At 34.5% G+C, this 57671-nt stretch carries 42 protein-coding genes, 2 tRNA genes and 3 pseudogenes (2 of these 47 cut by a window edge); 33 read left to right on the top strand and 14 right to left on the bottom strand.

Annotated elements, in window-relative coordinates; translation table 11 throughout:
* The 6 genes from OPR37_RS05035 to rnc form a co-directional block, all read left to right on the top strand.
* Positions 1-174: the end of a molecular chaperone DnaJ gene (locus tag OPR37_RS05035; RefSeq protein ID WP_264376718.1), read on the top strand. Its footprint begins 825 nt before the window's first position; 174 of the gene's 999 nt are visible here — the last part of the coding sequence; its start codon lies beyond the left edge, outside the window; the stop codon is at positions 172-174.
* A gap of 58 nt (positions 175-232) precedes the next feature.
* On the top strand, positions 233-1123 hold the full coding sequence (locus OPR37_RS05030) for a class I fructose-bisphosphate aldolase (protein WP_213863897.1): 891 nt from the start codon (positions 233-235) through the stop codon (positions 1121-1123).
* 5 nt (positions 1124-1128) lie between these two features.
* Positions 1129-1200: transfer RNA gene (locus OPR37_RS05025), tRNA-Cys, on the top strand.
* A gap of 107 nt (positions 1201-1307) precedes the next feature.
* A complete protein-coding gene (locus OPR37_RS05020) occupies positions 1308-2105 on the top strand; it encodes a hypothetical protein (RefSeq protein ID WP_052264760.1) in 798 nt (265 codons plus the stop codon).
* Between the two features lie 72 nt (positions 2106-2177).
* Positions 2178-3245 carry a quinone-dependent dihydroorotate dehydrogenase gene (locus tag OPR37_RS05015; protein WP_007302462.1) on the top strand — a complete coding sequence of 356 codons (1068 nt, stop codon included), beginning with the start codon at positions 2178-2180 and terminating at the stop codon, positions 3243-3245.
* A gap of 92 nt (positions 3246-3337) precedes the next feature.
* A complete protein-coding gene (gene rnc, locus OPR37_RS05010) occupies positions 3338-4030 on the top strand; it encodes a ribonuclease III (RefSeq protein WP_012481989.1) in 693 nt (230 codons plus the stop codon).
* A 52-nt stretch (positions 4031-4082) separates the two neighbouring features.
* Here the strand turns inward: rnc and OPR37_RS05005 are convergent, their stop codons facing one another.
* From OPR37_RS05005 to OPR37_RS04995, 3 genes are read right to left on the bottom strand one after another with little or no spacing between them, the layout of a single operon-like run.
* On the bottom strand, positions 4083-4682 hold the full coding sequence (locus OPR37_RS05005) for an SCO family protein (protein WP_264684854.1): 600 nt from the start codon (positions 4680-4682) through the stop codon (positions 4083-4085).
* A 35-nt stretch (positions 4683-4717) separates the two neighbouring features.
* A complete protein-coding gene (gene dnaQ / locus OPR37_RS05000; protein WP_007302465.1) occupies positions 4718-5422 on the bottom strand; it encodes a DNA polymerase III subunit epsilon in 705 nt (234 codons plus the stop codon).
* Positions 5422-6081, bottom strand: coding sequence for a Tim44/TimA family putative adaptor protein (locus tag OPR37_RS04995; protein WP_007302466.1), 660 nt, complete (start codon positions 6079-6081; stop codon positions 5422-5424). The genes dnaQ and OPR37_RS04995 overlap by 1 nt, the downstream gene beginning before the upstream one ends.
* A 164-nt stretch (positions 6082-6245) precedes the next feature.
* On the opposite strand from OPR37_RS04995, the gene secB reads away from it, so the two are divergent.
* The 17 genes and pseudogenes from secB (at position 6246) to uvrC (ending at position 28246) form a co-directional block, all read left to right on the top strand.
* Entirely contained in the window at positions 6246-6749 is a 504-nt protein-coding gene (gene secB, locus OPR37_RS04990; RefSeq protein WP_007302467.1) for a protein-export chaperone SecB, read from the top strand.
* Positions 6750-6755: 6 nt separating this feature from the next.
* Positions 6756-9377 carry an aconitate hydratase AcnA gene (acnA, locus tag OPR37_RS04985; RefSeq protein ID WP_052264762.1) on the top strand — a complete coding sequence of 874 codons (2622 nt, stop codon included), beginning with the start codon at positions 6756-6758 and terminating at the stop codon, positions 9375-9377.
* Positions 9378-9498: 121 nt separating this feature from the next.
* Positions 9499-12634, top strand: a pseudogene (gene putA, locus OPR37_RS04980) (bifunctional proline dehydrogenase/L-glutamate gamma-semialdehyde dehydrogenase PutA).
* Between the two features lie 166 nt (positions 12635-12800).
* Positions 12801-13442: a protocatechuate 3,4-dioxygenase gene (locus OPR37_RS04975; RefSeq protein WP_319803447.1), complete on the top strand. Its 642-nt coding sequence runs from the start codon at positions 12801-12803 to the stop codon at positions 13440-13442.
* 135 nt (positions 13443-13577) lie between these two features.
* A complete protein-coding gene (locus OPR37_RS04970; protein WP_007302471.1) occupies positions 13578-15035 on the top strand; it encodes a leucyl aminopeptidase in 1458 nt (485 codons plus the stop codon).
* A gap of 257 nt (positions 15036-15292) precedes the next feature.
* A complete protein-coding gene (locus tag OPR37_RS04965; protein WP_006279675.1) occupies positions 15293-15505 on the top strand; it encodes a hypothetical protein in 213 nt (70 codons plus the stop codon).
* Between the two features lie 5 nt (positions 15506-15510).
* Positions 15511-17559 (top strand): NADH-quinone oxidoreductase subunit NuoG, encoded by a 2049-nt coding sequence (nuoG, locus tag OPR37_RS04960; RefSeq protein ID WP_353280422.1) that lies wholly within the window; start codon positions 15511-15513, stop codon positions 17557-17559.
* Positions 17543-17992, top strand: a complete 450-nt coding sequence (locus OPR37_RS04955) for a hypothetical protein (protein WP_264684850.1) — start codon at positions 17543-17545, stop codon at positions 17990-17992. Before nuoG ends, OPR37_RS04955 begins: the two co-directional genes overlap by 17 nt.
* On the top strand, positions 17976-19001 hold the full coding sequence (nuoH, locus tag OPR37_RS04950) for an NADH-quinone oxidoreductase subunit NuoH (RefSeq protein ID WP_064085997.1): 1026 nt from the start codon (positions 17976-17978) through the stop codon (positions 18999-19001). Before OPR37_RS04955 ends, nuoH begins: the two co-directional genes overlap by 17 nt.
* On the top strand, positions 18994-19992 hold the full coding sequence (gene hemB, locus OPR37_RS04945; RefSeq protein ID WP_007302474.1) for a porphobilinogen synthase: 999 nt from the start codon (positions 18994-18996) through the stop codon (positions 19990-19992). Before nuoH ends, hemB begins: the two co-directional genes overlap by 8 nt.
* 380 nt (positions 19993-20372) lie before the next feature.
* Positions 20373-21234, top strand: a pseudogene (locus OPR37_RS04940) (IS982 family transposase).
* A gap of 29 nt (positions 21235-21263) precedes the next feature.
* On the top strand, positions 21264-21449 hold the full coding sequence (locus OPR37_RS04935; RefSeq protein WP_149168781.1) for a hypothetical protein: 186 nt from the start codon (positions 21264-21266) through the stop codon (positions 21447-21449).
* Positions 21450-21465: 16 nt separating this feature from the next.
* Positions 21466-22406, top strand: a pseudogene (locus tag OPR37_RS06340) (IS5 family transposase).
* Between the two features lie 284 nt (positions 22407-22690).
* Entirely contained in the window at positions 22691-23449 is a 759-nt protein-coding gene (locus tag OPR37_RS04915) for a hypothetical protein (protein ID WP_007302495.1), read from the top strand.
* 44 nt (positions 23450-23493) lie between these two features.
* Positions 23494-24333, top strand: a complete 840-nt coding sequence (locus OPR37_RS04910) for a glycine--tRNA ligase subunit alpha (RefSeq protein ID WP_127464006.1) — start codon at positions 23494-23496, stop codon at positions 24331-24333.
* 3 nt (positions 24334-24336) lie between these two features.
* Positions 24337-26445 carry a glycine--tRNA ligase subunit beta gene (glyS, locus tag OPR37_RS04905; protein ID WP_007302493.1) on the top strand — a complete coding sequence of 703 codons (2109 nt, stop codon included), beginning with the start codon at positions 24337-24339 and terminating at the stop codon, positions 26443-26445.
* A complete protein-coding gene (gene uvrC, locus OPR37_RS04900) occupies positions 26429-28246 on the top strand; it encodes an excinuclease ABC subunit UvrC (RefSeq protein ID WP_012481994.1) in 1818 nt (605 codons plus the stop codon). The genes glyS and uvrC overlap by 17 nt, the downstream gene beginning before the upstream one ends.
* 11 nt (positions 28247-28257) lie before the next feature.
* Here uvrC and OPR37_RS04895 read toward each other — a convergent pair whose 3' ends face one another.
* The gene (locus OPR37_RS04895) at positions 28258-28749 is read right to left on the bottom strand and encodes a Smr/MutS family protein (protein ID WP_007302491.1); all 492 of its coding nucleotides are present in this window, start codon (positions 28747-28749) and stop codon (positions 28258-28260) included.
* Positions 28750-28841: 92 nt separating this feature from the next.
* Here OPR37_RS04895 and rlmB point away from each other — a divergent pair, with 92 nt between their 5' ends.
* Positions 28842-29609, top strand: a complete 768-nt coding sequence (gene rlmB, locus OPR37_RS04890; protein ID WP_265016842.1) for a 23S rRNA (guanosine(2251)-2'-O)-methyltransferase RlmB — start codon at positions 28842-28844, stop codon at positions 29607-29609.
* Between the two features lie 90 nt (positions 29610-29699).
* Here rlmB and OPR37_RS04885 read toward each other — a convergent pair whose 3' ends face one another.
* On the bottom strand, positions 29700-31586 hold the full coding sequence (locus tag OPR37_RS04885) for a hypothetical protein (protein WP_265016841.1): 1887 nt from the start codon (positions 31584-31586) through the stop codon (positions 29700-29702).
* 298 nt (positions 31587-31884) lie between these two features.
* The gene (locus tag OPR37_RS04880) at positions 31885-35400 is read right to left on the bottom strand and encodes a peptidase M2 (RefSeq protein ID WP_264711270.1); all 3516 of its coding nucleotides are present in this window, start codon (positions 35398-35400) and stop codon (positions 31885-31887) included.
* 487 nt (positions 35401-35887) lie between these two features.
* On the opposite strand from OPR37_RS04880, the gene OPR37_RS04875 reads away from it, so the two are divergent.
* From OPR37_RS04875 to OPR37_RS04865, 3 genes are all read left to right on the top strand, one after another.
* Positions 35888-35960, top strand: a tRNA-Val gene (locus tag OPR37_RS04875).
* A 27-nt stretch (positions 35961-35987) separates the two neighbouring features.
* A complete protein-coding gene (locus OPR37_RS04870; protein WP_264684846.1) occupies positions 35988-36884 on the top strand; it encodes a cation diffusion facilitator family transporter in 897 nt (298 codons plus the stop codon).
* A gap of 55 nt (positions 36885-36939) precedes the next feature.
* Positions 36940-38754 (top strand): hypothetical protein, encoded by a 1815-nt coding sequence (locus OPR37_RS04865; protein ID WP_213863909.1) that lies wholly within the window; start codon positions 36940-36942, stop codon positions 38752-38754.
* On the opposite strand, the gene plsY is transcribed toward OPR37_RS04865, so the two are convergent.
* From plsY to OPR37_RS04840, 5 genes are read right to left on the bottom strand one after another with little or no spacing between them, the layout of a single operon-like run.
* The gene (plsY, locus tag OPR37_RS04860) at positions 38749-39324 is read right to left on the bottom strand and encodes a glycerol-3-phosphate 1-O-acyltransferase PlsY (protein ID WP_007302484.1); all 576 of its coding nucleotides are present in this window, start codon (positions 39322-39324) and stop codon (positions 38749-38751) included. The two genes, OPR37_RS04865 and plsY, sit on opposite strands and share 6 nt — an antisense overlap.
* A gap of 12 nt (positions 39325-39336) precedes the next feature.
* Positions 39337-40803 (bottom strand): alanine/glycine:cation symporter family protein, encoded by a 1467-nt coding sequence (locus tag OPR37_RS04855; RefSeq protein WP_007302483.1) that lies wholly within the window; start codon positions 40801-40803, stop codon positions 39337-39339.
* A 2-nt stretch (positions 40804-40805) separates the two neighbouring features.
* Entirely contained in the window at positions 40806-42140 is a 1335-nt protein-coding gene (locus tag OPR37_RS04850; protein WP_265016840.1) for an alanine/glycine:cation symporter family protein, read from the bottom strand.
* Between the two features lie 8 nt (positions 42141-42148).
* On the bottom strand, positions 42149-42934 hold the full coding sequence (locus OPR37_RS04845) for a CDP-alcohol phosphatidyltransferase family protein (protein WP_254229922.1): 786 nt from the start codon (positions 42932-42934) through the stop codon (positions 42149-42151).
* The gene (locus tag OPR37_RS04840; protein ID WP_264684844.1) at positions 42931-43614 is read right to left on the bottom strand and encodes a phosphatidylserine decarboxylase; all 684 of its coding nucleotides are present in this window, start codon (positions 43612-43614) and stop codon (positions 42931-42933) included. The genes OPR37_RS04845 and OPR37_RS04840 overlap by 4 nt, the downstream gene beginning before the upstream one ends.
* A gap of 232 nt (positions 43615-43846) precedes the next feature.
* Here OPR37_RS04840 and OPR37_RS04835 point away from each other — a divergent pair, with 232 nt between their 5' ends.
* The 6 genes from OPR37_RS04835 to OPR37_RS04810 all read left to right on the top strand — a co-directional run bounded on the left by OPR37_RS04835 (position 43847) and on the right by OPR37_RS04810 (position 54698).
* Positions 43847-44713 (top strand): ankyrin repeat domain-containing protein, encoded by an 867-nt coding sequence (locus OPR37_RS04835; protein ID WP_019236893.1) that lies wholly within the window; start codon positions 43847-43849, stop codon positions 44711-44713.
* A gap of 70 nt (positions 44714-44783) precedes the next feature.
* Positions 44784-46016 carry a hypothetical protein gene (locus OPR37_RS04830; RefSeq protein WP_019236892.1) on the top strand — a complete coding sequence of 411 codons (1233 nt, stop codon included), beginning with the start codon at positions 44784-44786 and terminating at the stop codon, positions 46014-46016.
* A 221-nt stretch (positions 46017-46237) separates the two neighbouring features.
* Positions 46238-48610, top strand: a complete 2373-nt coding sequence (gene gyrB, locus OPR37_RS04825) for a DNA topoisomerase (ATP-hydrolyzing) subunit B (RefSeq protein ID WP_264684843.1) — start codon at positions 46238-46240, stop codon at positions 48608-48610.
* 186 nt (positions 48611-48796) lie between these two features.
* A complete protein-coding gene (gene gatA, locus OPR37_RS04820) occupies positions 48797-50263 on the top strand; it encodes an Asp-tRNA(Asn)/Glu-tRNA(Gln) amidotransferase subunit GatA (RefSeq protein ID WP_265016839.1) in 1467 nt (488 codons plus the stop codon).
* Between the two features lie 111 nt (positions 50264-50374).
* Positions 50375-52903 carry a DNA polymerase I gene (gene polA / locus OPR37_RS04815; RefSeq protein WP_007302475.1) on the top strand — a complete coding sequence of 843 codons (2529 nt, stop codon included), beginning with the start codon at positions 50375-50377 and terminating at the stop codon, positions 52901-52903.
* A gap of 844 nt (positions 52904-53747) precedes the next feature.
* Positions 53748-54698, top strand: a complete 951-nt coding sequence (locus OPR37_RS04810; RefSeq protein WP_007302496.1) for a hypothetical protein — start codon at positions 53748-53750, stop codon at positions 54696-54698.
* Between the two features lie 37 nt (positions 54699-54735).
* On the opposite strand, the gene OPR37_RS04805 is transcribed toward OPR37_RS04810, so the two are convergent.
* The 3 genes from OPR37_RS04805 to OPR37_RS04795 form a co-directional block, all read right to left on the bottom strand.
* Complete coding sequence (locus tag OPR37_RS04805; protein ID WP_007302497.1) at positions 54736-55518, bottom strand: exodeoxyribonuclease III; 783 nt, start codon at positions 55516-55518, stop codon at positions 54736-54738.
* A complete protein-coding gene (locus OPR37_RS04800) occupies positions 55518-56225 on the bottom strand; it encodes a uroporphyrinogen-III synthase (protein WP_007302498.1) in 708 nt (235 codons plus the stop codon). The genes OPR37_RS04805 and OPR37_RS04800 overlap by 1 nt, the downstream gene beginning before the upstream one ends.
* A 235-nt stretch (positions 56226-56460) precedes the next feature.
* A protein-coding gene (locus tag OPR37_RS04795; RefSeq protein ID WP_264684840.1) for an actin-bundling T4SS effector WalE1 family protein crosses the window boundary here: on the bottom strand, positions 56461-57671 show its 3' portion. It continues 334 nt past the right edge of the window; 1211 of the gene's 1545 nt are visible here — the last part of the coding sequence; its start codon lies beyond the right edge, outside the window — the gene reads right to left on this strand; the stop codon is at positions 56461-56463.

Genomic DNA, 57671 nt, shown 5'->3' with positions numbered 1-57671 from the left:
GAATTTAGTTATAAAGAAAAATTTGCATGGTATGACTACAAATTAGTACTTATGCCGCTCGTTCTTCCTATTGTTAAAATGTATTTTGAAGATTTAGTTCAAGAAAAACCACAACAGCATACTACTGATCCTAAAGTTACACCTTTAAATATAGGCGTAGGAACAAGAGCATAAAAAGGTCTTTGCTTCAACTATAGTTTTTGCTACACTTTGAGTAAATTTGAAGATATTAATGAGTGAAGAAGTAAAACAAATCCTAAGTTACTACGAAAGTGAAAACCCTGGAGTAAAGGCGAATCTTACTCGCATTCTTATGCATGGGAAACTTGGTGGAACTGGCAAGTTAGTAATTCTCCCTGTAGACCAGGGATTTGAGCACGGACCAATAAAAAGTTTTGAAGTTAACCCTAATGCTTACGATCCACATTATCATTTTCAGCTTGCAGTTGATTCAGGAGTAAGTGCATACGCTGCTCCGCTTGGTATGATCGAAGCTGGTGCTTCAACTTATGCTGGAATGCTACCACTTATTTTGAAGCTTAATAGCGCTAACTCTTTGCACTCAAAAAGCTTAACTTCAGATCAAGCAATAACTGCCTCTGTAAAAGATGCGCTGCGTTTGGGCTGCATGGCTGTTGGGTTTACTATATATCCTGGTTCTGCTAAGTGTTTTGATATGATGGAAGAAGCTCGCAAAATTATAGCTGAGGCTAAATCTTGTGGCCTTGTTGTAGTGCTATGGTCTTATCCACGTGGTGAAGGGGTTTCCAAAGAAGGTGAAACAGCAGTTGATGTGATTGCCTATGCTGCGCATATAGCGGCTTTGCTCGGTGCCAACATAATAAAAGTAAAACTTCCAACCAATCATCTGGAAAGAGAAAAAATAGAAAATATTGAATCATTATCTAAAAGAATTGAATATATTAAAAAGTCTTGCTTTGCAGGAAAAAGAATAGTAGTTTTCTCTGGTGGTGAGTCAAAGTCAGTGGATGATATATACAATGAGGCAAAAGAAATTAAGCAAGGTGGTGGTAATGGTTCAATTATCGGGCGCAACACTTTTCAAAGAAAAAAAGAGGATGCTTTATCTATGCTAAAAGATATAATTAATATCTACGCATAAAAAACGGCTGGGTGGCAGAATGGCTTATGCGGAGGACTGCAAATCCTTTTATACCGGTTCAATTCCGGTCCCGGCCTCTTACTCCAATTAGATCGTTTTTTCTTCTGAAATTTTAACAAGAAGTGTGGCTTTTAATGAAATATTTAAAAAAATAAGATACTATATTCAAAATATAAGCAGTAAAATGCCAAAGAGATTAACAGAAGTTTTATTATTGATTGGTTTGCCCTTCTTGCTTACCAGTTGCACTTTTCACTATTTATTAAAGAGCTCGTATACTCATCTTGCACCAGAAAAGTACCCTTCATCCAACAAACAGCCGGTTTACGTCGGTACAGCTTACAGTGCACAGACTATATATAATGCGTTATTTAATGACTTTCTGTTAATAGGTAAGTCATCATTCACAGCCAAACATGGGCGTGCTAGTCAATATGTTAACTATGGAAGAGAAGTTGGAGCAGATGTGATAATCGTATCATTTCAAAATATGCAAAAGGATAAAGAGCATTTTAGCATCACAGAAAAACTATTATGGGACACAAGCTTAACAACATTTCATACAAGGACCATTATAAACTTTGATCAGGACGTACTCTTTCTAAAAAAGGTAGGTGATGCAAAAGCTCCATGGGAATATGTCAAAGGAGAGTTCAAGCTTCACGAAAAAGACGATACTGATCCATATCTAGGGAATTGGGTAGGGTATAGAATATGCGAGATTGCAATATCTTCTTCAGAAGATGAATACTTAGGATTTGTAAATGAAGATAATTGTAAAGAAAAATCTGGAATAAATAAGATGCTTGCTTGGAAAAATGGGGATGTAAGGTTGCGGATTAATAAACAATCAAAACAGGGATTTTATTTAAATCGAAATAAGATTCCTATACTAATAAAATCTCAAATTAACAAATTTGGCTACCTCGAATTAGTAGATGAAAATACTGATCAAGTTCTGGTTTCCCTTCAGAAAAATTAGTTTTTACTACCCATAGAAACTATATACTTACTATTTTGATAAACCTCAAGCTTTCTAAGTTATTCTTGTTGCATGGTAAAAAATAAACTAAAAATAAGCAAAGTGTTTTACAAAATGATATTACGTAATTTATTGTTTTTACTGCCGCCTGAAATCGCTCACTCCTTGGTAATAACGGCGTTAAAAAAGATGCCCTGTAGGAAACCTATAGAACTACCTAAGTCTTTAAATGTAAACTTTTTTGGTAATAAAATTAGGAGTCCTGTAGGTCTTGCTGCAGGTTTTGATAAAAATGCGGAAGTTGTAAAGCCGATGCTCTCATTTGGTTTTGGATTTATTGAGGCTGGTACTGTAACTAAACATCCCCAATATGGAAACAAAAAACCGAGAATTTTTCGATTAATTAAAGATGAAGGAATAATTAATAGATTGGGATTTAATAATAAAGGAGTAGACTATTTTCTTAAACAGATAAGTGAAACTAAACTTGGTAATTGTATTTTTGGTATAAATATAGGAAGAAACAGTACATCAAAGGACCAAATCAGCGATTATGTTGACTTAATAAAGATAGTATATGGAAAGAGCAATTATATAGTACTGAACATCTCATCCCCAAACACACCTAACTTGCGCGATTTGCACAATAAACAAGAATTATCCAAATTGTTGAAATCTATCACTCTAACCCGGAAATCAATCGATAGTTCTGAATCCATACCGATAATATTAAAAATTTCTCCAGATATAGATCAGCAAACAAAAGAAAATATCGCTGAGCTTACACTAGAATATAAAATTGACGGCTTAATAGTAAGCAACACTACGATAAGTCGAGATTCTTACTATAATGAGAGTGGTGGGTTGAGCGGCAGGCCATTATTTCAACTTTCAACCGAGTTATTGAGTGACATGTACAAGCTTACTAAAAGCAGAATTCTATTGATAGGATGCGGAGGAATTTCAAGTGGTGTTGATGCATATGAAAAAATAAAGGCAGGAGCCTCTTTAGTACAACTGTACACTGCTCTTGTATACCAGGGGCATCAAGTTGTGAACAAAATCAATCTGGAGCTTGCAGAATTGGTAAAAAGAGATGGATTTAGTAACATTACTGAAGCAGTGGGTTGTATACATTAATTTTGGAAGTTATTGATATTGTTTTAGTAAAGTAGAGCTAACTTTTTAGTGTAGAGGTATGATAGAGAGTGCTTTTCTATTGAATGATTAATATGAGAGTTTTGAACGATACAATATCTAAAGTTATTAATTACAAATTTACAGATTATGCAATATTAGAAGAGGCATTAACTCACCCAAGCGTAAATAAGAGAAATAGCGAAGACCAGGTTGTAAGCTACGAAAGGCTAGAGTTTTTGGGCGATAGTGTTTTGAATATGGTTGTGTCTGTTATGCTGTTTAAAATGTTTCCTGAAGAAAAAGAAGGAGCATTGGCAAAAAGAAAAACGGATTTAGTTTGTGGCAGTACCATTGCTAATGTTGCTAAAGAAATAGAGTTAGGTAACTTTATTATCATGAATAATAGTGAACGTTGTAACGGAGGAAAATGTAACTTAAAAAATTTAGAAAATTCGCTTGAAGCACTAATAGGTGCAATTTATATTGACGGCGGACTTGAGAGTGTTGAGAAATTTATTATCCGACATTGGGAAAAGCTAGCTAAGGACATCCTCGATCCTCCTCAAGATCCTAAAACTTCACTGCAAGAATGGACTCAGAGAAATAAATTACCTTTACCGAAGTATGAGCTTGTAAAACAAACTGGACCAGCACACAATCCTGAATTTACTATATCAGTTTGCATAGAGAGTTATGACAAAGTTTCTGCATGCGCTCCTAGTAAGAAAATTGCTGAACAAAAAGCTGCTGAGTTGATCCTAGAAAAAATTAAAAAAACGACTTAGTTTAATCAAAATAGCTGTTAGCATAAATTTAAAGTAAGCTAAGCTCTTTAGTTCAGCTTACATATTTTTTTATCTCAGCCAGAATCTTATCAGATTGACTTTCATCTGAATTTAAATCAGCTACAAAGTGTGTGACATATTTTCCTTCAGGGCTAATAAGGTATATCATTGAAGAATGGTTAATTTCCTCTTCTCCATCTACTTTACTTGCATATACTTTATACTTTGCAACTACTTCATCTATTTTTTGTCTTTCACCAGTGAGCATTTGTATTCTATGGTCAAATTGCTGCTGAAATTCTTTAAGCCTTTCTGTATTATCGCGCTCAGAATCAACTGTGATAAAAAATGTTTGTAGCTTGTTGTCAGTTTTCTCGTCTAACTTTGCAAGTGTTTCTGAAATTATTCCAAGGTTCATAGGGCAAATTCTTTTACATGAGGAAAATCCAAAAAAAATCATCATATACTTATCTTTGAAATCACTACTGCGTACTATTTGCCCGTTTTGGTTAATCAAAGAAAAATCCCCACCTATTTTAATTTCTGTATTTTGTGAAACAAATATGCCTTGCTTAGTAAAATAACAATAACCTAAGAAGATAGCTGCTACTGTTATTAGCAAACTAGACAATAACCTTATAAACTTTATCATTAAAGCGTTTCCAATAAAGTTAAATCATATATTGATTAGTTGATTGATTCAATATATTCCTTCCAAAGTGGGTTGTTAATTTTATCTAACAATTTCTTATGCTCATCAATTTCTTTAATACTTGGTGAATGTTCTCTGCGAGCTAAATTACGCACTTTATGTTGAATAAACGTAGAGTTATTGTCCTGAGCACATTCATTATTAAATAAAAAGGTTTGCAATCCTCCTGTAAGCTCAACATAGACCTTTGCAAGCAATTGAGCATCAACTAATGCTCCGTGTAACTCTCTACCTTCTAGCGATATATCAAAACGCTTGCATAATGCATTTAAAGAAGCAGGTGATCCTACAAACTTTTTTCTTGCAAGTGGTAATGTATCTAGCACTCTATCTGAGGAAATTAACCCAGCATTTAACTTGCCTAACTCCATATTAAGGAACTTAACATCGAATTCAGCATTATGAATCACCAAAATGTCATTGGATATGAAGTCAAGAAATTCAAGTGCAACATCTGAGAATAGTGGTTTATCTTCCAAAAATTCCTCACTAATACCATGAATCTTAAATGAGTGGTAAGGTATATCTCTTTCTGGATTGAGATATCGATGAAATGTTTTACCTGTTGGAATACGATTAATTAGTTCTACACATCCTATCTCAATAATTCGATGGCCAGATTTAGTATCAAGACCTGTAGTTTCAGTATCAAGTACTATTTCTCGTAGCCTACTTTTCATCAGTTGTCATTTGTTGTTAAATTTTTATCAGTACTTGCCTTCTTATAGTTAATAGAAACAAGTAACCAAGTTAGATCTGATGAATTAATATTTTTTTTGAATTGCCATACATCTTCAACTTTGTTAATAGTAGACATGCTACCTGATGTGATGTTTCCTTCGTTATTCTTAACGAAGTTAATTTGCTCTGAAAGGAAATATACTGCAATAAATATTACGTTTTTTACTAACTTTATTTCTAAGATCTTTTGTGAAACGATAGAAACAATTATGGACTCATGTGTCTCTTTACGATGTTTAATCTTATCCACAAAACTGTTATATAAGTCTTTGTCCAGAAGGGATTTTAATTGAGGTAAATTTCCTTGGTTAAAATATTTTATTATTAATTCAAAAGCTATGCTTGAACCTTCTATAAAATTGGAAATAGAAAACTCTTTGTTTTTTTGTAATATTTGTTCATAAGTAGTTTCTATTGAACTTTTGTCGTTGCTATAAATATAATCTTCGATATTTTCTACCACATCTTCTTTACTTTGACTTACATCCAATACACCTGTTAGCTTTTTTAGGTTGAGACTGGCTGATCTTCCTAAAGAATTATATAAGCGTGAAAAAATAAACGCCGCTAGTAAAGCATATATTACAAGCTCTATCATGGTAACTTAACTCCTTGATATATAAAGTATCTAAATATTATTAATTATTGATAAAAATATGTTTTTCATATTAACCTATAGTTAGGTTTACTATTCATTTGTAAATGAATATATTATATAAGAAAGTATTAAACATCTCAACTTAATTAAAGGAGACGTAAGAAATGTCACAACACAAAATGAAAATTCATGGTCAGTATGTCAAAGATTTTTCGTTTGAGAATCCAAATTCGCCATTCCTTCCTTCTAGTAAAGCTCCTGATATTAATGTAATGGTTAATATTAATTCAGCAAAATTAGAAGGAACAGAAAATAAAAAAGGAATAAGTGAAGAAAAGCCTTTTCATGAAATTACTTTGCATATAGAAGCCAAAGCAACGGTAAAAGATGAAGATGTAAAAGATGATATAGCTTTCATTTGCGAGGTAAAGTATTGCGGTATTTTTTCAATAGAAAATTTTACAGAGCTAAGTGAGGAAGAGGTGAGACAAGCTTTATTTATTGGTGGACCTACTTTTCTTTTCCCTTTTGCAAGAGAAATAATTGCAAGAACTACAAGTAGTGGTGGGTTTCCTCCACTTATGCTAGATCCTATAGATTTTGAAACTATGTATCAGCAGCAAAGTCAACAACAAAAAAGTAGCGCTAGTAATTCCAATTTTAACTAATACAGGATGAACAATTCTTTAAATGCAAAGACGACTTTAAATATTGATGGAAGGTTATATAACTACTTTAACCTAAGTAACGCTGGTAAATTTTTAGGAGTAAATTTAACAAAATTGCCTTGTTCACTCAAGGTATTGCTTGAAAATTTATTGCGCAACGAAGATGGAGTAAGCGTTAAATTAGATGACATAAAGATATTAGCAAATTGCGTCAAGAAACACATTAATCACGAAATTAGCTACAAGCCAGCAAGGGTTTTGATGCAGGATTTCACAGGAGTTCCTGCTGTCGTTGACTTAGCTTCAATGCGTAATTATGTGAAGAAAAACGGAGGTAACCCCAGCAAAATAAATCCATCTGTACCTGTTGATCTTGTGATCGATCACTCTGTTCAAGTAGATAGTTACGGAAGCACTTCTGCATTTGGTAAAAACGTTGCACTGGAAGTAAAAAGAAATTTGGAGAGGTATCAATTCTTAAAATGGGGAGAGTCATCCTTCACAAATTTTAGAGTAGTGCCACCAGGTACTGGAATTTGCCACCAAGTGAATCTTGAATATTTAGCGCAAGTTGTATGTAACGATAGCGGAGTTCTATATCCAGATACCTTAGTCGGTACAGATAGTCACACTACTATGGTAAATGGTTTATCGGTTCTTGGTTGGGGTGTTGGTGGAATAGAAGCTGAGTCTGTGATGCTTGGTCAACCAATTAGTATGGTAATTCCAGAAGTAGTAGGATTTAAATTAATAGGAAGACTTTCAGAGGGAGTAACAGCAACTGATCTAGTGCTAACGATTACTAATATCCTGAGAACAAAAGGCGTTGTTGGCAGATTTGTGGAATTTTATGGTGATGGCTTAGATTGTTTATCTTTGGCAGATAGAGCAACCATAGCTAATATGGCTCCAGAGTATGGTGCAACTTGTGGATTCTTTCCAATTGATCAGAAGACACTAGATTATTTAAACTTAACCGGAAGGCCAAAAGAGTTGGTTAAATTAGCTGAAGTCTATGCAAAAGAACAAGGGCTGTGGCGTAGTAATGAAGAATTGGCGTTCTTTGACACACTGAAGCTTGATTTATCAAGCGTAAAGCCAGTGATGGCTGGTCCTAAAAGACCACAGGATAAGATTTTCCTTTCAGAAGTAGCGGAATCTTTTTCTACATCTTTTCCTATTAATGAGACAAACAGACCTCCGTTGGAACCTATCTATGGCGATCAGCTCCAGAGTGGCAGCGTAGTGATTGCAGCAATAACAAGCTGCACTAACACCTCAAATCCAAGTGTGATGATTGCTGCAGGTCTTGTAGCTCGTAATGCAATTAAACTTGGATTAAAATCAAAGCCTTGGGTTAAAACTTCTCTTGCTCCAGGGTCACAAGTTGTGACAGAATATTTAGAAAAGTCTGGATTGCAGGTAGATCTAAATGCTTTGGGTTTTAATCTAGTTGGATATGGCTGCACAACTTGCATTGGAAATTCTGGTCCACTTAATAAGGATATAGAGGATGATATAAAAAACAAAAACTTAACTGTTGCTGCAGTTTTGTCTGGCAATCGTAACTTTGAAGGAAGAATTCATCCGTTAGTCAAAGCTAATTACTTGGCATCTCCGCCACTTATTGTTGCATATGCACTTGCAGGCACTGTGCAAATTGATTTGACAAAAGATTCAATATGCAAAGATAAGAATGGAAATGATGTCTATCTCAAAGATATATGGCCAACAAATAATGAAGTTGAGAGCTGTGTTAAAAGTGTTGTGACGCGTGAAATGTTCATACAAAAGTATAAGGATGTTTTTTCTGGTGATGAGCATTGGCAAAAGATAAAGTGTGAGAAAGGTGAAATCTATGATTGGGACACGAAAAGCACTTATATACAAAACCCTCCCTATTTTGATAATTTATCGACTAAGAACAATGGAAGCAACATAGTTGATATAAAGAATGCGCAAATACTAGCGATGTTTGGCGATAGCGTCACTACCGACCACATTTCCCCTGCTGGAAATATTGCCTCAAATAGTCCTGCAGGCATATATTTAAAAGGTCTTGGAGTTGAACCGCAAGATTTCAATTCATATGGATCTCGCCGCGGTAACCACAACGTAATGATGCGTGGAACCTTTGCTAATATCAGAATAAGAAATAAAATGGTGAGCGCTGAGGGTGGCTATACAAAACATATTCCTTCTCAAGAAACTATGTCAATTTTTGATGCAGCAATGCAATATAAAAGAGAAGCTGTTCCATTAGTTGTCATTGCAGGAAAAGAATATGGTACAGGTTCAAGTAGGGATTGGGCAGCAAAGGGTACTGCATTACTGGGAATTAAAGCTGTGATTGCAGAAAGTTTTGAACGCATACATAGGTCCAACTTGGTCGGCATGGGTGTTCTTCCACTTATATTCCAAAATGGAATAACCAGAAAGATATTTGATGGTAGTGAGATAATAAGCATAAAAGGTGAAATAGTATCAAATGGAAATCTAGAATGTATCATTAAAAGACAGGATAATTCAAAGCAATCAATACAACTCAAATGCTGTGTACAAACCGCAACTGAGATTAAATACTTAATGAGTGGTGGGGTGTTAAGCTACATACTTCTTTCGACTTAGTAAAAGTAAGTACTAGACTTCTTTTAGCTCCAGCCCTGGTCCTTTTAAATAATGATTTGTTCTATGCGAAGTTATGATATAATTTTACCTTACATATAGTAAAGGTGTTTTATAGATAATTATGATTAGCTCTATACAAGAACCTAATGAACTCAGAAAACGTTTACAAGGATTTTATCGTACTGATGAAAAAAGCTGTGTACGTTATCTTGTAGAAAAAGTAGAACTTTCGGTTGATTCGAAAAACAGAATTTACAATATTGCAAAACAAGTTATTGAAAAAATCAAACACAATAAATTAAGTATTGTAGATTCCTTTATGCAGCAATATTCGCTTTCCAATGATGAAGGAATAGCATTGATGTGCCTTGCTGAATCGCTACTTAGAATACCAGATGATTACACAATAGACGAATTGATCAAAGATAAAATTACCAACCAAGAATGGAATAAACACTTGGGGCGTTCCTCTTCATTGTTTGTTAATGCTTCCACATGGAGCTTGATGATAGGTAGCAGTATATTGAGAGATAATGAAGGCGATTCGAAGTTCTATTACGCAATTTCTAAGTTACTTAAGAATTTAGGAGAACCGATCATTCGCAAAGCAGTAAAACAAGCAATGTCTATGCTTGGTAATCATTTTGTTGTTGGAGAAACCATAGAAGAAGCTTTAAGATATGCAAAACTAGATGACAATAGTAAGTTTTTATACTCTTTTGATATGCTTGGCGAAGCTGCTCACACAGCTGAAGATGCAGAAGAGTGTTTTGATTCATACATGCACTCAATAAAAGCTATAGGTGCAACTACTGAAGTGAATGATTGTTTTAAATCCCATGGAATTTCAATAAAACTTTCTGCTTTGCACCCACGTTATGAATTTGGTCAATTTGACCGAATTGCTGATGAGATATTTACTAGGGTTTTAGAGCTCTGTCGTGAAGCAAAAAAATACAACATTTCACTATGCATAGATGCAGAAGAATCAGAAAGACTTGAGATGTCATTAGTTTTATTCGAGCAACTGCGTCTTGATGAGTCACTTTCTCAGTGGGGAGGGCTTGGCTGTACAAGCATATCAAAAACGTGCTTTATCTGTGCTTGATTTTGTTGAGGATGTTGCTATCCGATCAAAGCATAAAATTATGGTAAGGCTTGTGAAAGGTGCATATTGGGACTCAGAAATCAAGTGTGCACAAGAGCTAGGGTTAAGTGGTTATTCGATATTTACAAGAAAAAGCTATACTGATGTATGCTACCTTGCGTGTGCACAGAAGCTTTTAAGCAAAGTAAATCACTTTTACCCATGCTTTGGAACTCATAATGCCTATACTTTTGCTACTATAATAGAGCTTGCTGACAAAGATCATCCTGGATTTGAGTTTCAGCGTTTACACGGAATGGGTGAGGATTTATATGATTATGCAATGTCAGAACTTGCAACAAGCATCAGCTGTCGTATATATGCACCAGTTGGTAAACGTAGTGATTTATTACCATATCTTGTTAAGCGTCTTCTTGAAAATGGAGCTAATAGTTCGTTCGTCAATCAAATAAATGATCCTAACGTTAAAATTGAAGAATTAGTCTCGGATCCATTAGAAAAAGCTAAAAGTTTAGAATATGAACCTCATCAAAACATTCCATTGCCACAAGATATTTTTGGAGAGGAAAGAAAAAACTCCTTGGGGATGGATATTAGTGATTCAATTACAGTTTCGCAATTTGCAAATGATATAAAAAAATTTAGTGAAAAGAAATGGCAAGTTGGGCCAATAATTGATGGAAAGGCACTACTTGATAGTGCTGAATTTATCGAAGTAGTGAATCCTGCACATTTGGAAAATGTAATTGGAGAAGTGTCAAGTACAACAAGCGCTCAGGCTTTAAATGCTCTTGAAATAGCACATAGTGCTTTTACTAAGTGGCAGAATATTTCAGCAGAAGAGCGCGCTAAATGCCTTGAAAAAGCTGCAGATTTGCTTGAAGAAAGGATGAAAGAGTTGGTTTACATTCTGATCTTGGAAGCAGGAAAAATTTTATCCGATGCAATAGCAGAAGTAAGAGAGGCAATCGACTTTTTGCGCTATTATGCAATGATAGCAAAAAACGAACTGAATGACTGGAAAAAATTGCCAGGTCCAACAGGTGAAGATAACTTCATCTTTTTTGAGGGCAGAGGAGTTTTCTTATGCATATCACCGTGGAATTTTCCACTTGCTATCTTCATTGGGCAGGTTTCAGCTGCACTTGTAGCAGGTAATGCAGTGCTGGCAAAGCCGGCAGAGCAAACGCCGATTATTGCCTATGAAGCCGTTAAGATACTACACGAAGCTGGAATACCAAAAAATGTATTACATCTTGTTCCAGGAGATGGTCGATATTTAGGTAAAATATTAGTGCCAGATAATAGAATTTCCGGTGTAGCTTTTACCGGCTCAACACAGACTGCTCAAATAATTAATAGAATGCTTGCCAGCAGAGATGGTCCTATTGTGCCACTTATCGCTGAAACTGGTGGATTAAATGCTATGATTGTTGATAGTTCTCCTCTTTTAGAGCAGGTAACTAAGGATGTTTTAATTTCTGCATTTCGCAGTGGCGGTCAACGTTGTTCTGCTCTCAGAGTGCTATTTATTCAAGAAGATATAGCAGAAAAACAGATAAAAATGATATGCAATGCAGCTCAAGAACTAAAGATAGGTGACCCAATACAACTGAGCACAGATATTGGTCCAATAATTGACAAAGCATCTATTGATATGCTCACTAAACATACGGAAAAAATATCAAGGGATGAAGATTCAAACCTTTTGTCCAAGGTACCCATGGATACAAATTCTTATAATGGTTATTTCTTTCCTCCGTACATTTATGAGATACAAAAAATTTCGCAATTAAAGCAAGAAGTGTTTGGGCCTATTTTACATATCATACGTTTTAATAAGTCGCAGTTAAATGAAGTTATAAGTGATATAAACAATACAGGATATGGACTTACGTTTTCTTTGCAAAGCCGTGTACAAAGTAAGATCGATTTAATAAGCAAGAAAATATCAGTTGGAAATGTATACATCAATCGCAATCAAATAGGTGCAGCAGTTGGAATGCAACCATTTGGCGGTAGAGGACTGTCAGGTACCGGACCAAAAGCTGGTGGTCCTAATTATCTGCAACGTTTTTCTATAGAAAAGGTTGTAAGTGTCAACACTACAGCATGTGGCGGTAACATTACACTTGCGTGTTTGGATTGATTTGCAATTTCTAAATTGGAAGTCCGTGCAGTTGTGTATGCAGTACTAAAACCTAAAACTCATACACTGAAAGGATAGTTGTGATTCTAAGGAGGTTTCAAAGAAAGTCTTGTCTTTAATAAAAGAAAAAGGTTGCTATAATTCTGATAAAAGCACTATAAACAAAATGAATGTAAAAAATATCTTATTAGCGTTTTTAGTACAATTTATATTCGATTTGTCATTATTTGCGGCTGATCCTATTTTGCTTAATTGTATTGAAACTCCAGGGATTTATGATCTTGAAACAAGGCCAAAAAGCTTTAACTCTTCAAATAATTTAAGAAGAAAACCTGGCTCTCCAAATAATGCATCAGGAGAATTAATAAATGTAGTGGGTAGAGTTACTGATGTAAATTGCTTACCGATACAAAATGCTGTGGTTTCTATATGGCACGCAGACTCACTTGGCATGAGCTATTATGATGAAAATGTGGAGCTTGATCCAAATTTTGCTGGATCAGGAAGATTTGTAGTAAATAACCTTGGCTATTATAATTTTATTACAATAGTACCAGGTAAAATTGGTGATAGGGCTCCACACATCAACTTTTTGGTCCAACATCCAGATTTTCCAGAATTCACAACACAAATGTTTTTTGCTAATCATAATTGCGATAACTGTGATGATCTTCTTCTTGGTAATCTTATTGAGAGTGGACTTGCAAGCCTTCTGATAGCACCATTTACTTATAACAATCAGGCCATGAAGACCTACACATTTAATATAACCCTAGGTGGGCATAACAAATTTTCTGATAAAAGATAAAGCCCTTGCATATCAGCGGAGTTCATAGTAGTCTTAAGCGCTATTGTACTTAAAATGTATATGAAAAATATCTTACTAATGTTTTTACTATGCTTTATGTGCAGCTTACAATTATTTGCAACGGAGATGTCAACGATGAAGATAACAATTTCTAAAGCTTTACCCGATTTTGAGACGCTAGTGGTAGGTTTTTTTGAGGGTGATAAGCTCATAACTAATGTTCTACAAGATAAGCAAGCTATAGATAACATCAAGAAATTTAGTGATTTTAATGGAGGTTTTGGTGAATTTTTCTCCGTTACTTCATCAGAGGGAAAAAATATTATAGTTGCTGGTCTTGGAATGAGAGATGAATGGGATGAAAGCAAAGGATTAAATATTGGTGGTAAAATATATTGTGAGCTAAGCAGATTAAGAATCAAGCGAGCGGCAATCTCAATCGAAGGCAATGCAGCAAATGTTGCATACGGTGCATTTTTGCGCAGTTTTAAATTTGATAAGTATAAAACCAAAAAGGATGAAAAAGTTACAGAAGTAGAGGAGATCACAGTGCTAACGAAAGATGAGCAATTCAGTAGTGCTGAAAAATCATTTGAGCGTTTAAGACAAGAAGGTGAAGGCATATTTCTTGCACGTACTCTTACCATTGAACCACCTAATGTTTTATATCCAGAATCCTATGCTGATTATATAAAAACCGAGCTTACTAAGCTTGGCCTTGAAATCGAAGTGCTTGGTAAGAAGCAGATGGAAGAGAAAAAAATGGGAGCATTGCTTGGGGTAGCACAGGGAAGTAGTAAAGAGCCAAAATTAGTAGTGATCAAATGGAATGGAGCTTTCAAGGAACAAAAGCCTGTAGCTTTTGTGGGTAAAGGCATAACGTTTGATACTGGTGGAGTGTCACTCAAGCCTTCGCGTGGCATGGAGTCAATGAAATATGACATGGCGGGTTCTGCTACTGTGGTTGGGGTGATGCGTACTCTAGCTGGACGAAAAGCAAAGGTAAATGCAGTTGGTGTAGTTGCACTTGCAGAAAATGCAGTGGACGGTAATGCTCAAAGACCAAGTGATGTAGTAACTTCGATGTCTGGACAGACGATAGAAGTGTTGAACACTGATGCAGAAGGAAGGCTCATACTTGCAGATGCTTTATGGTATACACAAGATAGATTTGCACCGAAATTTATGATCGACCTTGCAACTTTAACTGGTGCTATAGTGGTTGCACTGGGAAATAATGAATATGCTGGTCTTTTTTCAAATAACGATGAATTAGCGAATCATCTGATTGATGTAGGAAATGAAGTAAATGAGAAATTATGGCGTTTTCCTATGAATGAAACTTATAACAAAATTATTGATTCGCCGATTGCTGATGTGCAAAATATAGCTCCTGCAGGTTCTGGTGGAGATAGTATAATGGCTGCACAGTTTCTACAGCGTTTTGTAAACGACACTTGTTGGGCACATTTAGACATTGCAGGCACTGCTTGGCACGAAAAAGGCACTGATATTTCTCCAAGAGGGGCAGTAGGTTTCGGTGTAAGGTTGCTAAATAAGTTGGTTGAGAAGTACTATGAGATTAATAATTAAGGATCTTTGTATTGAGTTTATAGCTTAATTTACGGCTACATGAATGTCTATTTATAAGACGTAGAAAATGATATCATCAAAGTAACTTACATTTTCTTTTTTGGGGATTCTAAAGTTACACACTTGAGCAGCATCAAGAGAAAGTATTTTGTTCAAATGATGATTGTAATGATGGACTATTAAAACTTTAAAGCTATTGGGTATTGACGGTATATACTTAAGTGTTAGAATAAAATAGGAAGTTTTTAGGAGTTTATATGGCAGCAGGCGGAAAAGCGAAAACAGCTAGTAAAAATAACCCTACTCAGCGTAAGAAAGCAGAACAAAAAATGTATAAGGATAAACCGGTAAAGCCGGTTAGATATATAGACCGTGATTCACGTATGAACTATATGTCTGCTCAATACGATAACGGCAATCTAGTTGAAGATGAGGTAAGCGGCAATCCTATAAAGTGGGAAGCTGTATAGTAGTTGTGGTTAAAGTTACTATTAATTCTAAGGAATGTGAAGTAGAGCATGGGCTCACTATAATTCAAGCTTGTGAAGTTGTGGGCGTTGAAGTTCCACGGTTTTGTTATCATGAGCGTTTAGCAATTGCTGGTAACTGCAGAATGTGTTTGGTTGAAGTTGAGGGTGGCCCTCCAAAACCAGTAGCTTCTTGTGCAATGCCAGTTGCAGAGGGTATGGTTATTCACACGGATACTCCCAAGGTAAAAAAGGCGCGTGAAGGTGTGCTTGAGTTTTTGCTAATAAACCACCCGCTTGATTGCCCAATTTGTGATCAAGGTGGTGAATGCGATTTGCAAGATATCACGATGGCTTATGGTAAAGGAATCAGCAGACTTGATGAATATAAGAGGGCTGTGCCAAAAAAACATTTTGGTCCGCTGATTGAAACTGCAATGAACAGGTGTATTCATTGCACTCGGTGTATTAGATTTTTGTCTGATGTTGCAGGTACAAATGAACTTGGAGGAATCGGAAGGGGAGAAAATATAGAGATTAGTACTTACATAAAAAGGCATATTAGCTCTGAATTATCTGGGAATATTATAGATCTTTGCCCGGTGGGAGCTTTAACTTCAAAGCCCTATTCTTTTACAGCACGTCCATGGGAGCTATCACATTGTGAAACTATAGATGTGCTAGATGCTGTAGGAAGTAATATTAGAGTTGATTGTCGTGGTCCTGAAGTTATGCGAATATTGCCAAGACTCAATGAAGAAGTGAACGAAGAATGGATATCAGACAAAACTCGTTTTGCTTACGATGGACTCAAAGTACAACGCCTCGATCGACCTTATATAAAAAAAGAGGGCAAATTAGTCTCAGTTGACTGGAATGAAGTATTGACTTTTGCTGCAAAAAAAATAAAAAGTACGAAACCAAACAAAATAGCTGCAATTGCAGGTGATTTAGCAGATTGTGAATCTATGCTTCTGCTGAAGGAAGTGATGCATAAGCTTGGTTCAGCAAATATAGACTGCAGACAGGATGGAGCAAAACTGATACCAAGTAATCGTGGATCTTATGTGTTCAATACCACTATTCAGGGTATAGAAAGTGCAGATTTATGCTTGCTAATCAATACGAATCCAAGGATAGAAGCACCAATCATTAATGCAAGATTGAGAAAGAGATATTTACAAGGCAATTTTCCTATTGCAAGCATTGGCCCTAACGTTGAGTATTTATACCATGTTGAGAGGTTAGGCAATAACCCAAATATCTTAGACGAAATAGCAAAAGGAAATCATAAATTTTGCAAGCTGCTGAGTGTTGCCTCAAATCCTATGCTCATCATCGGTCAAGATGCATTAGTAAGAGATGATTCTGAATCAATTTTAGCGCTAACTGGCAAAATTGCAGAAAAATTTAACATGATCAGAGATAACTGGAATGGCTTTAACGTACTGCATAAGGCTGCAGCAAGAGTTGGTGGACTCGATATTGGATTTGTTCCTAGCAAAGGTGGAAAAGACATTAATCAGATGCTAAAACAGGCAGAAAGTGGCGAGGTGGAAGTTGTTTATCTTCTTGGTGCAGATGAAATTGATACATCAAAATTAGAAAATACATTTGTAATTTATCAAGGCCACCATGGTGATAGGGGAGCGCATATAGCAGATGTCATTCTACCTGGAGCTGCATACACAGAAAAATATGCAACTTATGTAAATACTGAAGGGCGAGTACAGAGAACAAATTTAGCTGTTTTTCCTCCTGGTGAAGCAAAGGAAGATTGGTTGATTATTAAAAATTTATCCCAATATTTGAGCCTTTCCTTGTTATATGATAGTTTATTTGATGTGAGAAAAAAATTAGATACTATCGGTCCACAGTTTAGAAGTGTTGATCAAGTGGTAAAAAATACATGGGTACCAATCAGCAATGGTAAAATAAATTTAAGTAATACGCCTTTTACTTTAAAGGAGTGTAATTTTTATATGACAGACTCAATAGGTCGTGCTTCAAAAATAATGGCAGATTGTACTAAGGATTTTTATGAACACTCTACTTAATATTTTATTTATTCTAACACCATTATTACTAATAACTCTGGTATATTTTCAACGAAAATTAAACTCTATATTTTTCTGTAAAGAACAAAATACATTAGAAAAACAGTTCGTTTATAAGCTAGTTGATTTTATCAATGATATTATTGCACTATTTACGGAAGGATATGTATGGATGGCAATAACATTTATTATAGTTACCGAGGGAAGAGGGAATTATTTGCCTCTCACAATGATCTTAATTATGATGTCACTAGTGTCATTCATATGCATATCATTTTACTATTCTATTAAGCTAAATGCTGTACAGAAAAGTGTTGTCCTATTGATTTCAATAGGGACATTGTCTTTTGTGTCTAGAGCATTTGCTGTATTTTTTATTGCCACAATTATGAACTATTTTTTTGATTTAGGGTTGCATGTACTTGATATTTGATATTCTTTTTCTTCTTATTCCACTTTTGCTTTCAGTAGCATATTTAGTGTACTTTGAGCGTAAAGTTATTGGTGCAATTCAACTAAGGCATGGTCCAAGTGTAGTAGGGCCATTTGGGCTACTACAGCCATTTGCAGATGCTATCAAATTGATAATTAAAGAGCCGATAATACCATTTAGAGCAAACACCATACTGTTTATTATGGCTCCAATGCTCACCTTTATTTTAGCATTAATTTCCTGGGCAGTTATACCATTTGGAGCTGAAATAATTACAGAAAATGGACAGCAGGTAATAATCCCTAAGGTAATATCAAATATTAATGTTGGAGTGCTTTATGTGCTAGCTATATCCTCTTTGGGAATATATGGCATTATTATTGCAGGCTGGTCTAGTAATTCTAATTATGCATTTCTTGGCGCTATAAGGTCAGCTGCTCAAATGATTTCATATGAAGTTTCAATAGGTCTAATAGTTGCTACAGTTGTTATTACAACTGGTACGTTGAATCTTGCAGAGATGGTGGTAGCGAAACATAATATGCCATTTTGGATTGATTTGCTGATGATGCCTATAGGAATAATATTTTTTATTTCTTTGCTTGCAGAAACTAACCGTCACCCATTTGACTTACCAGAAGCTGAAGCAGAGCTTGTCTCTGGGTATAACGTCGAATATTCATCAATGCCTTTTGCTCTCTTTTTTCTAGGAGAGTATGCAAATATGATTTTAGCAAGCGCTGTGATGACAATATTCTTTCTAGGAGGGTGGTATCCTCCACTAGAGCTTAGTTTACTATATAAAATTCCAGGTTTGATTTGGTTCGTTTTGAAGATAGTTTTATTATTGTTCATATTTATTTGGATCAGGGCAACAATACCCCGTTACAGATATGACCAACTAATGCGTCTTGGTTGGAAAGTGTTTCTACCGATATCAGTGCTTTGGGTAATACTCATTTCAGGAGTGTTGCTTTTTACTGGGAACTTGCCTGGGTCCAATGTTTAACTTTCCAAACATAAGATTAAGACGCAGGCGCTCAGGCAAGTGGATTCGCAATTTAACAAGTGAAATCACTTTATCAGTAAATGATTTGATTTTTCCCTTATTTGTTCATGACGGAGAAGAAACAATTGAGCCAATTTCTGGCTTACCTGATATCAAATGTTATTCAATAGATGGATTAATTTCTATAGTTCAGAAAGCTAAGGACTCGGGGATTAATGCTGTTGCAATTTTTCCTGTAGTTGATAGTAAACTAAAATCTGAAAAAGCTGAGGAAGCATATAATCCTGATAATTTAATCTGCAAAGCAATTCATGCTGTAAAATCGAAGGTACTTGATATTGGCATTATTGCAGACATTGCACTAGATCCATACACTACTCACGGTCATGATGGCATTTTAAAAGACGGCAAGATGGATGTGGAAAATGATGAAACTGTGTCAATATTGTGTAAGCAAGCGCTTGTTTTAGCAAAAGCAGGATGCGATATAGTTGCTCCTTCTGATATGATGGATGGCAGGATAGGAAAAATAAGAAAAACATTGGATGATAATAACTTTCAGAATGTGTCAATATTGTCCTATGCAGTAAAGTACTGTTCTAGCTTCTATGCGCCATTCAGGCAAGTTGTCGGTTCGTGCGCATCATCAAATTTCATCGACAAAAGTGGTTATCAAATGGATTATCGAAATGCACGCGAAGCAATCTGCGAAATTGAAATGGATATAAATGAAGGTGCAGATTTTATTATGATAAAGCCGGGTATGCCATACTTAGATATAATAAAAACAGCAAGTGACAAGTTCAATTTTCCGATTTTTGCTTACCAAGTAAGCGGTGAATACGCAATGATAAAAGCTGCAGCAAATAATGGCTGGTTGGATTATAACAGAGTGATTTATGAGTCCTTAATTGGTTTTAAACGTGCAGGTGCAAGTGCAATATTTACCTATGCTGCACTTGATGTTGCAAAAAATTTGGTATCTACTTAGCAGTGTGGAACATCTAAGTAGGTAGCTGGCCGAAGTGACTTGACAAACCTTCCCACTTTCCTTACCATATCAATAAGAGTATTTATCCTTGTTTTTAATCTCTGCAGATTTAACAACAAAAATTCAGTAAAAAACTCAGGTATATATTGGCAGATTACATAAAATTATAGCGGCTGCATGTCTTTTTTATTTTTTCTACATTCAGCCAAAACACGCTTATTTTAAGCGTTAGCACATTATTATAATGCCAATTTACATTATTATAGGGTCAAAACTCACTACTAACCCCAACTATGGATTAAATAAAGAGATAAAAGTGCAGCTAAGAAGAGGAAAACAGGGTAAGCTCAAGTATTTTATCAATAATTAAGAGGTTACCCATGAAGAAAGATATTACAGAACTTTACTGTTGCGTCGAGGATTTTTGTCGCACAGTCGATGATAGTTTTGCTAATATGCTCCTATCAAAAGGAAGAAAACCAACTAGAATACCGGACTTCGGAAATTCTCACCATAATTCTATTATATCATCAATCCCCTTGCAAAAGTTTCAAAGCTTTTTACCTACTTTATCTGCCACTTTATAAATCTGAGTTTTCTAAATTGCCAACATATGACCGATTTATCGCTCTTAAATCACGGGTTTTATGGTATTTAGCATTACTTTTGCAATGGTTCTGCAAACAAGCAAAAATGACAGGTATTGCCTACATAGACACTTCTACAATCGCTGTTTGCCACAAAAAAAGAATCTCCAAGAACAAAGTTTTTGATGGTTTGGCAGAAATTAGTAAGAGCACATATGGTTGGTTTTTTGGCTTTAAATTGCACTTGGTAATTAATGAAATTGGAGAAATTCAAGCACTTACTCTAACCAAAGGTAACGTTGATGACAGAAAACCTGTGCCAACTCTCACTAAAAGACTGACCGGACTTTTGTTTGGAGATAAGGGCTATATAAAGAAAGAGCTCTTTGAGAAACTCTTTGATAGAGGCCTAAAACTCGTCACTAAAGTAAAAAAAGGTATGAAAAACGTACTCATTTCACTTAAAGAGAAGATTTTACTAAGGAAAAGATCGATTGTTGAGACTGTTTTCGACTCCTTGAAAAACAAATTTGAGATTGAGCACACAAGACACAGATCGCCAACAAATTTCCTAATTCATGTTTTTTCTGTTCTGATTTCCTATTCCATGCAGTCGAAAAAGCCCTCTATTTCTATGCCTTTCTTTGCTGGCTAATCCATAGTTGGGGTTACTAGGGGATTCTTTTGCCTTTTTCTAGCTTGGTAAATTTTTTAATATTTATAGTTAAAGCTTCAGGCCAGCGCGTGACGCATAGCTATACGGAGATTAAAGATGTCATTCAAGTAGCTGACACTGGAATGGCTTTGTTGCACCACTCAAGGAAAGAACAGGCAGTTACTGATGGAATTTGTTATAAAATAGATATTTAGCCGACAAAGGAAAAATATGCCAATAAGAATGAAAGTCAGTAACTGCAATGAATATAACAAATTTCTTCAAGAAAGGGGAAATGTTTTTCATTATATCAACGATGCCATTGAAAATTGGTACGAAAATAGTCCAAAAGTAGCAGGTGGCAACAATGTCTACAGCGACAAAGTAGTGATTCTAATTCACATAATAACCTATCTATTCAGGATTGGTCTTAGGCAAACAGTGGGATTTATAGAGAAATATCTTGAGCAAATAGGGAAAATTTTGCAAATTATCAGCTATTCGCAGGCTTCAAGAAGGTTTAAAAAGCTTAATATCAAAATCAACGACTGCAGAGTTGATAAGAACGATATGGAGGATATTGAAATTGCTATAGATAGTACAGGTATCAGCATCTACAATAATATTCCAGGCCATAGTAAGGCAAATGGTACAGATAGAAAGTATCGCCGCTATGAGCAAACAAGATGTAATGCTAGAGATAGGTAGTAAAAAAGTTATAGCTGCAAAATACAGTAGTGGAGTTTATTCCGACCACTATGGAGCCTGTGATCTTATTGAAAGAGTGGATACCAAGTATAACATAAGCACGATATATGCAGATAGATCGAAAGAAGTTATACAAACTGTGCGATGAGCTTGACATAAAGACAAGGATTCCTCCGCAAAATAATGCAGTAGAGCATCCAAAGTTGGATTATATGAATGAGAGAAATTCTACAATCAAGCTCATAAAGTCATATGATGAAGATGGTATGAAGAGGTGGAAAAAAGAGATAAATTATTGGAAGAGATCTTATATAGAAAGTTTTTTCTCGCGACTGAAGCAAATATTTGGATTTAGTTTTAGGAATAAATCTGAGATTAATCGTGAGAAGGAACTGCTACTCAAGTGTTATTTGCTTAACAAATTTACTGAAATAGGCATGGCTAAGTTTGATATAGCTTCATGAATTTATTATACATTACCCACTATCCGAAGAGCTGTGCAACAAAGCCCACTGGAATCCAGGAATTTTTTGAGCACAAAGGAGATCTTATTCTAAGTTTTTATTGGTAAGAAAGGCTGGATCCCAGTGTCGGAGCACTGGGATGACAAAAAAGGAGGCTACTAGTATAAAGGGGCAACGGTTTAGATCGTTTTTAACTATTTGCCTTTTTTCTATGCAAGAAGTGTATTGATAAGTCCATTACAATTCAGTATTGTGAAAAATATAAGTCAAGTGTTAGTTAGGACATGGGGATTTTTTTTCAATTTTTGGGTAAGATGCTAGGCAAGGTTTTTCCTGCCAAAATAGTAAGCTCTTTTTTAGGAGTAGGATATTTACCGGGTTGGCAGCATTATTGGTCTTCTTTTCTAATATTATTTATTACCGACATTATATTAATGCTTACATACGGAGGTGATTTTATACTATATAAAATGCCGAATTCAGGCATAGTTGTAGCTGCTATTTTTACCAAGCTAGCAATAGTTATGTTAGTGCTGCAATTAGTTGGCATATCTATTTTTCATACTCAAGATCCTTCAGCCAGCAGTGATGAGAATATAGTAATACAAATAGCATCAGGACAGGTGATGACTGTTGCGTTTTCGATGCCGGCAATAATGTCAATTTATTATATTGTAAGTAAATTCTATTTAAGTATATGCAAGGCAATACTTCAATGTCCATTTTGGTTTAATGATCTTATGCATTTGTTCTTTTTCTTTATAATACCTTATTTATTTTTTAATATTGTAGAAGTAATAAAACCATGGCCGATAAGTACGATACAGCTTAGTTATAACAATGCAATATCAATCACATTTGAAGGGATTTTTCATGTGTTTTATGCAGTGATTTTATTGTACTTGACTGCATTTATATTCTGCGATCTGACTATGCATGATGCGATTGTTTTAAACAAAAGCATATTTGAGTATGTAAAAGAAAGTTCAATAGCCTTGAGTGACTATTTTCATGGCACTATTAAAAAAATAAGTATAGAATAGTACTTATTTGCTTATGTATTCAGTTTAAAAGATATACAGTTTGCGTGAATCTACAGGATATAATAAAGGGATTACAAGATTTTTGGGCAGATGAAGGGTGTACTATACTTCATCCATATACGTCTGAAGTTGGAGCTGGAACACTACATCCCGCAACAATCATGTCAGCGATTGACGAAAAATCAACAAAAATTGCGTATCTACAACCAGTAATCAGACCTGCAGACGGACGCTATGGCGACAACCCTAATCGTTTATATCAGCATCATCAATACCAAGTTATAATAAAACCATCTGGCAGCAATTTGCAAGATATTTACTTAAATAGCTTAAAAGCTCTTGGTGTATCGACAAAAGAATATGATATTAAGTTTATTGAAGATGATTGGGAAAACCCAAGTGTTGGCGCATCCGGTCTTGGTTGGGAGGTTACATGCAACGGAATGGAAGTAACACAACTTACTTATATACAGCAAGTGGGAGGTATTGACTGCAGAATAATTCCTGGTGAAGTAGCATATGGGTTAGAGCGTTTAGCAATGTGCATACAGGGTGTAGATAATGTTTACGACATAATGTGGAACGATAATGGTGTAACTTATGGAGATATTTTTAAACAAAGAGAGCGAGAGTTTTCTTACCTGGCACTTGATTATTATGATACTAAAGTAGTACAACAGCAGTTTGAGGATACAGAAAAACTGTGTAAATTCCTTGTTGAAAAAGAATTGCCGATAGCAGCTTATGACCAATGTATTAAAACGAGCCATCTACTTAATCTACTTGATGCAAGAGGTGTGCTTGGTGTGAATGAACGTACAGCCTATATTGGTAGAGTGAGAGAGTTAACAAAAAAATGCTGTGAATTATATAGAGCAAAGTAGAATATGTTGTCACAATTATTGTTTGAATGTCTTTCAGAAGAAATTCCATCAAGAATGCAGAATTCATCTGCAGCTCAGGTTAAGAGCTATATCACTAATGCTTTTAGTAAAAATAATGTGAAATTTGCATCTATAGAAGTTTATGTGACTGCACGTCGCATTGCTCTTTTTATTGATGGCATAAGTGCTTTAGAGCTAAAAGATTCTAACAATGAAATTAAAGGACCAAGAGTTAATGCACCGAAAAGTGCTATCGAAGGTTTTTTGAGAAAAAATCGGAAAGGTGAAGAAGATTTACTCATTCGCAAAGTAAATGATGAAGATTTTTACTTCATTAAGAGAGAAAGCTGCTTATTTAACATCAACGGGTTTCTCAAAAATCAACTGGAGGAAATGCTAAAAAACTTTTCTTGGCCAAAGAGTATGAGATGGAGTGAAAGAAAAGAGAGATGGGTTAGGCCAATTAAAAATATTCTATGTATTTTAAATGACGAAATAATACCTATATCTTTTGCAGGGGTTACAGCATGCAACGTGACGTATGGTCATAGGTTTCTTTCAGGTGATGCAGTACTTACTGTTAAAACACCCAAAGACTATTTTGAATTGTTAGAAAAAAATAATGTCATTCTCCAGTTGGACAAAAGAAAGCAATTTATACTAGATCAGATTAATAAGTTTACAAAAGAGGAGAACTTACAACTTGAAAAAAATGATTATTTACTTAATGAATTGGCAGGGCTTATAGAGTGGCCAATAGTATTATTTGGTAAAGTAAAATCATCAGAATTACCGAAGAAAGTAATACTTAGTATAATTAATACGCAGCAAAAGTATCTTGCTTTAAGTGATGGACAGAAAATATCACATTTTGTTACTGTTGTAAATGTTAACAACAATGAAGTTGTCAAAGGCCATGAAAGAATATTAGAAGCACGTCTTGCTGATGCCCAGTTTTTGATATCTCAAGACAAGAAGGAAAACCTAGATTACTATGTCAAAAAATTGAGCTCTATTTCATTTCATGCTTCGCTCGGTAGCGTAGAAGAAAAAGTGAAGCGTATTATCGCTCTTTCAAAGTATATAGCGATATTTATTCCACATGCTTCATTAATTAAAGTTGAACGTGCTGCATATTTAGCAAAGGCAGATCTTGCAACGTTGATAGTGAAAGAATTTCCGGGATTGCAAGGAGTAATGAGTGGATACTACGCTTCTTATTTTCAAGAGGATAAAGAAGTAGTGGAAGCTATAACTGAGCACTATAAGCCAATTGGATCGGACCAAGAATGCCCTAGATCTCCTACTGCGATTGCTGTAGCTATTGCAGACAAAATGGATAGTTTGGTTGGCTTAATTGCAGCAGGTGAGAAAATCTCTGGTTCGTATGATCAGTTTGGTTTGCGTAGAATGACAATTGGTATAATTAGAACAATACTTGAAAATAATTTGCATATTCCAATTAGATTGCTGATAGATAAGTCAGTATCTTTATGTTCAAGGCTTCTATTGAATAAAAATATAACTCCAGTTGATAAGCCAAGTGAAAAACAAATTTTAGAACTAGTATTTAAATTCTGCTTAGAAAGGTTCAAGATTATTTTAAAAAATAGAAATATAAGGCAAGATGTTGTAGATTCAATACTATATAAAGTCGATATTAATGATCTGCTGAAAGCGGAAAAGCAAACTGTGATATTGGATCGTTATCTTAGTACAAAAGAAGGTGAACAGGTTCTAAGCACTTATAAAAGAGCCAGTAACATGATGAGCAAAGTGAGAAAAAGTGATGGCACTACTTATAATGCATCTTACAGTAAGAAGTTTTTGATTGAAGATGAGGAGATTGCGCTATCAAATTGTGCTATAGCTGCTTGTAAAAACATCAAACAAGCGATAGAAAATAACGACTTTAATACAGCGCTTGATGAACTTGCTCGTTTTGCTCCATTTATCAATCAATTTATGGACAGTGTAAAGATTAACTGTGATTCTAATGAGCTTAGAATAAACAGGTTATCTTTGCTTGCAAATGTTGTTTCTACCTTTCATTTAGTAGCAGAGTTTAACCTTATACAGGTTAAACAATTGATAAATGCTCAGGCAATATAAGGAACAAATCAAATCATCTCCACAATCCTGTGGCGTTTATAAGATGATTGGAGATAAGAGTAAGGTTTTATACATTGGTAAAGCAAAAAACTTGAAGTCGAGATTATCTGACTACCTTCAATTCGAAAACCTTTCTGAACGAATCAGAGTAATGATCTCACAGGTTATTAAGGTTGAAATATTCATCACTGAGAATGAAATCGAAGCATTGCTTCTTGAAGCACAGTTAATAAAATCGTTAAAACCATCTTATAATATTTTGCTTAGGGATGGAAAATCTTATCCTTATATAACAATTTCTAAGCATGATTATCCAAGAATAGCGAAATATAGAGGTAAGTTTAAGAAGAATGAGTTTCATTACTACGGCCCTTTTCCATCTGCTGCTGCTGTTAAGAACACTATATTATCATTGCAAAAAGCTTTTCTCTTAAGAGTATGTTCAGATCAATATTTCTCTTCAACAAAAAGACCATGTCTTGAGTATCAAGTTAAGCGCTGTTCAGCACCATGCGTAGATAAAATTACAAAAGATGATTACTGCAAATCAGTAAAACAAGCACAAGATACTCTGCTAGGAAGGAATAAAGAAGTGCAAAGACAGCTATTTTCTACAATGGAAAAGTGCAGTAGGGAGATGAACTACGAGCTTGCTGCTGTCTATAGAGATCGATTGAAATTTCTTCAGCAAATTCAAATGCAGCCAATGGATTTTTCTTTTGAAGAAGATGCAGATTTCTTTAGCGTTGTACGTGAGGCAGACTTAGCATGCATTGGTGTACTATCTTTCAGAGATAAAGGTAACTATGGAAGCATTCCTTACTTCATTGAGAATTGTAGTGATCATTCAAATGATGAAATTTTATCCACCTTTTTGGTCAATTTGTATAATCCAGTTAACACACCACCAGCGCAAATTTACGTTCCCGATTTTATTAAGGATAAGGAAATTATAGAACAAGCACTTTATGCTCTTACTCAAAAATCAATAAAAGTTTTGCATGCGAAAAATAGTAAAGAACGTGATTTGTTGAATTTTATTTACAATAATTCTCAGCATAGTCTAGAACAGAAGCTTACTGATTATAGAAATAACCTAGAAAAGCTCGAAGAGCTTAGGAAGATTTTCTCGTTACCAAATATTCCAAAGCGTATCGAGGTTTATGATAATAGCCATATATCTGGAAATCAACAAGTTGGTGTGATGATTGTTGCAGGGCAGGAAGGTTTTTTAAAAAGTGAATACAAAAAATTTACTATAAAAGAAGAAATTTCAGGTGATGACTATAAAATGATGAGAGAAGTGCTGACTAGACGTTTCTCTGGCAATATAAAAGATATAATCCCTGATTTTTTACTGATTGATGGCGGTCCAGGACATGTTTCCATAGTGCAGAATGTGTTGGAAATATTGAATATAAAAGTTCCTTTTGCTTGTATGGCAAAGGGTCATGATCGTAATGCAGGAAATGAAAGATTTTATGTGCCGGACAGAGAAGAATTTACTCTAGCAAGTGACAGTAAGGTCATGCTTTATTTACAATTGCTGCGTAATGAAGCTCACCGTTTTGCGATAACTTCGCATAGAAAAAAACGCGATAAACAGTTTTTTGCTTCACAATTAAGTGAAATATCCGGTGTTGGCAGTAAAAGAAAGAAGGCACTCATGTCTCATTTTGGTTCTGTAGAAAATATAAGCAAAGCTTCTCTAGCTGAAATTCAAAACGTACCTGGAATTAGTAAAGGTTTAGCAGAAATCATTCTTCAACACGTGAATTCTAAGAAAGGTACTCCTAAATAGGTACTCTAAAATTAACCTTTATTTCTTCTTAATAAGACATAAAAAGCTCCTTTGCCACCATGTTTTTTTATGGCTTGCTGATAGTATAAGATCATATTTCGAACTTTTGTGTCATTCAACCACTTATTTAAGCTATTCTTTATAGTGTCTATTTTATCTGTACTATTACCATGCCCCGTAATTACCAATAAGCACCTATTCCTTGCTTGATAATTTTTGATAATAAAATCTATCAATTTACAATAAGCATTATCTATACTATAGCCATGCAAATCGAGTTTATCGCTTATAAAATATTTGCCCCTATCGATCTTTAATTTTGTATTGTAGTCAAGACAAAATGATGAATCACCATTATCAGTATTAAGAAAATTTTCTTGTAAACTAGAGGCACCTTTATCAATCATAGATTTTATATTTACTTTGTGATCAACTTTTAAAGTAACTTTTCCACATTCTATTGGCTTAACATTTTTTTGCCAATCTAACTCATCATCTGACATAAATTCATTAATTGAACTGCATAATTTTACAACAATATATAAACACAGTAAAATATTGCTTATTCTATAAAAAACTGATTTTCAATAATGAGATGAAATCATCAAAAGCTAATGAAAACTGTTGGATATATGGAAAGCACACTTGTATTTCAGCATTAAGAAACAAAAATAGGCGGTGTATAGAACTGTTAGTAACAGAAAATTTCTACAGAGAATTTGAGAAAGAAATTAAACAATGTGCAGATAGTAAGGGCATTAAACCTCGACTGGTAGAGAACAAAATGTTCAATGATGTTTTACCCAAAGGTGTCAATCATCAAGGAATTGCTTTAAAAGTTGCTCCTATTTTTCACAGCTTAAATATCGAAGAAATAGCTGAAGGTTCAGGTGACAGCTCTACTATAGTCATTTTAGATCAAATTACTGATACACACAATATAGGTTCGATTTTAAGAACCTCAGCTTGTTTCAACATTGATGCACTGGTTTTACCACATCACCATTCACCGAGCGAAAATGCATCTATCGCAAAAGCAGCAAGTGGAGCACTGGATATTGTTCCTCTAATATACGTTACAAACATAGTAAAAACGATGGAGTCTTTAAAAAAGATAGGCTACTGGTGTTATGGGTTTGATTGCAATGCAAAGGAAAATATAGATGAAATAAAGAATTTTGGGCAAAAAAGAGTAATTATTTTTGGTTCTGAAGAGAAAGGAATGCGGAGATTAGTGAAAGAAAGTTGTGATTATCTTTTAAAAATTCCAATGTCAAACGTAATTGATAGTCTAAATGTTTCAAACGCAGCAGCAATAGGACTATATTCCATTTACATTGAAACAAAAATCACTGCAAATTAGTTGCAATAAAACAAGGATGTCATTCCAGCATGTGATACTGGAATGACAACAGTGAATGACATCTTGCGATGTCATTCACTAGCACTTACATTACCAATCCCAAGAAAGAGGTGAACTTGAATCTGTTGGAATCTCGAAGGATGGCTGTGACACTATCTCTTTTATCTCATTTTTAAGCCATTCGCTACCATCTTCTCCAGCTTCTTTAATAGCTTTCTTGAAACTGCTCTCTAGTACAGCTTTAGCAGCTTCAGTGACGTTACCATTACCATTTATAGCATTTCCTATTGTAGTTAACTTAATTAACTCAGCGTTTAAGTCAGCAGGCATCTTATCAGTCTTAGCCTTTATAGCAGTGACATCAGCTCCTAAGGTATCTGTAATCTTATCAGTCTTAGTTTGTATTGCAGTAACCTTATCTCCTAAATTAGCAGAATTTGTAGCAGTTTCTATAGCAGTTACTTTAGCTGTTAAGTCAGCTGGAATAGTATCAGTTTTAGCCTTTATAGCAGTGACATCAGCTCCTAAGGTATCTGTAATCTTATCAGTTTTAGTTTGTATTGCAGTAACCTTGTCTCCTAAATTAGCAGCATTTGTAGCAGTTTCTATAGCAGTTACTTTAGCTGTTAAGTCAGCTGGAATAGTATCAGTTTTAGCCTTTATAGCAGTGACATCAGCTCCTAAGGTATCTGTAATCTTATCAGTTTTAGTTTGTATTGCAGTAACCTTATCTCCTAAATTAGCAGAATTTGTAGCAGTTTCTATAGCAGTTACTTTAGCTGTTAAGTCAGCTGGAATAGTATCAGTTTTAGCCTTTATAGCAGTAACATCAGCAGATTTAGCTAAAGGAGCTAGTTCAGCAGATTTAGCTAAATTACCTAACTCAGTTCCTAAATCAGCAGGCATCTTATCAGTCTTAGCCTTTATAGCAGTGACATCAGCTCCTAAGGTATCTGTAATCTTATCAGTCTTAGTTTGTATTGCAGTAACTTTATCTCCTAAATTAGCAGAATTTGTAGCAGTTTCTATAGCAGTTACTTTAGCTGTTAAGTCAGCTGGAATAGTATCAGTTTTAGCCTTTATAGCAGTAACATCAGCAGATTTAGCTAAAGGAGCTAGTTCAGCAGATTTAGCTAAATTACCTAACTCAGTTCCTAAATCAGCAGGCATCTTATCAGTCTTAGCCTTTATAGCAGTGACATCAGCTCCTAAGGTATCTGTAATCTTATCAGTCTTAGTTTGTATTGCAGTAACCTTATCTCCTAAATTAGCAGAATTTGTAGCAGTTTCTATAGCAGTTACTTTAGCTGTTAAGTCAGCTGGAATAGTATCAGTTTTAGCCTTTATAGCAGTAACATCAGCAGATTTAGCTAAATTACCTAACTCAGTTCCTAAATCAGCAGGCATCTTATCAGTCTTAGCCTTTATAGCAGTGACATCAGCTCCTAAGGTATCTGTAATCTTATCAGTCTTAGTTTGTATTGCAGTAACTTTATCTCCTAAATTAGCAGAATTTGTAGCAGTTTCTATAGCAGTTACTTTAGCTGTTAAGTCAGCTGGAATAGTATCAGTTTTAGCCTTTATAGCAGTGACATCAGCTCCTAAGGTATCTGTAATCTTATCAGTCTTAGCCTTTATTCCTGATATCAGATCTGTTCCGACTTGAGTTTTTATGGTAACTAAGTCAGCGCTTAAGTCAGCTGGAATAGAATCAGTCTTAGTTTTTATTGCATCTACATTAGTTCCAATACCTAATAATGTAGCAATTGCACCTCCAGTCATGAACTTTGTTGCTGTAGCACTGTAATCTATTTCAGCAGCACCATTAGGTTCATACTTAAAAGTGTTGAAAACATTAGTAGCATTGTCTACACCAAAGGTATACTTATTCTGTGCAGCATCTTCATAAATTATGCTTTTAATGTTAGGGGATGGTACATTTCCTCCAGAGTTGTCTTTAAAAGTTAAACTAGCCATATCACTTTCCGTTAATTATAAAAACCATAATGTGCATGAAAATAATATAAATTCCGTAAATACTAGATTTTGCATAAGATTTCCTTGAAGCTTTTCGCTTCAGAATTCTTCTCTTGTGATCTAAGTATGTAGCAGACGATGTCATCCTAGTAGCCCCTTTGGTGTTATTCCAGTGCTTGACACTGGAATCCATTTTTCCATCATAAGAAACGTTGATTACTTTTATACTAGCAAATTTACTGGATGCCAGTGTCTGGGCATTGGAATAACAAAAAGAGGGCAGGGCCCTCCTTATATATTAGATATAGGCTGAGTTATGATCGTGATAAACGTGATCGCTTGCGCAGTCGAACATTTTCACAAAACCATTCTCTAGATAGAGATTATATTCATGATGTTGATCTAATAACTCAAAGTTATCTTGTGTTTCTAAGCTGAAGTGACTTGAATCTGATAGCAATTCGTAATTTGGATTATCTATTTTACTAATGCTGCTTATTACTTTGCCATTACCATTTGATATAGCCAAACTATAACTATCACCATCCTTCATTATTTTGATGGATACCTTATCTTCAGGTAACACTATAAGCTTTTTCGTGTCACTATCGTGAATTAGAAATTTGCCATCTTTAAAGTAATACTTGTCTTCCGGCAAAGCACCAATCTTATAATCCGATGTATGCAGTTTGTTCCAAAAATCTAACACAGATTGCTTATCTGCTCCTTCTGCTCTATTATACAAGGCTTTCACATCATTATAATCTATGATTACATTTGCCTTATGCTTTCCTTCTACATCTCTATCATAGCTCTTTTCTATTTTCAAGATTGTGTCTTTCAACACTACCTGCTCTTTCTCCTCCACTGAAGCTGACCTTTTTGCCCTTGTTGGAATTTGTGGTTGATCAGACTGTATTTCACTGTTGTCGTTTCTCTCTTCAGCAACAACATTAGTAGTACTATGAACTTCTGTCTTAGTTTCACTTACTTGCCCTTTTGGACTTTCGGTTTGTTTCTCTTTTGTGAATATTCTCTGATAGTCCGTGTAGCCTCTGTTAGTATCACCGATATCGCCACTGCCTTGATCGAAAGTTATTTTTTTGCTTCCATTTCCCATATTCTCAATTTCAACTTGAGGAGAAACAGATGCGAGGAAATCATTATAGCTGTAGTTATAATCAGCAGAAAAGAATATTTTTCCTTTGAAGTTATGGAAATTATTAGATAACATTCCTATTTCTTCATCAGTATCACCATCAAATAGTTTTACTTTAGTGAAATATCTTTGATTGTTGATTCTCACTATTTCACCACTCGAGTTTCTTTGTATCTGATAATCATTTGGATCATGTTTAATGGTAAAAAGTTTACCAGGGGCATATTTTTCTAAGTTTATAAGGCCCACATTTATATGTTTATGAGAATAATCTCTCTTTTCATATTCATGTGCAAATACTGGGTTGATATATTTGTATTCTTCTGGTATAGTATTACCTTGAGCATCATACCTATATTCATTACCACGTTCATCAGCTGGCACTAATTTGTATCCTTCATCCTTTTGCACTAACTTTAGATGAGTAACTTCTTCAGGTAACTGATAGCGTACATTTTTTCCGTGATCATGAATGAATAAGTTACTCCCATTTACAACTTCACCTCTTTCATTTTTCATCTCTTCAGTGATATAGAAGCCCATATTTTTGAATGCATGTAGATTTTCGCCTCCTTGCTTTACAACCGCTTCGTATACATCGTCGTCTGTTCTATCAGTCCCTTTATCATCCAATAATGTTCCTTTTTCTACGATTACACCGCTTTCTCTTTGCTCATCAGAATATTGAGCATGCTTTGAATCCTGATGATTTAGAATTTTGGTCCCTCTAAGAAGCAGAGAATCTAAATCTTTTTGAATGTGTCCAGTGCTAGGATGCAACAATTCATTTTCATGTAAATGTGCTTCATCAAAGTATTCATCACGTTCAACTGTTCTGCCATCTATCAGAGAAGCTTTATAATGACCATTTTCTTTTGTAATAGCCATATAAGCACCACCGTCATATTGAGTATTCAAGTTGTGCAATATGTCCTCAAAAACAAAAGTTTCTTTAGTTTGACCTTCAACTTGCTTAAAAAAGCCCGATTCGCTCGACAACTCTCCAAGCTTTGTATTCCCATCATATATAGATAGTGCACCCATATCTCCGTGACCAAGAGCTTTGATAGAGAAAACTTTACCTTCTTGTAGATTAATATGAGCACCTCTGATTAGGTTTGGATCGATATTAACCATCTCTTCTAACATCTTTTCTACGTCAATGTTCTGAGTTTCTTTTACTTGTTTCAAGCCAGCGTTTATGGTTTTATCAAGCAAATCATCTTTCAGTTGTGTATATTTGTCCTGTGTAGCATTATATAATCTCTTACCTTCATTATGATAATTAGTGCTGGCTGAATTGCATTTTTCTACAAATTTCTCATAAGAGATCTCTCCTCTTTTGTATTGCTCGTATGCATCATGACGCTGTGTTTCTTCCTGTTCACGAAGGCTTTTCAACACATCATTATATTTTATATCCTTCTGCTTATCTAAGTCTTCTTTCCCATCATAGTAAGATTTTCTAAGATCTTCACCATATTTTGATAATATCCTCAAAGCTTGCATTTTATACTCTTGACTGTTTTGATATTCATTACCTTGTTGATCAGAGTAAGTTAGTTTATCCTGTCCATCAGGAGTTTTTACTACCTTTAAAAAATGATATTCCTTTGATATATCGAGGTTATCATTTGTTGCCCTATTAATAGCACGAGCAACATCATAAAATGCAACATGTTCTACAGGAGAAAAACTTCCAACGTTTTCTCCATCTATCTTTTCTATATTTGCTTTATAGTAGGATATGTTTTTAATTTCTCCACCCACTATTTCTTGACCAGTTGCTATAAAATCTCCTTTTGTAACTTGCAAAGCGTTGAGATGTTCCATTGCAGTTTCTGTATCATTCTCAGCAAGCCAACTTTTGAAGTCAGCATCATGTCCTTTTATGTCTTTCAAGAAACTTTTTGATTCATCTGAGTTACCTTGACGTAAAGCATCTAGGTAGTCTCTTAATAAACTAGGATCTTTTTCCTGTAAGTACATTATCAACGCATGACCAGTTTTATACACTAAACTGTTTTCTTCACCATTGGCTGAGTATTGTAAATTTAAAATTCCACCTAGATCCAAATTTGTGGCTTCAGTTTTATCAATGCTTGACCCTTGAGCATTGAACTTGTGATCTGAATGATGTTCAAAGTAATCTGCAATTCCCTCCATTAATACTGTAGGTAGAGATTTTCCTCCTGTAGCCAAGTAAGTTAAACCATGTGCAAATTCATGCTGAAGGTTATGAACGCCACCTTGCTGATAGACATACATCTCAGCAAAAATATCAGCTTCTCCTTTGTAGTAACATTTACCACCTTCATCTCCAAGGTAAGAACCAAAACGTTCGCTTCCACCAAGGTGAGTGTAATCAGCCTTATCATCAAACACATAAATTTTGAATGTTTGTTCTGAGCTACCAGGCTCCAGCTTAAATGCATCTTTAAAATTAGTAGCTGTTTCTCTTATCTCACTTTCAATGTGAGCAACTTTACTTGTTCTTAAATCATGAGAATGAACCTCTACTTTGATATTTAAATCTTTAACTTCTATGATATGCTTGTTGTTAAAATATTCATCTTTAGATATATTTTTATTTACTTGTCGATTGATTGTCATTACTTTAACCCCTAATTTATTAGTCTTTACAATATCAAGCATAAAGCTACTTCCGCTAAGAAAGTGTAAATTCTCATATTGATATAATTTATATCTTAATAAAAAAGTATAGATAGTTAACTCAATATGAAAAATCGAGAATATAGCTAAAATTCCATGGCTGTTAATAAGTAGCGGAATTATAATTAAGAAATTTACTGAGTAGAAAAAAAGGTAAAAAAATCCTTTAGTAGCGAGTTTTATAATGTAAATTGGCGTTGTAATAATGTCCTAACAAGCGCGATTTGGCTGAATGTAGAAAAAATAAAAAAGACATGCAGCCGCTATAATTTTTATGTAATTTGCCAATAAATATCTGAGTTTTTTACTGAATTTTTGTTGTTGAACCCGCGAGGATCAAAAACAAGGATAAGTACTCTTATTGGTATGATAAGGAAAGTGGGAAGGTTTGTCAAGGAGTTTCATTCAGCAAGAAGTCTAAAAGCAAATTGACTTTCATTTCACTGAAGCACTATACTAAAGCTACGATGGGTAATTAGCTCAGTTGGTAGAGCACTTGCTTGACGTGCAAGGGGTCGCTGGTTCGAGCCCAGTGTTACCCACGATTTTTGCTCATAAAAAGATTTTATATGACAGCAGTGCACAATGGCAAACACTCAATAGCAGAGTCCAAGCGCTTAATTTATTCCATAATAATAGTCGCAATAACAATGCTTATGGAGATAGCAGGTGGAGTAATTTCACATTCGCTTGCTCTACTATCAGATGCAGTACATATGCTCACTGATCTTTTTGCCTTGGTTTTAAGCTGGATAGCACACAAATTTTCAGCTAAGAAATCTGATTTACAGAGGTCATATGGGTATCACAGATTGCAGATAATTGCAGCATTTGTTAATGGTTTAACTCTATTTTTCATTGCAGCGGTCATTATAATTGAATCAATAAAGAGATTCATTTGTCCGGTCAATGTTGAATGGAAAGTAATGCTAATAATTGCCACACTTGGCCTGATCTCTAACATTATAGTCTTTTTTATATTACATAGTAAATGCGAAAGTAATATAAACATAAAAAGTGCTGTATTGCATGTTATCGGAGATATTTTAGGTTCTGTAGCTGCTATACTTGCATCCATAATTATCATGTTTACCGGATGGCAAATAGTGGACCCTATTTTGTCAGTATTTGTCAGTGTAATAATCTTAAACAGTGGATATAAAATTCTCAAGAATTCTTGCCATATACTCCTTGAAGGTACACCTGAGAGTGTATCTGCTGAGGAGATAAAAAGTGAGATTGTATCTAAGTTACCTGAAGTGATAGATGTGCATCATATACATGCATGGTCACTATCTGATAATTATTTTATACTTACTATGCATGCCAAGATAAAGCAAAATGGACAACACACTAATATTTTGTATGAGATAAAAAAAATACTATTAAATAGGTTCGAAATTGCGCACTCTACAGTTGAAATTGAATACGATGAGTGCGTAGACAGTAAAATACTTAAGCATTGACATCTATAGGCTATTTGTTATTACTACAATATCATAATATTATAGAGAGTAGGCTATGATAGGTGTTTCCCAAATACAATTTCCTGGAAAGGATTCTTACAGATTAAAGACAGCAAGTTACTTCGCAGCTTTTGTTTCTTTAAGCATTTTAGTTAATCCTGCCAATGTCTTTTTATCTTTTGCCACATTGTTTTTTAGATCTGAAATAAAAACTTTTTACGTTTATAAAGACATAAAAGCTGCAAAGCAGGAAAAAATAAGTAAAAAGGAATATTGGGAAATATTTTTTGAGAAAAATAAAATTAAGATAGCATCTTTCCTTTTATTTTTTGCCTCTATAACATATATAACTTTTACAACTACTTTCCTGCTTGTTTCGTTACTTGCAACAATACCACTTGCAATGATTTTAATTCTATTACAAAGTGAATTAAGGCCAAAGGATTTTAATCCATTTACGTTACTCAAAGCTGCTATTAGTTTCTTTTTAGAAGGCATAAAAGAAAACTCACGTGGGCTAGTCAATAGCTTTGATATTAAGCTTGAACATTTACTACCCCATCAATTAAATAATGATATCATTAAAAATATTGACAAATTAAAAGATAAATATACTGAACAAGTATCTGAAGACACTATTAATAATGAGGGATTTAAAGAATTTATTGAATATATAAATCACTTACATATGCTTGATGGCCAACCATTTAGTAATGAGAATAAGGGAAAATTAGTAATGTTTTTGCAAGATTTTTGCAAAGGTAATGAGAAACATAGCTCTGGCTTCACTGGTGGACAAATTCTTCTGTTAGTTCTTAGAGCCTGCAATGATGGAGATAGAGAAGCTGTAAAAAATAAAAAAGACGCGTTGATTGCAAATTTACTAGATAGCCAAACTTTCTCTAGAAAAGAACGAATTCCTAACACATGTTTTACTGGTGTTATCTACAGAATGTTAAGTACATTAGAGGGTATTCATTCCGATCCAGAGATTAAATTTACACCACCTAGACAAATGCTCCTTACAGAAGCAGAAAATGAAGCACGTAAGTTTATGTTAGACAGGCTAAAAAATAAGAAGAACAGTAAAGAAATTCTTAGGGCTTGGCATAACGCCCAAAATAATTATGAAGATGATAAAAGTCAAAAAATAGTTGATGATTTTATTGCAGAAGTAAGCGTTCCTTTAATGAGAAGGTTGCTAAGTTTTACTTCTCAGTATAGTGAACAAATTGTGCTGACATTAATGAAAAATATCAGCTCTGTAAAGTTAAATAAATTAGAGCACTTTGTGTTGGGTCAGCACATGAGAGATAGACTGCAGGAGCATGCTTTAGATGACCAACTCGAAAATATCAAAGAAAAAGTCTTTTTGAAGCTTTTAAACCAAAATTTACTTAGGATAGATTTTTCTCTTAAGGATTCATTTTTGAATGAAGCTAAGGGAATAGCTGACGAAATAATAAAAGAAGAAGTAGAGAAATTTAGGTCAGAAACTGCTGAAAAGGCTAGGAAAGTTAACCCTATAGAAGCTCAAATAGATGCTACATTGCAAAATCTGTCAGCCTTGCCACGAGAAAGGAAGTGTTGCATTGCATATAACAGACTAAATGGACAATATAAAGGTGATAAAAGAGAAATAATGGAGAACATCTTACTAAAAAAATTAGAGATAACGAAAGAAGAAATGAATAAGATGCTAGAAGAGTATGATATACGTAAGCTAAAATTAGCACTTGATGATGCATGTAAAAAAAGTGGAAAAAACATGGAAGAAATAATAAAAGAAGTAGAAGAAGTAGTCTCAAGTCGTCTCTCACATGGAGTATCCGCTAGTAATGTAGTAGAAGGAATGAGACATAGCTCATAAAAACTTACGTTCTCTGCCTTGCAGAAGATTTGCAATATTTTTGTAATGCTTCAAGAAAATTAATATCGCTACAGTGAGTAGTATAAGGAATAACTCCTTTTGAAAAAAGAAAGATGCTATAACAGCTGCTGCAGTAGCAGCCAAGGAAGCAAGAGAGGAGTACCGAAAGATAAAAAATACTATTAGCCAGACAAATACAAATGCTAATGCTATAGAAATGTTAAGTGCTATCAAAACTCCCAAAGTTGTTGCAACCCCCTTTCCTCCATTGAACCTTAGCCAAATAGGAAACATATGACCTAGAACTGCTAAAATTGCAGATACATATATATATAAATCGTTATTATCACAAAATTGTTGTGCTGTATAAACCGCGACAAATCCTTTCAAAGAGTCTAAAAATAATGCGAGGACAGCAAGTCTCTTATTTCCTGTTCTTGCAACATTTGTAGCACCAATGTTTCCTGAACCTACTTCTCTTAAATTTATACCATTTATTTTTGCAATAATTAAGCTAAACGGTATTGAACCGATTACGTAAGATAATATAAGAATTATATATTTCTCCATTATACTAAAAATCTAGTTGATCTTGTTATTCCTCAGTCTTTTTAGATAGCATTGAACTTCATCATTAATCTGATTGCTAAACAGTATAAGTGCTGTCATATTGATGAGTGCTAAACAAGAGAATAAAGCCCCACCAATATTAGCAATAGCCATTATATCTTTAGACAAACCTGACAAAAATGCAACTACCACCACCGCTATACGATATATTACTACACTTTTTACACCAAACAAATACAGCCATCCCATTTCACAACAATATACAAATGAAATTACTGAGGAAAACGCAAACAAAGGCGCAGCGATGGTTAAAAGTATAGGAAACCAAGAAGAAACTGTTTCAAATGCTTTTTGGGTGATCAATATTCCCTCGCCAATGCCAGTCTGGTATGCGCCTGTTATTACTATTGTTATTCCTGTCAAACAACAAATTAACATTGTATCGAAGCATGGTTCTATCATAGCAACTAGACCAGTCCTAACCGGCTCCTCATCTTTAGCTACAGCGTGAGTAATTGCAGCAGAACCAACACCTGCTTCACTGGCAAAAATTGCCCTTTGAATCCCAGCGACAAATGCTCCTACTACTCCACCACCAACAGCATTGAAGTCTATCATACTGGAAAACAATATTTTTAATGTATTGCTAAAATTGTGAATATTGAATGCAATAATCGTGAAACAACTCAAAATATATATGAGTGACATAATAGGCACCAGCGCAGAAGAGACTTTAGCTATTCTCCTGATTCCACCGATAATCACCAGAGCAAGTAACGTAGAAATTATGGAAGAGAGAAACCAAGGATGACCATCTATCCAATTTGAATAACCAGATAATATTGAAACCATTTGGTTAGTTTGAAACGCTACACTTCCACCAAGACCTGATAATACAAAAACCGCTGCATATATTGCAGCCAGTACGATACCAAGTTTTTTAAATCCAAATTCCTCTAGCCCATTTCTTATATATTGAAAAGGACCACTAAATAACTGCTCTTGACCTTCTGTTCTGTGTCTGAATGCTAAAGTTACTTCAGCAAACTTTGCAGACATACCAAAAAAGCCTGTGATCATCATCCAAGGTACCGCTCCTGGCCCTCCCATTGAAATTGCAATTGCAACACCAGCAACAGTTCCAAGACCTACTGTGCTTGATAGCGCGGTTACAAATGCCTGAAAATGCGTAATGTGACCATCATGATGATCTGTGTCATATTTTCCACATAAAATAGCGAACGCATGCTTAAACATCCTTATGTTGAGAAATCTAAAACGTAGTGTTAGAAATATATAACCAAAGGCCAATAAAAGAATTATAAATGGTACGTGAAAGATCTTGAAAAACAACACTTCATTCATGAAGTTGCTTACTCCATTTAATGCAGTGTCATAACTTTTATGAAAAACTGAAGCAGCGTATACATCGTTAAACGATAGGCAAAATAACATCATGCAAAGCAATCTATAAATCATGTTTAATACCTTTTGTAATAAGAATCTATTGTATTTAAGACTTCCCTTCTCAGTAGATATATTGCAACAGCATTTGGAATCATAAGGCACATAAACAGGCTATCGCCTAAATAAGATATAAATTCTATATTTTTTGACATACAACTGATATACACTGAACCCACTATAAGAATTTGGAACAATATCAGTACTTTTTTGTTACCAAATAAGTACAACAGGGCAACTTCACAGTAGTAATAGTAAGCTATTATTGTGGAAAATGCAAAGGAAAACATTATCAGCGGAAGAGCTAGCTTGCTCAATAAAGGCAAGGCTGTTGAAAATGCTGAGCTAACTAACGTAATATCACCTACGGTATTAGTGCTATGCATATCGGTGATAATTATCACAATACCAGTCAAAAATGAGACTAATATTGTGTCTACAAATGGTGCAATCATTGCAACACTTCCAACTTTAACTGGGTCTTTCTCTTTTACAATCGAATGTGCTATAGCTGCTGTTCCAGTACCTGCTTCATTAGCAAACACTGACCTTCTTACCCCTGCTATTAATCCACTCAATACTCCACCTCCTATAGCTGATTTGTTAAAGATATCTTGAAATATTATAGATAGAGCATTCAGTAGATTATTTCCGTTTACACAGATTAAATATATACACATGCCTATATATAACATTATCATGATCGGCCCTAAACCTGTTGCAAATAAAGCAATTCGCTTTATTCCTCCCAGTATTACAATTAATACAAATAGCGAGATAATAACAGATGTGTTGTATTCAAATAAGTTACTTGACAACGCTGCAATTTGATTTGCCTGAAATGGTATGCCGCCTAGAATCATTGCAACAAGCAGCATAACTGCGTAGATAAATGCAAGGAATTTGCCAGTCTTCATAAATCCAATCTTTGCAAGTCCATGTTCCATATAATAAAAAGCCCCACCAGTTGTGTTTTCAGAGCGATGAGTAAATGCAAGCACTACTTCAGCAAATTTTATTGACATGCCAAGTACTCCGGTAATTATCATCCAAAAAACTGCACTTGGCCCCCCTATTGTAATAGCTATTGCAACTCCTGATATTGTTCCAAGACCAACTGTTCCTGAAATTACCGTTGCAAATGCCTGAATGTGGGTGATTATGCCGTTATTATTATGGCTCTCTAGGTTGAATAGTGTTTGTATTCCATATTTGAACAACCTAAAGTTAATGAATTTGAATCGAATCGTACAAAAAACCCCAGTTGCAATTACCCAAATAATTATAAATGGTATGTTGAATATCTTTATATATAAAAAAGAGTTTAATAGATCAGTTACTTTTATAATCATGCTGCTCACTATTTTTTATGTAGCTGACTAGTTTTATATGCGTAATGTATATAAAGTCCGATACTTATTGGAATAGTCAAGATATAAACTACACCTAAAATTGGTAGTGTTATCCAGGGCTTGCTTATAAACAGTATGATCAATATTCCAAAAAATGACACAAATATATAGGATAAACTTTTAGGGACATAAATGTATTTTGCAGAGAAAGTTGGAATATGACTTATCGAAAAAAATGAGATGGTCAAAAAGTAACAAGCTGTATTCTTTACGTTAAAAAATTGCTCTATAAGAAGTAGATATTCACTTTCATGAGATTGAAAGGTAATAATTATTGGAAACAGAACAAGTAAAGCGCATACAGGGGCTGGAACACCAGAAAAGAAAAATTTTTTCCAGTATAATTGCTCTAAATGTAGCGAAACATTGAATCTTGCAAGTCTTATTGATATGCAGATTACATATATCATTACTAAAATCCATCCTACAACTTTAATTTCATTTAACTTCCAAAAATATAAAAGAAAAGCAGGTGCTGAACCAAAATTTAGAAAATCTGCAAAAGAATCGAGTTGTGCTCCAAAATCGCTGGTTGATTTTAAAATTCTGGCTATTCTGCCATCCATTCCATCTATTATTGCTGCAATGATAATAAAAATTGCTGAAAATTCCCATTGTTCATTAAATGTGAATTTAAGTGAAGTAAGGCCAGCACATAAACCTAATAAAGTTATAAAGTTTGGGAATAACTTGGTAATAGGTAAAAATTTACTGTTACTTTCATCGTTATTCATATAACATCAAAAGTAAGCTTTTCTTGTTTATTAAAATCTGCTATAATTGTTTCACCGCCAATAACAGTTTGCCCTTCTGAGACTCTTACCTCTATTCCAGCAGGGATATAAATATTTACTCTGCTACCAAATCTTATAATTCCAAATCTTTCACCTGCTTTTACGCTCTGAGATGTCCTCAAATTACAAACAATGCGGCGTGCAATAAATCCAGCTATTTGTTCCACAATGATTTCTTTTTCCTTTTCATACTCAATCACAATAATCTGCTTTTCATTTTCATTACTGGATCTATTACTCATTGCAGAAACAAACTTGCCTTTTTTATAGTTCATTTCCTTTATCGTACCAGATATTGGTATACGATTCACATGGACATTCAAAACGCTTAGAAATATGCTGACAAGTGTAAATTTCTTTTCTTCTTCATTCTCTTCTGATAAAGAGTAACTAACTTCTTCTATCTTTGAAATTACACCATCAGCAGGACTTAATATAAAGTCCTTATTGTTTGGTACAGCTCTTGCTGGATCACGAAAAAAATAGGTACATAATAACGTTGGAAATAAGCAAGTAATTCCAGCTCCCCAAGATATAGAGAATGCTATACATGTTACGATAAAGGAAACAACTATAAATAAATAACCTTCTCTGTTTATGTTAGGTAAACCAAAGCACATAATTTATTCTCGATAATTCATTATTAACAATTTATCATTTATAATTTCTCATGAAAAGCTTTTTTTCACTTCTTCACTTTTGGAATGGTTATATAAACATTTGCTTATATAACCATTGATAGAGATTAATTTTTAATGAAAATTTAATTTCTTAGCTATTGTTAATATTATTTTAATAAAAACTTAATAATAATTCTTAATAATATATGAATTGTTGTGTTCTTAATTTCGTATGACAGGGGAAATAGAAAAAGATGAATCTCCTTCCTTATACTCTGCAATTCGGATGGGTGATATTGAAGCTACAGAGCTGCTAATAAAGTTTGGTGCAAATGTCAATGATAATTATGAACGTAATCGTACACCACTACATATTGCTATCGGGTATAAGCAGTTTGAAATAGCGAAATTGCTGATAAATAACGGAGCAAACGTTAACGCAAAAACTGGAAATCATGGCAAAGATGACTTAACACCAATGCACCTTGCAATTTTTGCAAACACGCCAGAGTTTATAGAATTGCTAGCTAGCAATGGTGCGTCAATTGATGAAAGAGAAAGCACTGAAGGACATACACCTTTTCACCTTGCTACTTTATATGGAAATAAAAGTGTAATACAAGCCTTAGTTGACAAGGGACAGAATATTGAAGATATTGATAATAATGGGCGTACAGCTTTATTTTTAGCTATTAGGCAATGCACTGAAGCAAAGGATGATAGCAGAGTAGAAGTTATCGAGTATTTGATAAATAAACTCAAAGCAGACATAACGAAAAAAGATAATAATAACAACACAATACTTTTTCCTGCTGCTAATAATTGTCCTGGAAAAGTAGTGGAACTCATCATTAAACAATATATAGAAAGCTTTGGTAGAGATCGGTTGAAGAATTTTATCAATCACAAAAATAAAGCTGGAATGGATGCCTTGGATATTGCACTCAATAGTGGGAATGAAAAGGCCATTGAAGTACTTAGCTCATATGGAGCAGATATCGAGAATAAAGTAACTCCCAAGATTACTGTAGAAAAACCAAATAGTACCTTAGATGGAGCGGAAAGTATAGAAGTGGTATCCCCAATCAAACAAAAATAAAAGCAGCTCTAAATTCCTTGCTTTATTTACATTCTTTCTATAGTATGATATATTAATGTTAGAATAGGGTGTGTTTGCAGGTCAAAATAATAATCAACAGCAAAATAGAAATAGAGCACAGGCTTTAATAGAAAGAGTGCAAAATGCTTACAACAACACTAATAAAATTAAAAGATTCATTAATATAGTTTTATTAGTAAGTATGATTCCTTCATTTTTTCTTCTTGTACAGCTCTCTTTGTATTTATCATTAGTAAATTATTTTTTCAAACCAAGGGAAAATGAAAAAAGATTATCAGCGTGGCCAAAAAATGTTATTAGAATAACATTAAGCATTTTTTTAATTATACACATTATTAATTCCTGTGTGCTTTTGGTACTGCCTATATTGTGCTTATGTTTGCTAAACAAATCACTCATTGAAGAAATACAGCAGTTTAACGATTTAATACAACAAATTCCAGAGGAAGAAAGGCCTATTTTCTTTCAAGATTTAGCAGCCATTCCTTTTATGGCACAAACTACTCATGACCCAAGTGCAGTTGCTAGTATAAACTTGAGTGTTGATAGACTCATAGAAAAGTATAAAGAGAATTTAAGCAAAGATGAATTCTATGTACAGCTAAATAGAGGCAACACAACCGACATTGAAGAGTACATCAAACAATCAAATGAATTTACAGAAGGCGATAAATCTCATGCACTTGAATGCTTAAGATTTATCAATAGAACAGGAGATAATTTTAAAGACAATCATAGTAAGTTAACATTAAAGCAAGCAGCTATTTTATGTTGGAAAGCCTGCAATGATAGAAATACAGGAACAGAGAATCAAAGAATTCCTTTGAGTGATGCAGGCATAAAAAATAGAAAGGATATGTTTGTAAAAGGTCTTGTAGACGCTGCAACAACTTATGGTAATCAAGGTCAAAGTTGTGCAGGTGGAACATACAATAAATTATTTGAGTCTTTATCTGGCTTACATCCATCAGTGGTTATTACACTCGATGGAGAAGAGGCTAGAGAAATGATAAAAGAAACGATCACACAAAAATTCCCTGAAATGGCCAGAGCCAATTTCACCAATTTCTCTGGAACAGAACAAGAAAGGATCCGTAGCGAGTTACCAGAGTTATCATCTGAAACAGTAAGGTATATTATGACTACGCATTCAGCTCTTGAGAGAAGGTGTCAAGAGTTCAGCAATAGATTAAACAATGATAAAAAGAATGAAATATTAGAAGAGTGTATGAGCAACTTATCCTGTGTTGAGCTAGAAAGTCCAATTGAAAGGAGAAGGTAAATTGTATTTGATTGTCGCCATTTATTTTAAAATATGAAGCAGAGTTTTGTATGATTATTTGAACTTAAGTTTATGTATTGAAATAACATGTAAAACCACTTCGTGTAGGTGATATGTTATGTTTTATCTACATGTCAAGGATCCTTCTCTCAACTTAAAGATGTTGCTAATCAGCACATACAAATGTAATATTAATTAATATTTATAAATAAAGCAATTCCATGGAAAGTAACTACAACGCCGACGCAATAAAAATCCTAAGAGGTCTTGATGCTGTAAGAAAGCGTCCAGGTATGTATATTGGTGACACTGATGATGGATCAGGCTTGCACCATATGGTGTATGAGGTTGTTGATAATGCGATAGATGAGTCTTTAGCTGGTTATTGTAGTAAGATTGAAGTTAGCATAAATGAAGATGGTTCAGTTTCTGTAACCGACAACGGTCGTGGCATTCCAACAGACATTCATCCAGAGGAAGGAATATCGGCAGCAGAAGTAATAATGACCCAATTGCATGCAGGAGGTAAATTTGACAGCAATACCTATAAGGTTTCCGGAGGATTACATGGTGTTGGAATTTCAGTTGTGAATGCATTATCAAGTTGGCTGGAATTAACCATCTGGCGCAATAAAAAAGAACATTTTATGCGCTTTGAAGATGGTGAGTCTATTGAATCTTTAAAGATAATTAATGAAAACACAAATAAAAGAGGAACTAGAGTAACGTTTATGCCATCAACGGGGACTTTTAGTAGTATTGATTTTAGTTACTCCACTCTTGAGAGTCGCATCAGAGAATTGGCATTTTTAAACTCAAATATTGAGATCATTTTGCGTGATCTCCGTAATAAACCACATGTAGAGTCTCATTTTAACGATAGTAAAGAGTCTGAAGATAATTTTGGTACAGCTAATTTTGTACGGTACTTAGACAAGAATAAGACACATGTGACTAAAATTGCCAGCATTAGAGATAATGTAAAAGATCTAGGTACCAGTGTAGAAATATCAATGGAGTGGAATGATTCCTACTATGAGAATATGCTATGCTTCACAAATAATATAAGACAACGGGATGGTGGTACGCATTTGGCAGGGTTTAGATCTGCACTAACCAGATGTATCAATAACTATGCAAACAATGAAGGTTTTTTGAAGAAGGCAAAAGTGAATTTGACTGGAGAAGATGTTAGAGAAGGCTTAACTTGTGTTTTATCTCTCAAGATGCCTGATCCTAAATTTTCTTCACAGACAAAAGATAAATTGGTCAGTTCTGAAGCGCGGGCAGTTGTAGAGAGCATAGTTTTTGACAAGTTGAGTACAATACTTGAAACTGACCCCAAGTTAGCAGCAAGTATAGTAGAAAGAGCGATTAGGTCAGCAAAAGGAAGAGAAGCCGCAAGAAAAGCACGAGAGTTAGTTAAAAATAAAAACAATATTAATATTGCAACTCTACCTGGAAAGCTTGCCGATTGTCAGGAAAAAGTTCCTGAGTTATCGGAATTGTTTATAGTAGAGGGTAATTCCGCAGGTGGTACTGCAAAGCAGGGACGTAATCGTAAAACACAGGCGGTACTTGCTTTAAGAGGGAAAATTCTAAACGTAGAACGTGCAGGGCTGGATCGTATTTTTTCATCTGCAGAAATTGGCTCTCTGATCACGGCAATTGGGGCTGGAATAGGGAGTGAGCACTTCGATATTGAAAAAACTAGGTATCATAAAATTATCATTATGACAGACGCAGATGTTGATGGCTCGCATATAAGAACTTTGATTCTAACTTTCTTTTTTAGACATATGCGTGAAGTAATTGAAAAAGGATATTTATACATAGCGCAGCCACCGCTCTATAAAGTTACAAAAAATGCTAAAGATACTTATATCAAAGATGATGAAAATTTTGAAGAGTATATAGTAAATTCAGCGATTAAAAAATTAACATTAAATGGTGTAGGCAAAGATTTGCGTTTCGTTTTGAATAAGTGCCTCAGTATTTCAAACATTAGCAAAAATTATGATAGGGAAATACCAAAAGATCTCTTAGAATCATTGCTAATTTTAAGCAAAAAGAATGCTCTATTGTCTGCTGATGAGATATTAAAATATTTAAAATTGATGTATAGTGAATATAATTGGGAAGTAGAAGTAAAAGATGAGGAAATTCACATTGCTAAATTGTTTCAAGGGTTAGCAGACAAATATGTATTCTCGCTTAGTATGCTTGAAAGCAAAGAAATACGGAATATATTGAGTTCTCTTGATAACATAATTGACTTATTTAATGGTGATTCATTTTTACAGTCGCAAGAAACTGAAATAAAAATAAAGTCTCCAAGTGCACTCGCAAAAATAGTGATGGATTATGGTAAAAAAGGTTTAACTCTGCAGAGATTTAAAGGCCTTGGTGAAATGAATGCTGATCAGCTTTGGGAAACTACACTCAATCCAGAAACTAGAACTCTGTTAAAAGTTGAAATAAAAGATTGTGAGGAAGCAGATAGCATATTCTCCGTGCTAATGGGTGATATAGTTGAACCACGTCGTGACTTTATAAATAACAATGCACTTAACGTACATGATGTTGATATTTGATGTTAGAAACGCTAAACCCTTATGGCTTAGCATTGTGTGCCAAACCGGCTATTTAAAACGTACTACTAATCAGTCTATTTCAGAAATCTGAATTGATCTTGATTGTATTCCTATTTTCGATCATAAATATATAGATTTTCTGCCCTATTGTTGTTATAATTAATACCTCGCTAAAATTGAATATTAATGAATGAATTGAGAAGGCTCACTATTACAGAGATGCATGATGGACTAAGGCGGGGAGATTTTTCTGCTGTTGAGCTTGTAGAGACGCATGTTAATGCAGTCGAAAATGAGCAACTAAATGCATTTGTAACAAAAACCCCAGAAATCGCGATAAAAGCTGCTAAAATAGCAGATGAATACTTCTTGAAACAAAAAGATAATATTTCACCACTTATGGGCATACCAGTTGGTGTTAAAGATTTATTCTGTACAAAAGGAATAAAAACAACAGCATGCTCAAAAATGCTGGAAAATTTCATCCCGACTTATGAATCTACGGTATCTAACTTGCTTTTAAAAAATGGAGCAGCCATGCTTGGTAAACTTAACATGGATGAGTTTGCTATGGGTTCTGCGAACACAAACAGCTATTTTGGTCCTGTTGAAAATGTGTGGATTAGAAAAAGTGACGGAGAAAAAGTTGTTCCTGGTGGATCATCTGGTGGATCTGCAGCATCAGTTGCTGGGTTTTTATGTGCTGGAGCACTAGGAAGTGATACTGGTGGTTCTGTACGCCAACCAGCAGCTTATTGTGGAGTTGTTGGAATAAAGCCAACTTATGGAAGGTGTTCGCGTTTTGGTATGATTGCGTTTGCAAGTTCTCTCGATCAAGCAGGAGTAATTACTCGTTCCGTTTCTGATTCAGCATTAATGCTTGAAATAATTTGTGGCTATGATGAAAAAGATTCAACATCGAGCAAAAGGACAGTGCCTAAATTTTCCAGTTTTATAAATGGTGATATTAAGGGTAAGCGCATTGGTATACCAAAAGAGTATAAGATGGATGGAATTTCAGAACAAATCGTTCATCATTGGGAAAAAGTTTCTTCCAATTTAAAAGAAAATGGTGCTGAAGTTGTTGACATTACTCTGCCTCATACTAAATATGCGATACCGGTTTACTATCTAATTTGTTCTGCTGAAACTTCATCTAACCTTGCTCGCTATGATGGTGTACGTTATGGATTCAGGGTTGATGCTGATACCCTTGAAGAAATGTATTCGCTAACAAGAGCAGAAGGTTTTGGTAAAGAAGTGAAAAGGAGAATTTTAATTGGTTCTTATGCTCTTTCTTCAGGTCATTACAATGAGTATTATGAAAAAGCACAGTGCATTAGGGCATTAATCAGAAATGATTTTATAAAAGCGTTTGAAAAAATAGATTACATACTTGTGCCATCTGCTCCAACAGAGGCTTTTGGCTTAAATGAAAAGCCAGACCCGCTAATTATGTGCATCAATGATGTGTTTACCGTGCCGGCAAGCTTAGCAGGGTTACCTGCTATTTCTGTTCCTGTTGGACTTTCCAATGAAGGCTTACCACTTGCTTTACAAGTAATTGGAAATTATTACGATGAAGCTGGAATATTAAATATGGCAAGTGTGATAGAGCAAAATTGTGGCAGAATAGTTAATTCCCTTACGTAATATGTTTTCTTATAGTAACTATAGCATTATGATTATTTTGGCTATAGGAAACAAGAGCTTGATTTTTACAGCTAAATAACAGACCATCAAAGGCACACATAAATATCTACAATGAAAGAAAAAACTTTCACAATCATTGATGGTTATGGTTTTCTTTTCAGAGCTTATTACGTTTTGCATCATTTGACTACCACAGCTGGTATTCCAGTAGGTGCTGTGTACGGTTTTCTTAATATGGTTCTGAAGTATATTTCCCATTCGGACTACTTAACTATAGCACTTGATTCTGGCAAAAAAAATTTCAGGCACAGTTTATATTCTGAGTATAAAGCAAACAGAGTAACACCTCCTGAGGATCTAATTCCACAATTTACAATACTGAGAGAAGCGGTAGAAGCTTTTAACTTCAGCTATGAAGAGATTGAAGGCTATGAAGCAGATGACATAATTGCAACACTAGCTGCAAAATATGCCAACCACGAAGACTTTAAAGTAGTAGTAGTCTCATCAGATAAAGACTTATTTCAACTTTTGAATTACAACATTCTAATATTTGATCCTATCAAAAATATATACGTAGATGAAAAACAAGTGATAGAAAAATTTGGTGTAAATTCAAATAAGCTTCTTGATTTATTTTCTCTAACTGGAGATGCATCTGATAACATTCCAGGTGTTCCAGGAATAGGCCCAAAAACTGCAGCTAAATTGCTGGATAAATTTGATTCGTTGGATAACATTATAGAAAACATCAATAACATTGAGCAAACAAGAGTTCGTAATATTCTTACTGAGCATAAGGAAAAAGCACTAATTTCAAGAGAACTTTTGTCACTATGCAAAAAAGTAGATCTTCAACATGATATTGTAAAATATGAAGTTCATCCTCCAAATATGGAAAAATTGTTATCCTTTTTGAAGAAATATGAATTTAATTCATTGATAGGAAAAGTAGAAAAGCTCTTTTCTTATAGTGGATCTAGCACAAAAGAGAAAACAGAATATAGTAGTGAAGAATTAGAAAAATTTTTGGAGCATTGCAGATATGAAGGTAAAATTGCAATTCATTGCCACTTTGAAAACAATAGATTGAACAAAATCTCCTTATCTTGTAGTGAGGATAATATTTTCTACATAGATCAAAGCTGCCTACAAGATGCACTTACTATAATAAATTCAACTTTATTTTCAAATGGGGTGCTTAAAATAGTACATGATATTAGAAAGATCAGAGAAATATTTCCTACAATAGAGAGAGTGCTAGACTCAATTGATGACCTGATGATCATGTCATACAGCCTTGACACAGGTAAGCATGATCACAGCATTCCAAACATAATTGCACACAATTTAAGTAAAAATGTAGAAACTTTCTCGGCAAAAATTTTAATAGCGATCCATGAGAAACTGACACAAAGATTATTTCAGGAAAAACTTTTTACGATTTACGAGCGCTTTGATAGACCTCTCATGAAAGTAATATTTGATATGGAGCAAAATGGAATACTGCTCAATATTCAAAAACTACAGGAATTGTCTGATAAGTTTGAGCAGCTAATTGCTGTACTTGAAAACGATATACATAATTTAGCAGGAGAAAAATTCAACATTGCATCGCCAAAACAATTAAGTGATGTTTTGTTTAATAAAATGGAGCTAAGTAAAAAGAAAAAGTCAAAATCTGGGTCGTATAGCACCAATTATGAAGTTCTAGAGGCTCTTGAAGAAGAAGGGGTAGAAATTGCAAGTAAAATTTTAAATTGGCGACATTTAAGTAAATTAAAGGGTACCTACACTGATGCGCTAATAAAGCAAGTTGATCCTATTGATGGTAGAATACACACAAGTTTCTCAACAACTGTGACTGCAACTGGAAGGCTGAGCTCGAGCAACCCTAACTTGCAGAATATTCCTATCAGGAGCGAAGAAGGAAATTTCATCAGACAAGCATTTATTGCACCAAAAGGTTGCAAGATAATTTCTGCCGACTATTCACAAATAGAATTAAAACTCCTGGCACACGTTGCAAATGTTACCGCATTTAAAGAAGCTTTTGCAAACAGGCAAGATATTCATGATATCACTGCAAGACAAGTTTTTGGAGTGCAAGAAATAGATGAGCAATTAAGACGCAAAGCAAAAACCATTAATTTTGGCATTATATATGGCATTAGTCCATTTGGCCTTGCAAAGCGACTTGGCATTACCTTTCAAGAGGCTGCTGAATACATTAATTACTATTTTTCTTGTTACCCAGAAATAAAGGTCTATATGGAAAAAGCAGTATCTATCGCGAGAAATCATGGTTATGTAGAGACTTTGTTTGGTAGAAGATGTTTTGTAAGAGACATCAACAATAAAATTCCTTATCTAAGACAATTTGCAGAAAGGGCAGCAATAAATGCACCACTGCAGGGAACTGCCGCTGATATAATAAAACGCGCGATGATTCGGCTTTTTGATCAGTTAAAGTCAGGTAAAATAATCCTCCAGGTTCATGATGAATTACTTGTAGAAGTGGAAGAGAGCAGAGTGCAAGAAACAGCAAAACTTATGAAAGATATAATGGAAAATGCAGTAGAAATTTCTATACCACTTGAAGTAGAAATAAAAATTAGCGACAACTGGGGCTTTTCTTAATTATACCCTAAGAACCTGTCTTGAAAGGACTTAAGTAGTATCTGTTCAGATGCATGGCTAATGTGTAAATATTGAAGCAAAAGTAATGTCATCCCAGTGCTTGACACTGGTGCTCACAAGCAACCTAATCATAGATATTAAAAGCAACGCTTTCAATGAGACTACAAAAGGCTGGATTCCAGTGTCTGGGCACTGCCTTATTGTTGTAAATTCACTTTTACCTTATTTTGCCACACCCCTGAACGGATGCCTTGAGTGGTTAATTTCGCAAGTATAATAGTAGTCATATTAAAGAGTTCTTGAAGTAAGGAGAGCACGTTAAGCAAACAACGTTTACCTAAAATTCTGTGACATTAGCAGCTTTCTTGCCCCGTTTTCAGTAAACAGTGATTTTTCTATATATTAGAAAAATTTTTATTTTAATTAGCGTTAAACAATAGGCGCCTATTGGTTTTTAGCTAAAGTAAGGGTCAAATATCTGGAATTCTGGACATAAAATCCCCCTGTGTAAAAAAAAGATTAGAAAAAAGTGCAGCGCACATACAACAGAGATTAAGCATATTTACATGCACTAAAGAAGATACGCTACGCTTTTTGATTAAAAATTTGACTGAAAAGTCTGCAGACAAAGATAGATTTTGAGCTCTTAAAATATCTCTAACTGTAATTATAATCAGATTTAAAATATATGGAAGCAATTTTTTACATTCCCTTATCATTTGTTACTTTTCTATTTCTTGCTTTATTCTTTTCTTTTTTCCCTTTCAAGACAGGTTCTAAGAAATTTGAATTAATGCGAAAAATATGCTATAATTATAGCATAGGTTAGTACAAATAGATCGTTATGACAGTTCCAAAAGCAAAAAATAAGCCTTTAGAGTCATCTACTCAGGTGACCGGGCAAAATGAGATGCTCTTCAAGAAGGAACATAAGGAAATTTACGATTACTTTGTAAAAGTATTAGAAGTTAAAGCCAAATTAAAGGAGAGCAAAGGAATAACTGATTATTTTATATTAGCTTATAAGAAGATACTACTAACTAATGTCAATCCGGAAAAAATAAGACCACTCAGTGAAGAGAATTTTTGTCAGTTTTTACTTTCTATATTTAAAGAAGTTAGAGAGAAAAAATTGGCTGGAGAGGAAGATAGTAAAGTAAAGCAAGTAGTAGAGGAATGCTTAGATGATGTACGTGGTACAGAAGCTAAAGATTTACTAATAAAACTTGTTGGGTTCCCATTGGGAATAAAAATAGACCCGAAAAATATTTCTGGCTCCTTTATGGATGGAGTGAAAGAAAAAATACCATTTTTAGGTGGAGATAAAAAAGAAGAGGATGAACCACTACTTAGTGATCAAGAGATGGTAACAAAGTGCTTACGTAAGGTTTTTCTTCCTATTCTTTTTTCCATTGCTTCAATATTAATTTTTGGTCCTACTACACTTGCGATAGTTGCTGCTGTTATTGGTACAATATTTGCTGTAAAGGGAGGAATTGAAGTTCTTTTTTCAAATAATAGGCCAGGTACTTTATATGACCCTAGCTCACCAGATAAAGATGATACAGAAAAGAGAGCAAAATTGAATGAAAAAATTCGCAAGGGTATTGATGATATTTTAAAAACCCCAATTGAAAGCTCTCTTGAAACAATTGCTGACGGGAGTAAAAAACAACCTACTCCGGAACAAGCTCCTCAGGTGGGAAATAAAGGGGGTGAGCAGCTTACTATGCTTGATGGAAAAATTACTATAGATCAGCCAGCCAAAAGCACAGAAAAGACAGCAGTCAAGTAAGACCTATTTGCCAAAGGTGAATTGTGTAATAGGTCTTTTATTGTTTTATAACACATACAACAGGAGTATGATCAGATGGGTTTTCTAGTTTACGCAACCTATCATCTATGTAACATGTTTCCAATTTATCTGCAGCTTGTGGCGATAGCAGCATATGATCTATTCGCATTCCTTGATTGTTTCTGAGTGAATTACCTTGATAATGCCACCAAGTGAATTGTTGTAAGTTGAGGTGAGATATTCTAAATGCATCTTTAAAACCAAGATTCAAGATCGCTCTTAATTTCTCACGCTCTTTTATATGAAAGCACACTTGGCCATTTAATAAATTTGAATCAAAAACATCAATTTCATCCAGTGCAACATTATAATCGCCAGCTATAATAGTTAACTCTTCATTTTTCAACAAAGTGCCCATCCTTTCATATAGGTTATCAAAAAACTTGAGTTTATACTCAAAAGTATGAGAGTCTGGGCTTTGACCGTTTGGAACGTATACACTTCCTACCCTTACCTTATTATTGGAGTGTTTTATCACACACTCTATATAACGTGCTTCTTGATGACTCTCTACAATATCAATTTTTAATTTTTCCAGTATTGGATATTTAGATAAAACACAAACACCATTTCTTGCAACCTGTCCATAGACAGCATATTCATATCCTAACTTTTCTATCTCTGCATAAGGAAATTGCTCTTCTGTACATTTTATCTCTTGCAGCAAAACTATATCTATCTGACTATCAACTATAAAACTACAAAGTTGGTTAATTCTTTTACGTATGGAGTTTACATTCCAAGTTGCAATCTTTAGCATCAACAATCCTTATTAATTATATCAATTAAACTCTCCCCTGTGGGCAACCTCGATGTTATAATTTTTTTCCACTTGATTAACTTTAAACTATCAGCAATGTTTTTACTCATGGTATATGCAACTGTATTATTCATCACAGGAGATAGCCCACTTTTTAGAACTAATGAACAAAATACCCTTGCAGTTTGTGAGGAAAAAAAAGCAACGCTATCAATTTTACCGTCCAATAGTAAATTTTTACACCTATTAGTTAGACTCCTTTTAGTAATTGTTTTATAGAGTACAACTTCTCTTACGTTAAAACCTTCTTCAGATAATCTTTTTTTTAGGTCACATGATACTTCTTGTCCCCTTATATATAAGAACTTTATTGTATTTGAATAATGAGATTTTATGCATGATATCAGACCATCAACGTTGCTGTCTGCTGAGATTATATCGGAAAATCCCAAATTTTTTGCAGCCTGCATGGTTGAATTACCAACCGTAATAATTGGAAAGCCATACTCTTTACATATTTGACTGAAAGCCTTTACACTGTTTTTACTTGTAGATATCACAACATCAAATTCGTGCGCGGATATATCAGGATTTAAGTACTTTATTGTGAATACTGGCTCTATAAAAACTTTGTATCCATATTTTTTTAGCGTGCTTCTTGTGCTCAACGAATCTAATAAAGGCCTTGTCAATAAAATAGACTTCATTCTGGTTTATTTCACTAGCAGTAAAATAATATCCCTTATACACAAATTATTGAATAAAAACTTTTATTTTTTAAGTTTCTTACGTAACCTATGAAAAAGGCAAGAGAAACTCCATAAATTGGCCCAGTGCTAGAAAACTGATCTTAAATAAGCGAATGTTTTTGATAAAATGAAAAAAAGATGTTACTCACTGAGTAACATCTTTTTTAAGAAGATAGATAGTTTTGTTTACTCTCTATATCTTCATTTTTGGAGCTTGATGCTCTACATCGACTTCAGCAGTTACTGTTGAAGAAGGTCCCACCAATTTGTCCAAAGAACCTGTCTTTCTTAAGTCAGCTTGGGTTTTTAACTTGCCATTTTTCTCAGTGAACATACCATGTTCCGGAGAAGAACTTGGTGAATTGAACCCACTATCAGAATTACGACGGTAACTGGCAAAGCTAGAAGTTGTAGCAGTACTGTCAGTGCTTATAGAACCCATTGAATTGCTTCTTGGCGGTTTCTCCGGAGCAACATAAAAACGGCTATTTCCTATCTCCGCAGATTGTATCTGATCCAACTCAGAATCTTGATATCTTATATAAGTAACTTCCTCTGGCTTTTTGCTACCTTTTGACGAGAACATCCTACCAAAGAATGAAGTAGGTGCTTTTACTTCCTTGTGCTCACTAGGGTTTAACAACTCCGCTTCGCTGCTAGTAGTGCTGTAACTACTTAAAGAATTCATTGAACTACTTCCTGATAAGCTATTTTCCAGTGAATTCATAGAACTTGCTTTATGCCTTTTTGCTAACTTATTAAGCCTTTCTAAAGTATTAAAACGAGTATGCTCTTCCTTGCATTCTCTAATAACTTCCTTAATCTCATTATGATGTTCAGAAAAAATTTCATATAGGCTGCTATTATCTTTAGCTAACAAATGTTGCAACTTCTTAGCATCTAATTTATTGATAAAGTCTATTTGCTGCTTCAATCGGTTGATCAACTGGTCCTTTTTGGCACTGTGTTGACCATCAACAGAATAAGCTTTCTCTAATATTTTTTCCCCCAGCTTAGAAAATATTTTCCTAGTTAAAGCAGAGCTATTCACACCTTTGTCTTCAAAAACTTCCTTGACAAACATTTCCTTTACACTATTAAAACTTCTCGTTTTTTCTTTTGTTTTCAAAATAACAGTTTGATCTTCATTACCTATTGAATATGCGATGCCATCTAAACTAGACATGCTTGCACCACTATCACTCATCTTCCTTCCAAGGTTTTGAATGTTATCCCCCATTTTTCTTAATGTAGAGCTAGCTCTCTCTTGTGTTGCCTGTTTTACAGAACTTGCAGTTTCTTTTACCGAATTCTTGGCATATACAGCACCATCTTTGATTTTTCCGCCAATATGCTTCGCTCCTTCAACTGTTTTTTCTGCTGACCATTTGAGCCCTTTATATC

The sequence above is a fragment of the Wolbachia endosymbiont (group B) of Lycaena phlaeas genome, from assembly GCF_947251875.1.
In the GTDB taxonomy this organism is placed as follows: Bacteria; Pseudomonadota; Alphaproteobacteria; order Rickettsiales; family Anaplasmataceae; genus Wolbachia.
Note: the sequence above shows the minus strand (reverse complement) of the source record. Positions and strands in the feature narration are given on the sequence as shown.

Bases quoted from the DNA above. Each gene is read 5' to 3' on its own strand.
- OPR37_RS05030 (WP_213863897.1), top strand. From the start codon at position 233: ATGAGTGAAGAAGTAAAACAAATCCTAAGTTACTACGAAAGTGAAAAC.
- OPR37_RS05020 (WP_052264760.1), top strand. From the start codon at position 1,308: ATGCCAAAGAGATTAACAGAAGTTTTATTATTGATTGGTTTGCCCTTC.
- OPR37_RS05015 (WP_007302462.1), top strand. From the start codon at position 2,178: ATGGTAAAAAATAAACTAAAAATAAGCAAAGTGTTTTACAAAATGATA.
- rnc (WP_012481989.1), top strand. From the start codon at position 3,338: ATGAGAGTTTTGAACGATACAATATCTAAAGTTATTAATTACAAATTT.
- OPR37_RS05005 (WP_264684854.1), bottom strand. From the start codon at position 4,682: ATGATAAAGTTTATAAGGTTATTGTCTAGTTTGCTAATAACAGTAGCA.
- dnaQ (WP_007302465.1), bottom strand. From the start codon at position 5,422: ATGAAAAGTAGGCTACGAGAAATAGTACTTGATACTGAAACTACAGGT.
- OPR37_RS04995 (WP_007302466.1), bottom strand. From the start codon at position 6,081: ATGATAGAGCTTGTAATATATGCTTTACTAGCGGCGTTTATTTTTTCA.
- secB (WP_007302467.1), top strand. From the start codon at position 6,246: ATGTCACAACACAAAATGAAAATTCATGGTCAGTATGTCAAAGATTTT.
- acnA (WP_052264762.1), top strand. From the start codon at position 6,756: ATGAACAATTCTTTAAATGCAAAGACGACTTTAAATATTGATGGAAGG.
- OPR37_RS04975 (WP_319803447.1), top strand. From the start codon at position 12,801: ATGAATGTAAAAAATATCTTATTAGCGTTTTTAGTACAATTTATATTC.
- OPR37_RS04970 (WP_007302471.1), top strand. From the start codon at position 13,578: ATGAAGATAACAATTTCTAAAGCTTTACCCGATTTTGAGACGCTAGTG.
- OPR37_RS04965 (WP_006279675.1), top strand. From the start codon at position 15,293: ATGGCAGCAGGCGGAAAAGCGAAAACAGCTAGTAAAAATAACCCTACT.
- OPR37_RS04955 (WP_264684850.1), top strand. From the start codon at position 17,543: ATGAACACTCTACTTAATATTTTATTTATTCTAACACCATTATTACTA.
- nuoH (WP_064085997.1), top strand. From the start codon at position 17,976: ATGTACTTGATATTTGATATTCTTTTTCTTCTTATTCCACTTTTGCTT.
- hemB (WP_007302474.1), top strand. From the start codon at position 18,994: ATGTTTAACTTTCCAAACATAAGATTAAGACGCAGGCGCTCAGGCAAG.
- OPR37_RS04915 (WP_007302495.1), top strand. From the start codon at position 22,691: ATGGGGATTTTTTTTCAATTTTTGGGTAAGATGCTAGGCAAGGTTTTT.
- glyS (WP_007302493.1), top strand. From the start codon at position 24,337: ATGTTGTCACAATTATTGTTTGAATGTCTTTCAGAAGAAATTCCATCA.
- uvrC (WP_012481994.1), top strand. From the start codon at position 26,429: ATGCTCAGGCAATATAAGGAACAAATCAAATCATCTCCACAATCCTGT.
- OPR37_RS04895 (WP_007302491.1), bottom strand. From the start codon at position 28,749: ATGTCAGATGATGAGTTAGATTGGCAAAAAAATGTTAAGCCAATAGAA.
- rlmB (WP_265016842.1), top strand. From the start codon at position 28,842: ATGAAATCATCAAAAGCTAATGAAAACTGTTGGATATATGGAAAGCAC.
- OPR37_RS04885 (WP_265016841.1), bottom strand. From the start codon at position 31,586: ATGGCTAGTTTAACTTTTAAAGACAACTCTGGAGGAAATGTACCATCC.
- OPR37_RS04880 (WP_264711270.1), bottom strand. From the start codon at position 35,400: ATGCTTGATATTGTAAAGACTAATAAATTAGGGGTTAAAGTAATGACA.
- OPR37_RS04870 (WP_264684846.1), top strand. From the start codon at position 35,988: ATGACAGCAGTGCACAATGGCAAACACTCAATAGCAGAGTCCAAGCGC.
- OPR37_RS04865 (WP_213863909.1), top strand. From the start codon at position 36,940: ATGATAGGTGTTTCCCAAATACAATTTCCTGGAAAGGATTCTTACAGA.
- plsY (WP_007302484.1), bottom strand. From the start codon at position 39,324: ATGGAGAAATATATAATTCTTATATTATCTTACGTAATCGGTTCAATA.
- OPR37_RS04855 (WP_007302483.1), bottom strand. From the start codon at position 40,803: ATGATTTATAGATTGCTTTGCATGATGTTATTTTGCCTATCGTTTAAC.
- OPR37_RS04850 (WP_265016840.1), bottom strand. From the start codon at position 42,140: ATGATTATAAAAGTAACTGATCTATTAAACTCTTTTTTATATATAAAG.
- OPR37_RS04845 (WP_254229922.1), bottom strand. From the start codon at position 42,934: ATGAATAACGATGAAAGTAACAGTAAATTTTTACCTATTACCAAGTTA.
- OPR37_RS04840 (WP_264684844.1), bottom strand. From the start codon at position 43,614: ATGTGCTTTGGTTTACCTAACATAAACAGAGAAGGTTATTTATTTATA.
- OPR37_RS04835 (WP_019236893.1), top strand. From the start codon at position 43,847: ATGACAGGGGAAATAGAAAAAGATGAATCTCCTTCCTTATACTCTGCA.
- gyrB (WP_264684843.1), top strand. From the start codon at position 46,238: ATGGAAAGTAACTACAACGCCGACGCAATAAAAATCCTAAGAGGTCTT.
- gatA (WP_265016839.1), top strand. From the start codon at position 48,797: ATGAATGAATTGAGAAGGCTCACTATTACAGAGATGCATGATGGACTA.
- polA (WP_007302475.1), top strand. From the start codon at position 50,375: ATGAAAGAAAAAACTTTCACAATCATTGATGGTTATGGTTTTCTTTTC.
- OPR37_RS04810 (WP_007302496.1), top strand. From the start codon at position 53,748: ATGACAGTTCCAAAAGCAAAAAATAAGCCTTTAGAGTCATCTACTCAG.
- OPR37_RS04805 (WP_007302497.1), bottom strand. From the start codon at position 55,518: ATGCTAAAGATTGCAACTTGGAATGTAAACTCCATACGTAAAAGAATT.
- OPR37_RS04800 (WP_007302498.1), bottom strand. From the start codon at position 56,225: ATGAAGTCTATTTTATTGACAAGGCCTTTATTAGATTCGTTGAGCACA.